Below are 57671 nucleotides of genomic sequence, written 5' to 3'. Positions count from 1 at the left end.
CCACGCTGCTCGGCATGCTCAACGGGCTCGTCCCGCACTTCACCGGAGGTGTGCTCCGCGGTGACGTGCGGATCGCCGGTGAGTCCATCGTGGGTCGCCCGCCGCGCGAGCTCGCGCACCTCGTCGGCTACGTCGGACAGGACCCCGCGGCCGGCTTCGTGACGCACACGGTCGAGGAGGAGCTCGCCTACGGCATGGAGCAGCTCGGTCTCCCGCCGAGCACGATGCGCCGCCGCGTGGAGGAGACCCTCGACCTGCTCGGGATGGCGGACCTGCGCGAACGAGCGCTGCGCACGCTCTCGGGCGGTCAGCAGCAGCGGGTCGCGATCGGCTCTGTCCTCACGATGCACCCGCGAGTCCTGGTGCTGGACGAGCCCACCTCGGCTCTCGATCCCACCGCCGCCGAGGACGTCCTGGCCACGATCGCCCGGCTCGTCGACGACCTCGCGCTCACCGTCGTGCTGGCCGAGCATCGCATGGAGCGCGTTATCCCCTTCGCCGATCAGCTCGTGATCGTCGAGGACGGCACGGTGCGCAGCGGACCGCCCGCGGACCTGCTCGCGGACTCTCCCGTCGCCCCGCCGCTCATCGAACTCGGCCGCCTCGCGGGATGGGACCCGTTGCCGCTTTCGGTGCGTGAAGCGCGTCGGCACGTGCGTACCGAACCGTTCGTGCTCACCGCGCCGCCGCGACGGGCCGAGCCGGCCGGAGCGTCGCTGCTCGAGGCTGAGGGCATCACCGTCGCCTACGGAGCGACCCGGGCCGTGGACGACGTCGATATCGCGCTGCGAGCCGGGGAGGTCCTCGTCGTCATGGGCCGCAACGGATCGGGCAAGTCCTCGCTGTTGTGGGCGATCCAGGGCACCGGCTCGCGCCGCTCCGGCCGCGTGCGCGTCGGAGTCGACGGCGTGGATCCCGCCGAGGTCACGGCGGACGAGGCGCGGATGCTCGTCGGCCTCGTGCCGCAGACGGCGGCCGACCTGCTGTACCTCGAGACCGTGACCGACGAATGCGCTGCCGCGGACGCGCAGGCTGGCGCGCCTACCGGGACCTGCCGCGAGCTGCTCAACCGGCTCGCTCCCGGCATCGACAGCACTCACCACCCGCGCGATCTGTCCGAGGGACAACGCCTCGCGCTCGTACTCGCGATCGTGCTGACCGCACGGCCTCGCGTCATCGCACTCGATGAGCCCACTCGCGGCCTCGACTACCGCGCCAAGGCCGAACTCGCCGACGTGCTGCGCGGTCTCGCCGAGGACGGGCACGGCATCATCCTGTCGACGCACGATGTGGAGTTCGCGGCGACGGTGGCGGACACCGTCGCCGTCATGGCCGACGGTGAGGTGGTGTCGCGCGGTCCCGTCGAGCGGGTGCTGGCCGAGTCCCCGGCCTTCGCGCCGCAGGTGTCCAAGGTCCTCGGGCCGCAGTGGCTCACGGTGGGACAGGTGGAGAGGACGCTGCTGTGAGCGTGCCCGCCGCCGTTCCCGTCACGCGCCGCTCGGCACTCGTGCTGACGCTGGCCTCGGTCGCGGGACTCATGATGTTCCTCTGGCCGCTGCTCGTGCAGCCCGGCTCCGACGGTCAACGCGTCGATCAGCCGTTCATCCTCATGGTGCTCCTGCCGGTCGTCGCCCTGGTCGTCCTGGCCGAGCTCTCCGAGGGCGGCATGGACTCCAAGGCGCTCGCGATCCTCGGGGTGCTGACCGCGATCAACGCCGCCCTGCGCGGACTCGGCGCCGGGACCGCCGGCATCGAGCTGGTCTTCTTCCTGCTGATCCTCGCCGGCCGGGTCTTCGGGCCGGGCTTCGGCTACGTGCTCGGGTGCACGACGATGTTCGCGTCCGCCCTGCTCACTTCCGGAGTGGGGCCGTGGCTGCCGTTCCAGATGCTCTGCTCGGCGTGGATCGGGATGGGGGCCGGGCTGCTACCGCGGCGGGCCAGCGGTCGCGCCGAGATCGCGATGCTCGCGGTCTACGGCGTCTTCTGCGCGTATCTGTTCGGCATGCTGATGAACCTGTCCTCGTGGCCGTTCCTCATCGGCGTCGACAGCGGAACGCTGTCGTTCGTGCCGGGGGACCCGGTCCTGGAGAACCTGCAACGGTTCCTCGTGTACACCCTGCTGACGTCGACGGCCGGCTGGGACACTGGTCGAGCCATCACGAACACCCTGCTCATCGTCATCCTCGGGCCCGCCATCCTCACCACCTTGCGCCGCGCGGCGCGACGGGCCCGTTATCTCCCGCCGGCCGAGCCGGCGCCCGAAAGGAGACCTCACTCGTGAATCGTCTGCTCGCCGCCCTGGCCCTCGTGCTGTCCGGCCTCGTCGTCACGGCTCAGCCGGCGGCTGCGCACGGCCAGTGCGAAGGACCCTCGGACATCCCGATCCTCGTCGAGTACGGCTCGCTCGCCGGCGCACCCACCACGGTCTGCGCCCAGGGCGCCGCCGGCATGCGCGCGCTCGACGCCCTGTCGATGGCGGGCATCGAGATCGAGGGGACCGCCGAGTACGGCGACAGCGTCGTCTGCCGCGTCAACGGCCTCCCCGACGAGGAGGCGGAGCCGTGCACCGGCATGCCCGCCGCCGACGCCTACTGGGCCTTCTACATGGCCACCGACGGCGCGCCCTGGCAGTACGCCCAGTCCGGCGTGTCCGAGCAGGTGCTCGAGGAGGGCGACTTCGTCGCGTTGAGCTTCCAGGAGGGCGGCGAGAGCCTGCCCACCGTGGCCGCCGACGCGCAGCTGCGCGCCGACGCCCACGCGCCGGCCTCCGACGCCAACGCGGCCGACGATCCGGAGGCTCACGAGACGGCGGACGAGGCGGATGACGGCGGAGCCGACCTCGGCCTCGTCATCGGCATCATCGTCCTGCTCGCCGTCATCGGAGCAGCGGCCGTCATCCTCGCCCGCCGCCGACCGTCCGCCTGAGCCGACGGGACTTCACCACTCGCCTCAGGAGTCAGGGTCATTGCAGCGATAGCGCAGGTAGAGCCACGACACCACGAGCAGATTGAGCGCGAGCAGCACGACGATCCCTATGAAGAATCCGGTCGTGGTGGTGAGACGGACATGGACGGGCCATCTCGCGTGGATCGGTCAGAACGCCGCCGACGAGGTCGCGCCGGGAACCCCGACCGGAGACAGACGGGCGACACCCCTGGGCGCCTTGCCTGATTCCAGGGACGACAAATGCGCCGACAACGGCTCGATCGGCTGGCCGGGCACCCACGTGGTGTGGCATGCCATCTCGACGAACTGGTAGGGCGGACTCTGCGCGTCGCATCGCCAGCTCGTCGATGCCAGCGTTGTGAAAACGGTGAGCTGATCCATCCGAAACGACACCGCCAGAGTCACGGGTTCCAGGTGTCCGGTGTACGTCCCTGTGGGGCTGAGCGTCAATCTCCATTCGCTGGAGCCCGGAGCCGACGAGCGCAGGGTTGCGGACTCGAAGGCGAGCGTTCTGATCACACCGGGCCGCGGTTCAGGCTCGTTCCCACCTCCGGGGGCGGGCGCCGTGGGACGGGGCTGGGGGCTCTGGGCGGATGCGCGGCCTGCGGGAGCAGCGCGCTCGACGGGGGGCTGTGCAGTGCGGACCGGGCGCGAGGCGAGCTCAGGGGCGGTTGCGTCGGGTTCGCTCCGCGGGGATGCAGCTGCGAGATCGTCTCCCGTCAGTTCCGGCCACGACGGTTCACTGCCCCTCGGCGGAGCCTCGTCGAGGCCTTCTGCCCCAGGAGGTGCCGCATCGGCTTCGATCGGCACCGTGGGTGCCAGCGCAGTGACGGCCGCAACGACGATGACTGCGATGACCGCGCCCACGCCGATCATGAGATGGGAGCGTTTCGTCAGCACTCGCTTAGCTCTGGGGGCGCGTCGCGGGGTGCGCCCGGGCGCACCGCCGACAGCGTCCGCGGCGACCAAGCCCTTCGGCCACAACTCCGGTCGCAAGACAGTGAAGCCGGTCACCGCGAGCGGCCAGAACCAGATGCCGAGCCGGGTGTTCACCTCGACAAGTGACCCGTGCTCGAGGAGACACGCATTGCACGAGTCGAGATGGCGGCGCACCCTGTCCTGCGCCGCGTCGCTCAGACCGCCTCGGACGAATGAGCTGAGTCGTTCGCGCGTCCACCGGCATGTGCGTGTCGCGGCGGCCGTCAGGTGGCGGTCGAGATAGCTGCGGCGCAAGCCCTCGCGCGCCCGGTAGGCGAGGGCCGAGACGCGTGGCGCCGGCATCCCGAGCCGGAGCGCGACCTCAGCGGGTTTTCGTCCCTCGACCTCCAAGTACCAGAGCACCTCGCGCCAGCGCTCTGGCAGTGCGGAGAGCGCTTGCCCGGCCCGTTCCAGGTCGATCGGATCGAGCAGTTCCACCTCGGTCGCATCGTCGAGTAGCCAGGGCCGGTCGGAGACGGGTAGTTCGCGTCTTCGCGCGCGCGATTGATCGACGTGCAGATGCCGCACGGTGGTGGCGAGGTAACCGGCCACGTTATCGAGCGGGCCCCTGCCTGCACGTATCGTGTCGAAGACCCGGGAGAACGCCTCGGCCACGAGATCGTCCCCGCGATCGGGATCGAGAGCGTAGGCGAGGCGCCGCATCGATGGGCCATGCCGGCGGTAGAGGGCTTCCATGGCGCCCGCGTCCCCGGCGCGCAGGGCTTCCACCAGGTCGCGGTCCTCGACGAGGCCGTCGCGGAGGCCCCAGGGTTCGGTCATGTCCGATCTCCAGGTAGGAAAGAAGGTGCGCACGCCGACGGTGGACGCTTTCCCGTGGCGCCGTACCACGGTAGCTCTGGGCGGACCGCCATGAGTATAACTTATATCACGTCGGAGTCTGCGTGAGATTGTTTCGGTCCCGCCGTCTCATCTGTGACCGCCCGTTCGGGCGGCGCCTGGCGGGGGGAGGCCGAGCGATGACGAAGGCGATGCATGCGATACGAGACCGAAGGTCCCCTCGTGCTGGTGATCGACGAACCGGAGCGGCTCACCGCGGAGGCCTGGAGGGTGTTGCGCGGGGCAGGAGCCCGAAGGTTGGGCGCGCTTGACGGGGATCGCGATGACGCGGTCGCGCTCGAACGCCTGCGTGCCGCTGCGCGGTCCGCGGATCCGGAGCGGGCGGAACAGGTTCTTCGAGATGTCGGGCTCCCGCTTGCACTCGATCATCCGGAAGTCCTCGCCCGATGGGTCGCTGCGCCTCCCGTCGAGATCGGCAGCTTCCCGGCCCTGCGATGGACGCTCGTCGCCCTCGCGGTGCAGCAGCGCACGCACCCGGTGGCCCCTGATCTTCTCCGTGCGCCGTGGAACGACCGGGACCACCGGCGCACGGTCGTGGACCGAGCGCTCGCACGAGGCCTGCGATGCGCCGTAGAGCGGCGTCTCGCCCGCCCCGGCGGTGTCATGACAGCAGTGTCCCTCGACAGCATGCTTCACGATCTCGGACGCGGCGACCGGGAGGCGCTGTCTGCCTGGCTCCCAGCCCTTCATGCCGAGTGCGGCATGGCGCTGTTGCACGACGGTCGGGTGTTCCACGCTCGCACGGTCTTCGAACGAGGCCTCGAGACGGCGAACGGGGGTTGGTGGCAGGCTGCGCTCGGAGCCGCGGCGGCCCTCACGGAGCTCGTGCTCGGCAACGTTCATGCCGCCACGCGTCGTCGACGCGCCTGCTCCACGATGGCCCGCCGCGCTCCATGGTCGGATCTCCTCGCCGCTGTCGACGCTCTGCTCGCCCTCGAACAGGGACGGATCGATGCCGCTCAGCGTGCGATTGCCGAGGCCGAGGCGTCCGGAGACCATCGCGACATCGTCATGCTCGTCCGCGCGATCGTCATGCTCACGTCCGGCCGGTTCCGCGACGCCGCCAACCTGCTCACGGCCTGTCAACGCGCGCGCCCACTCTCGAGAGCGCTGACCGACGTGGTCGAGGGCATGATGCTGATCATCGGGCCACCGTCGAAGGCCATGACGACGGAGGGCTCACGACTTCCCGCGGTCCTGGCGTCGGCGCACGCGGGCGTCGCATCGGGCGACATCGACCGCATGCGTGAACTGATCGCTCGCATCAGCCAGGCCGGCATCGGGGCGACGCCGCGGTTGCGGCTGCACGCCGCCGTTGTGGAGTTCGCGCTGGTCCGCCGGCTCGGCTCGAGATCGTCACTACGTCTCGTGGCCGAGCGGATGGTGGAGAAGATGGAAGCCGACGGCGTCACCTGGCCCTTGCGGCTCCTTTCTCCTGCCGACGCCGCAGTGTTCGCTGAACTGACCGGTCAGCAGACGCCAGAGCCGTTACTCGGCGGTGACATCCAGGTCGAACGACTGACCGAACGTGAGCGGATCGTGCTCAGCGAACTGGTGCGGGGAGGCACGGAGAACGACATCGCTGCGCGCCTGCAACTGTCGGTCAATACGATCAAGACGCAACGACGTTCGCTGTACCGCAAGCTGGGCGTGAACCGCCGCGATGAGGCGATCGCCCGGGGACTCGCGATGGGAATCCTGGCCCGCGACGGTCACCGTAGGCGCCTCGCCTGACGAGCACGGTGACCGTCCCCGGTGATGACCCGTGGCGGACTCGTTCCCTTGGGGAAGATCCGCGCGATGAACAGCGCCGACAGGGCTACCCCCACCGCAGCGTAGGCGAGAAATGAGCCGCCGGTCGTGGTGAGTGCCGCTCCCGCGACGGCCGGCGCCCGGCGATCATCAGCAGCGAGACGGCGTTGTCGAGTGACACGAGTCCGACCCGGGGATGCACGACGATCGTCACCAGCGGCGAGAGGGTCATGACGAGCGCGAGCCGGATCGCTTTGCTGTCCGATGACGCGTCGGCGATCTGCGCGGGAATCAGTGCGCCTGGCACCGCCGCGTACACGAGGTTGAGTACGAGGCTCGCGAGAAGGAGGGACCAGGGGAAGCGAGGGGGGTGAAAATGAGGGTGAAATCCCAGCATTCGGGGCAGCGGCCGCGGTGTGAGGATGAATGATGAACTATGGCATGCAGCCCTGCTGTGTCCTGCCGCGGTTTGCCGCGGTACTCCCCACCGCCCGTGCAAGGAGAGCAGCACCGTGACGTCCACTTCTCGGTCCAGGCCGAATCATGCCTCTCGCAGGCGCCACCTCCGCTGGCCCCGCCGCGCCATCGCCCTCATGTTGGCGATGCTGGTCGCGGTCATGGGCAGCATCACCGCCGCCGGCGCGGTCCAGTCGACGACGCCCCCGGCTCCGAATCCGAGTCTTCCTGAACGCTGTGAGCCGGATCTGAAGCTCGCGATCAGTCTCGACCTGTCGAACTCGGTGACTGACGGTCAGCTTGCAGAGATGAAGTCCAACATCGCGGAGTTCGCGGCCGGGCTGACCGGATATCCGGTTCAGATCGCCATCCACACGTTCGCCTCGAACGCCCCCGCGACGGGTTCGCCGGCTAACGCGCCCCTTCCTTTGACCTCGGTCATGACGCCCCAGGGCTCCCAGACCATCGCGGACAAGGTGAACGGCATTCAGCGGCCCAACTCGCAGCGAGGCGGCACGAACTGGGATCGCGCGTTCGCGGCGATCGCATCGGCTCCCGAGCAGTACGACGCCTTGCTTTTCGTGACGGACGGCAACCCGACGCAGTACGGATCGCCGGCCCAAGGTCCCGGCGGTTCCACGGATGTGCCGTCGATCACTCGCGCGGTGGAAAGCGCCAACGCGGTCAAGGCCCAGGGCACACGCATCATCGGTGTCGGCGCGACTGACAATCTGTCGGGCGGTGCGCTGGACCAGTTCCGCGAGCATATCGCTCAGGTCTCGGGCACGGTTGAGAACAGCGATTACTTCGCTACGGGCTTCAGCGATCTGCGGGACACCTTGACCCAGATCATCAACGACACCTGCGCCACCATCGAGCTGGTGAAGGACGGCGTGCTGGCCGACGGGGCAGTGGGTCTTCCCGGCGACATCGTCGAGTATGACTTCACGATCACCAACACCGGCTCGATCACCCTGACCGACGTGACCTTGAACGACCCGAAGCCAGGTCTGTCGGGCATCACGTTCGGTGCATGGCCGGGCGAGGCCGGGGTGCTGGAGCCGGGTGAGTCGGTCACGGCGACGGCGACCTACGAGCTCACAGCCGAGGACATCGCCGCCGGCACCGTCACGAACACCGCGACAGTCACAGGTCAGCCGCCGGCTGGTTCTCCTGTCAGCGACGAGGATCCCGCCGAGGTCACGCTGCCGGAGCTGGCGCCGTCGATCCAGGTCGAGAAGTCCGGTGCCCTCGCCGAGGGTGCGCAGGGTGTCGCGGGCGACACGGTGGAGTATCGGTTCACGGTGACGAACACCGGGAATGTGACGCTCACCGACGTGACGTTGGACGATCCGCTGCCGGGTCTGTCCGAGATCGTGTTCGGTGACTGGCCGGGTGAGGCCGGTGTGCTGGCTCCGGGCGAGAGCGTCGCGGCGACCGCGACGTACGAGCTGACGCAGGCCGATGTGAACACAGGTGGCGTCGACAACACGGTGACCGCTGTCGGCACGCCGCCGTTCGGTGATCCGGTTTCCGACACGGATGACGCTCAGGTTCCGGTTGCGCCGGATGCAGCGATCGACGTGGTGAAGTCCGGTGGGCTTGCCGAGGGTGCGCAGGGTGTCGCGGGCGACACGGTGGAGTACGAGTTCGCGGTGACGAACACGGGCAACGTGACGCTTACGGGCGTGACGCTGGATGACCCGCTGCCGGGTCTGTCCGAGATCGTGTTCGGTGATTGGCCGGGTGAGGCCGGGGTGCTGGCTCCGGGTGAGTCGGTCACGGCGACCGCCACGTACGAGTTGACGCAGGCCGATGTGAACGCCGGCCAGGTCGAGAACACGGCCACCGCCACGGGCACGCCCCCGACGGGTGACCCGGTGACCGACACCGACGAGGAGATTGTCGAGGTGCCGCAGCAGCCGCTCATCGACCTCGTGAAGAACGGGGCCCTCGCAGCCGGTTCGCCGGGCGTTGCCGGCGACACGGTGGAGTACCAGTTCACCATCAGCAACCTGGGTAACGTGACGTTGACCGACGTGGCGCTGAGCGATGAACTCGAGGGGCTCTCGGACATCGTGTTCGGTGACTGGCCGGGTGAGGCTGGGGTGCTGGCTCCGGGCGAGTCGGTCACGGCGACCGCCACGTACGAGTTGACGCAGGCCGACGTGGATGCCGGGCAGGTCGAGAACACGGCCACCGCCACGGGCACGCCCCCGACGGGTGACCCGGTGACCGACACCGCCGAGGAAATCGTCGAGGTGCCGCAGGCGCCCGCGCTTGATGTCGTGAAGTCCGGTGCGCTCGCTGACGGCGCGGAGGGTCGCGCCGGTGATACCGTGGAGTACGAGTTCACGGTGACGAACACGGGCAACGTGACGCTCACCGACGTGACGTTGGACGATCCGCTGCCAGGTCTGTCGGACATCGTGTTCGGTGATTGGCCGGGTGAGGCTGGGGTGCTGGCTCCGGGCGAGTCGGTCACGGCGACCGCCACGTACGAGTTGACGCAGGCCGATGTGAACGCCGGCCAGGTCGAGAACACGGTGACCGCGACGGGCACGCCGCCGAGCGGCGATCCAGTGGAGAACACCGACAAGGAGATCGTCACGATCACCCCCGATGCATCGATCAATGTGGTGAAGTCCGGTGGGCTTGCCGAGGGTGCGCAGGGACGTGCGGGCGACACGGTGGAGTACGAGTTCATGGTGACGAACACCGGGAACGTGACGCTTACGGGCGTGACGTTGGACGATCCGCTGCCGGGTCTGTCCGAGATCGTGTTCGGTGACTGGCCGGGTGAGGCCGGGGTGCTGGAGCCGGGTGAGTCGGTCACGGCAACCGCCACGTACGAGCTGACGCAGGCCGATGTGAACGCCGGCCAGGTCGAGAACACGGTGACCGCGACGGGCACGCCGCCGAGCGGCGATCCGGTGGAGAACACCGACAATCACGTCGTCGATGTGCCGCAGGCGTCGGCCATCGACCTGGTGAAGTCCGGTGCGCTCGCCGAGGGCGCGCAGGGTGTTGCGGGCGACACCGTGGAGTACGGGTTCACGATCACCAACACTGGGAACGTGACGTTGACCGAGGTGGCGCTCAGCGATGAGCTGGAGGGCCTGTCGGACATCGTGTTCGGTGATTGGCCGGGTGAGGCCGGGATGCTGCAGCCGGGTGAGTCGGTCACGGCGACCGCCACGTACACGCTGACGCAGGCCGACGTGAACGCCGGTGGCGTCGACAACGTGGCGACCGCCACAGGCACGCCGCCGAGCGGCGATCCGGTCACTGACACCGACGACGCTCAGGTTCCGGTGGCACAGTCCCCCGCGATCGACGTCGAGAAGACCGGCGCCCTGCGTGAAGGTTCTGAGGGTGTCGCGGGTGACACCGTGGAGTACGAGTTCACGGTGACGAACACGGGCAACGTGACATTGGCTGACGTGACGCTGGATGACCCGCTGGAGGGTCTGTCTGAGATCGTGTTCGGCGACTGGCCGGGTGAGGCAGGCACGCTGCAGCCGGGTGAGTCGGTGACGGCGACCGCCACGTACGAGCTGACGCAGGCCGATCTCGACACCGGTGAGGTGGAGAACACGGTCACCGCGACTGGCACGCCGCCGTCCGGCGACCCGGTGGACAACACCGACGAGCACATCGTCGACCTTCCTGAGTTGCCGCTCATCGAGGTGGTGAAGTCCGGTGCGCTCGCCGAGGGTTCGGAGGGTCGCGCTGGTGACACGGTGGAGTACGAGTTCACGGTCACGAACATCGGTAACGTGACGTTGACCGATGTGGCACTGAGCGATGAGCTCGACGGCCTGTCCGACATCGTCTTCGGCACGTGGCCGGATGAGGCGGGGACGCTGTTGCCCGGCGAGTCCGTGACCGCGACGGCGACGTATGAGCTGAAGCAGTCCGACGTCGATGCCGGTGGTGTCGATAACACGGCTTCGGTCGTGGGTACGCCGCCGTCCGGTGATCCGGTCGAGGACGACGACACCGAGCGTGTGGATGTGCCGTCGAATCCGGGCATCGATCTGGTGAAGTCCGGCGGTCTCGCCGATGGGGCGCAGGTTGTCCCCGGTGACACGGTGGAGTACGAGTTCACCGCGACGAACACCGGCAATGTGACGTTGACGGGTGTGTCGATCACCGATCCGATGGAGGGGCTGTCCGAGCTCGTCTACACGTGGCCGGGTGAGGTTGGTGTGCTGGCTCCGGGTGAGTCGGTGACGGCGACGGCCGAGTACACGTTGACGGCGGCGGACATCGACCGCGGTGATGTGGTCAACAACGCCACGGTCGTGGGCACGCCTCCTGGTGGTCAGCCTCCGGTGGAGAACGAGGACGATCATGAGTTGCCGCTGCCGCAGCTCGCGTCGATCGATCTGGTGAAGTCCGGTGCGCTTGCCGAGGGTGCGGAGGGTCGCGCTGGTGACACCGTGGAGTACGAGTTCACGATCACCAACACGGGCAATGTGACGCTCACCGACGTGGCGCTCAGCGATGAGCTGGCGGGTCTGTCGGACATCGTGTTCGGTCCTTGGCCGACTGCTGAGGGTGTGCTGGGTTACGGCGAGTCGGTGACGGCGACGGCGACCTACACGCTGACGCAGGCTGATGTCGATGCTGGCTCGGTCGACAACGTCGCTACCGCGTCGGGTCAGCCGCCGGCGGGTGAGCGGGTCGACGACATCGACGAGGTCTCGGTTCCGATCGAGGCGGGTCCGAGCATCGCTCTGGTCAAGACCGCGACGCTGAATGCGGGTGCTGCGTCGAAGGCTGGTGACACCGTCACTTACACCTTCGAGGCGACCAACACCGGCAACGTGACGCTGCGCGACGTGTCGATCGCCGACGAGCTCGAGGGTCTGTCCGACCTCGAGTACGTCTGGCCCGGCGACGAGAGCGTCCTCGCCCCCGGCGAGAGCGTCACGGCGACCGCCACCTACACGCTGACCCAGGCCGACATCGACCGCGGCGAAGTCGTCAACCATGCCCTGGCAACCGGGACCCCGCCGACCGGCGATCCGGTCGACGGTCCGGACGAGGAGCGCACCCCGCTCCCCGCGCTGCCGGGACTGAAGCTGACGAAGACCGGCACGGTTGACGGCGACCAGATCCGGTACACGTTCGAGGTCGAGAACACCGGAACGGTGACCCTCACTGACGTGCAAGTGCGCGACGGGCTCGAGGGCCTGTCGAAGATCACCTACCGCGACTGGCCGGGCGAGGCCGGTGTCCTGGCTCCGGGTGAGAAGGTCACGGCGACCGCGACCTACACGCCGACCGAGGCCGACCGTGAGCGTGGCTACGTCGACAATCACGCGACGGCTACCGGAACGCCGCCCGGCGGCGATCCGATCGGCACCGACGACTCGGTGCGGGTGCTCGTCGCGGAGCTGCCCGATGCCGGTGCGCCGGACTCAGCGCTGTGGCTGGTGCTCGCCGGACTGATCGCACTGCTCGGTGGCGGTGCGCTCATGACGCAGCGAGTGCGCCGCTGAGAGGCCCCCACGGCGCGGGATAGCCCCCGAGGCGACCCGCGCCGTGGGCCCCCGGGCAAGGGGCTCGTTCCATCGGGAAGTGGTGGAACGGGCCCTTTGTCATGCGTCGGTGAGGAATGCGGGAGGCTGGCCGCCGGTTGTGGTAGACATGACCCCTGCCTTGTTCGAACCGCTGACGGTGCGCGGTGTCACCGCCCGCAACCGGATCTGGCTCGCCCCCATGTGCCAGTACTCGTGCTTCGCCCGTGACGGTGTTCCCACCGACTGGCACCTGGTCCACCTGGGTTCTCACGCGATCGGCGGCTTCGGCCTGCTCATCACCGAGGCCACGGCCGTGGTTCCCGAGGGACGCATCAGCCCCGAGGACACGGGGCTGTGGAACGAGACCCAGCGCGACGCCTGGCGCAGGATCGTCGACTTTGTCCACGATCAGGGCGCACCCATCGGAGTGCAGATCGCCCACGCGGGCCGCAAGGCGTCGACGTACGCCCCGTTCAGCGAAGCGGGAGAGGGGTCGGTCCCGGCGAGCGAGGGCGGATGGCAGACCGTCGCCCCGTCACCGATCGCCTTTCCCGGATACGACGAGCCGCGTGAGCTGACGACACAGGAGGTCGCGGCGCTTCCCCAGGCGTTCGCCGACGCCGCGCGCCGCGCCGACGAGGCGGGCTTCGACCTCATCGAGATCCACGCCGCCCACGGCTACCTGCTGCACCAGTTCCTGTCCCCGCTGTCGAACCAGCGCACGGACGAGTACGGCGGCGACTTCGACGGCCGCACGCGGCTCGTCCGTGAGGTGGTGGACGCCGTCCGCGCGGTCTGGCCCGAGGACAAGCCGCTCGGCATCCGGTTCTCCGGCACCGACTGGCTCGAGGGCGGGTGGACGATCGAGGAGACCACCAAGCTCACCGCTGAACTCAAGGACCACGGGGTCGACGTCGTCGACGTGTCGTCGGGGGCGATCCTGCCGGCGGACATCCCGGTCGGGCCCGGGTACCAGGTGCCGCTGGCCCGCGAGGTCCGGTCCGGCTCGGACATGGTGACCGGCGCGGTCGGCCTCATCACCGACCCGGAGCAGGCCGAGCGGATCGTCGCCGACGGCGACGCGGACCTCGTGCTGCTCGCCCGTGCCGCCCTGCGCGAGCCGGGCTGGCCCCTGCGCGCCGCCCACGAGCTCGGTATCGACCGCACCGCCGCGCCCTACGCACCCCAATACGAACGAGGCGCCTGGCGCTGAGTCGTAGGTGGTCGAGTAGCCGCGAGGGAGCGAGGCCTGTCGACGTAACCGTGGTCTCGATACGTCGGTCGCTGAGCGACCTCCTACTCGACCACCTATGCCCGGGCGGGGAGTCAGGCGAGGATGTAGGTGGTCGAGTAGCGGCGAGGGACGAGCCGCGTGTCGAGGCCTGTCGACGTGACGTGGTCTCGATACGGGCTCCGCAGAGCTCCGCCCTACTCGACCACCTACGGGCGCTGTAGGTGATGGATCAGCGGGCGAGGTCGCCTTGGTCGGAGCCGAGGGTGACCTGGACCTGCTCCTGGCGGCCGTCGCGCAGGATCGTCAGCGTGACCTCGTCACCGGGCTGGTAGCCGCGGATCGTGGCGATCAGCGCCTGGTTGCTGGCAACCGGGTGATCGTCCACGCTCGTCACGATGTCGCCCTCGCGCAGACCCGCATCGTCGCCGGGGCCGCCGGGCTCGACATCCGCGACCCGTGCGCCGATACCGGTGATCTGGTCGTCGCTCGTCGCGTTCTGCACCGTGATGCCGATCCGCGCGTGCTCGACCGTCTTGCCGTCGAGGATCTGCGCGGCGACGTTGCGGGCGAGGTCGCTCGGGATGGCGAAGCCGAGTCCGATCGAGCCGCCCTCGATGCCCGAGGACCGGATGGCCGAGTTGATGCCGATGACGCGTCCCTCGAGGTCCACGAGCGGTCCGCCGGAGTTGCCGGGGTTGATGGCGGCGTCGGTCTGGATCGCGGGGAACGTGGTGACCGTGTCGGAGTCGCTGGTCTGGCTTCCCGGCGAGACCGGCCGGTTGAGCGCGGAGATGATGCCCTGCGTGACCGTGGATTCCAGCCCGAACGGGGAGCCGATGGCGACGACTTCCTGGCCCACGCGCACCTCGCTGGAGCGGCCGAAGTCAGCCGGAGTGAGATTGGAGACGCCCTCGGCCTGGATGACCGCGATGTCGGTCGCGGGGTCACGGCCGATGATGGTGGCCTCGGCGTTGGTGCCGTCGTTGAACGAGACGGTGAGGGTGCCGCCGTCGGCCGCCGCCTCGACCACGTGATTGTTCGTGAGGATCTGTCCGTCCTCGCTGATGATGACGCCGGTGCCGGAGCCACCTTCGCCGCTGCCGGCGAAGTTGATCTGGACGACGGACGGCATCATCTTCTGGGCCACCTGCTCGACGGTGCCGGCCGGCAGATCCGAGGACGCGGGATCGTCGAGCGACGTGCCCGTGTTGGTCGTGCGCGGCGAGAGACCTGATCCGTTCGAGAACTCGTCGTACAGTGCTGCGCCGCCGACGCCGGCCGCACCAGCCAGCAGGACGATCCCGACGACCGCGGCCACGAGCCGTCCGCGACGGGGCGGCCGAGTCGAGCCGCCGCTCTGAGGCGTCGCACCGGCTCCAGGCGGCGTCGCTCCCGGCCCAGCGGGCGGGGCGCCGAGGACCGTCGTGTGCTCGCTGTCCGAGACGAACGGGCCGCCCTGCGGTGTGTGCGCTTCCCGAGCCGCATCGGGCCCTGGCGGCGGAACGCCGGGTCCGCTGGCTGGGCCGCCGGGCGCCTGTGCGAAGCGGGTGGTGTCTTCGTCGCGACGGTTGGGGTCGAGCGGGTCGCCGTGGGGCTCGGCCGGCGGGGTGGGCTGATGGGGGTGCGGGCTCGCCGGGCCGCCAGGCTCACCGGCATTCTCGCCCCCGCTCGACGCCGGGGCGGCCGGCGAGGCGGGGTCCTGGGGCCCACGCGGGCCCGCGGGCGGAACGTAGGGACGGTCCGCGTAGGGATCCTGAGAATCGGTCATGGTGCTACATTCTCCCCCGTTGCTGAGACGGTCATGAAAGCCCGGTGTGAGGCAGCGAAAAGGTCTGCTCCACTCTGTCAGCCTTCCGAAGCCGGCGCGAGCGGGAGCCGCAGCGTGAATGTCGTGCCACGACCCACCGTCGATTCCACCTCCACCGATCCGCCGTGCCGGTCCGCGGCACGTTGCACGATCGACAAGCCGAGTCCCGAGCCCGGGAGCGACCGCGCGGCCGTCGATCGATAGAACCGCTGGAACACGTGCGGGAGGTCTTCCTCGGCGATGCCGGGCCCCTCGTCGCTGATGGTCAGCACACCCGCGTCGAGGCGCACGGTCACCGTGCCTCCGGGCGGGCTCCACTTGGCCGCGTTGTCGAGCAGGTTGGTGACGGCGCGCTCGAGGGACTGACTCTCGCCCACCACGCGACTGTCGTCGAGCTCGACGTCGAAGCTCAGCTCCGGCGCGCGCAGACGCACCCGCGCGACCGATTGGTTGACGACCTCCGCGAGGTCGAGCGGCTCGGGGTCGCGGTGCAGCGGCTCGTCGCGAGCGAGCTCGACGAGGTCCCCGATGAGCGTCGTGAGTTCGTCGAGTTGTGCGCGGACGTCGTCCATGAGCTCGCGCTGGGAGTCGGCGCTGAGCTTGCGGTCCGGGTCGCCGGTCGCCTGCCGCAGCAGTTCGATGTTGGTGCGCAGGCTGGTCAGCGGGGTCCGCAGCTCGTGGCCGGCGTCCGCGATGAGTTGACGCTCGCGCGACTGCGATGCGTCGAGCGCTTGAAGCATGGCGTTGAACGACCGCGTGAGCCGGGCGAGCTCGTCGTCGCGCGTGCCCCACACCTCGATCGGCCCCAGGTCGCCGGTCGAGGCGATGCGCTCGGTCGCCGCGGTGAGCCGCCGGACCGGCCGCAAGCCGTTGCTCGCGACGGCCCAGCCGGCGGCGCCGGCGAGCGCGATACCCGCGAAACACGCGAGGACCAGGACGACGGCGAGCCGGTCGAGGGCTTGCTGGGTGGACTCCATCGACTGGGCGAGCACGAAGGCGCGGCCTGGCCCGGCCTGGACCGCCACGACGCGGTAGCGCTCGCCAGCCAGCTCGACCGTGCGCGCCGACTGCTGCTCCTGGCCGAGGGCGACGCCGAGCTCGTCGATGCCGTAGGGGATGCCGTCGTTGCCTTGCTGGAAGAACCCGCCGCCGCTGCGGACGAACACGGTGCGGATGCCCATGAGGTCCAGCAGTTGCTGGGTCCCCGGGTCCGAGAGTGCTGACGCGCTCAGACCGGCCGCGACGGCGTCGTTGGCCCGGTTCACGAGCGCCTCGTCGACCGAGTCGATGAACTCCGAGCGCACCGTCACGTACAGCAACGTGCTGAGGCTCGTGAGGACGAGGGCCACGGACACGGTGGTGAGGATCGCGACGCGGCCGGCCAGCGAGAGACGCGAGGTGATCGGGCTGAGCGCGTCGTGGAGCCAGTCGAGCAGGCGATCGGCGGCGTCGCGGGCCATGCTCACGGCGGCGTCTCCCGCAGCACGTAGCCGACGCCGCGCACCGTGTGCAGCAGACGCGGCTCACCCTCCGCCTCGAGCTTGCGCCGGACGTACCCGACGTAGACCTCGAGGGAATTGGCGGTGGTGGGGAAGTCGAAGCCCCACACCTCTTCCAGGATGAAGGAACGCTCCAGCACGCGCTTGGGCCGGCGCATGAACAGTTCGAGCAGGGCGAACTCGGTGCGGGTCAGCGAGATCGGCCGGTCCCCGCGACGCACTTCGCGGGTGGCCGGGTCGAGGGAGAGGTCGGCGAACTCGAGGGCGGGCTCGGGATCGTCGTCGTCGACGCTGCTGGTCCGGGTCGCGCGGCGGAGCAGGGCGCGGAGCCGCGCGAGCAGCTCCTCGAGCGCGAAGGGTTTGGTCAGGTAGTCGTCGGCTCCCGCGTCGAGGCCGTCGACGCGGTCGGTCACGGCGTCGCGGGCGGTGAGCACCAGAATCGCGACGTCGTTGCCCGCCGAGCGCAGGGCGCGGGTCGCCTCCAGGCCGTCGAGGCGGGGCATCATCACGTCCATGACGATCGCGTCGGGCTGGACCTGGGGGACGCGGGCGAGGGCCTCGGCGCCGTCGGAGGCGAGTTCGACCTCGTAACCGTTGAACTCCAGCGAGCGCCGCAGCGACTCGCGCACGGCACGGTCGTCGTCGACCACCAGGATGCGCATGTGCTTAGTGTGCCGCGTACCCCTGAGAAGCCCCTGAGCACACGCCGCCGGGCGCGCTGAGTCAGCCGCGGCCGTCGAGGAGGCTCTGCGCGGAGGCCGCGGCCCGGGCTCCGTACCCGCCGCCGAAGAGCACGGCATGGACGAGCAATGGATGCAGCTGGTGCAAAGCCACCCGTTCGCGCCAGCCCTCCGCGAGGGGCCAGGCCTCGTCATACGCGTCGAGGATGCGCTGCAGATGCGGGGCGCCGAAGAGCGCGAGCATCGCGAGGTCGGTCTCTCGATGTCCGCCGTGCGCGGCCGGGTCGATGACCCAGACCCGGCCCTCGGCTCCCCAGAGGACGTTGCCCGACCACAGGTCGCCGTGGAGCCGCGCGGGCGGTTCGGCCGGCCCCGAGTAGGTGTGGATGCGACGCATGAGGCGCTCGATCGTGGCGGCCTCGTCGGACGTCAGCGCCCCGCGGTCGAGAGCGGCCCGCACGTACGGCATGACCCGCCGGGAGGCGTAGAACTCCTCCCACGTCGGCAGCGGGCGGTTGGGCAGCGGCGCGAGACCGATGTAGCCGTCGCGGTCGGCGCCGAAGTGCGGAGCGCCGGCGCGGTGGGTGACGGCCAGCTCACGGCCGAACTGCTCGGCGAGCTCGGGGGTGGGCTTGCCCGGCTCGACCCAGGCGAGGACGAGGCACTCGTCATCGACGCCGAGCACCTCCGGCACCGGGACGCCGCCGGCCTCGCCGAGCCAGCGCAGCCCTTCGGCCTCGCGGCGGAACATGCCGGCCGGAGCCTGCGGACGCGTCTTGATGACGGCGTTGCGGCCGTCGGTCAGCCGGAGGCGCGTGGCGGTGCAGATGTCACCGCCGGCGACCGGGGTGGTGGACACGACGGGAGTTCCCACGAGAGCCTCCGCACGCGCCGCCGTCCCTGCCATCCGAGCCATGGTCACGACGTTACCCGAGGGCCGATCAGCCTCGTTCGGAAGTCGAGAGCAGCTCGGGGAGCTGCTCGACGATCGCGTCGGTGGACCGTTCGATCATCGCCATGACCTCACGGAACCCCTCATCGCCGCCGAACCACGGGTCGGGTACCTCGAGGTCGTCCTCGGAGGCCTCGGGATCGAAGCTGCGGAACATCCGCAGCCGCTCGGTGTCCCCGACGGTGGGGGCGAGCGCGGCCATGTCGGTGTAGTTGCTGTGGTCCATCGCCAGCAGCAGATCGTTCTCGGCGTACCAGTCGGTCGTGAACGTGCGGGCGACATGCCGCGAGGCGTCGTACCCCGCGTCGCTCAAGACCGCTGCCGCGCGCGGGTCCATCGGGTCGCCCGTGTGCCACCCGCCGGTGCCCGCCGACACCACCTCGACCTGGTCGTCGAGGCCGGCGTCGGCGATCTTCTTCTCCAGCACGACGTGCGCCATGGGGGAACGGCAGATGTTGCCCAGGCACACGACGGCGATGCGATACCGGTCGTGGCTCACGGATCAGTCTCCGATGATGGCGCGGACGACGGTCTGGGCGAGGGAGATGACGATCGAACCCAGCACGGCCCACCAGAAGCCGTCGACGAAGAAGGCGAGACCGAACTGCTCGGAGATGACCTCGGTGAGCAGCAGGAGGAGCGCATTGATGACCACCAGCAGCAGTCCGAGCGTCAGGATGATGAACGGCAGCGACAGGAGCTTGACGACCGGGCCGACGATCGAGGTGATGATCGTGAAGACCAGGCCGACGAGCACCACGGTCAGCACGCGGTTGAGCGTCGACTCGTTCGGGTCGCTGATGTTCATGTGATCGCCCAGGATCAGCGCGGCGAAGGCCAGCGCGACACTGCTCGCGAACCACGTGGAGAGGAAGCGTTCCATGCTGTCATTGTCGCAGGTCGACGATGGCCGTGCCTGCTGATCAGGGCGCGGTGGGCACGTTCTCGGCCGGTACGAGGCGTGCGCTCTGCGCGACGACGACCCCGGTCAGCACCACCGCGACGCCGATCGCCTGAGCGGTCGAGAGCACCTCGGCGAACCACAACCACCCGACGACGAGCGCGACGACCGGCTCCAGCATCGCGACAACCGACGCGCGGGTGCTCGGGATGAACTGCATCGCCAGCAGGAACAGGAAGAACGGCGCGACAGTGCCGAGCAGCACGATGTAGGCCATCGGCAGCCAGCCGGGAACCGTCACGTCATCGAGTCGGCCCAACAGCGTGGTGTCCTGCCCGAGCACGTCGAATGCGGTCCAGAACGGCTCGTAGAGGTTGATCACCACGGCGGCGATGCCGAACGACCACACGACGACCTGCAAGGGGCTCGAGGTGGCGTCCTTGTGCGTCGTGAGTGCCTCGCCGAGCAGGAAATAGCTGGCGAGGCAGGCCGCGGAGAGCAGGCCGACGAGGACGCCGATTCCGTCGAGCGTGAGGCCGCGCCACACCTGCCCGACGAGGGCGAGGCCCAGCAGCGAGACGAGGATGGCCGGGTAGAGCCGCGGGTGCACCGGCTCGCGGCGGACGACCCGCACCCACAGCACGACGATCGCGGGGGCGAGGTACTCCAGCAGCAGCGCGACGCCGAGGGGCAGCCGGTTGACGGTGATGTTGTAGGTCGCCTGAGCTCCCAAAACTCCCGCGATCCCGAGCGCGGCGACGAGGGCCAGCGCCCGCCCGCGCGGCGCGCGGAAGGCGGAGCGGTCCATGAGGGCCGCCAGCAGCCAGAACGTGAGCGCTGCGCCGGTCAGCCGGAACGCGGTGTAACTGTCGATGTCGAGACCTGCTTGCACGGGGACGCGCGACACCCCGGCGTTGACGCCGAAGATCACCGCGGCGGTCACTACCAGGGCGTATCCGATCACCGGCCGACTCACCGGCCCATCGTCCCAGACGCCGGAGCTAGGGTGACGCCATGGCTCTCCCGCGTCCCCGATCGGTGTTCCAGCGCATCCCCGCGTATCGCGCCGGCAAACCGGCGCACAGCGACGCGTACAAGCTGTCGAGCAACGAGAACCCGTTCCCCCCGCTGCCGTCGGTGCTGGAGCGGGCTTCGGACGAACTCGCCCGCATGAACCGGTACCCGGACGCCGGGATGACGGCGCTCTACCGTTCCCTCAGCGAGCGGTTGGACGTCGATGAGGATCAGCTCGCGGGCGGGACGGGCTCGGTCGGCGTGCTGTTCACACTGCTGGCGGCGTTCTGCGAGGCCGGCGATGAGGTCGTCTATCCGTGGCGCAGCTTCGAGGCGTACCCGATCGCGGTGGACCTCGCCGGGGCGACGGGAGTCCCGGTGCCGTTGCGCGACGACGCGACACACGACCTCGATGCGATGGCCGATGCCATCACGGAGGCGACACGCGTCGTGCTCGTGTGCACGCCCAACAACCCGACGGGCCCGGTCGTCACCCGCGACGAGTTGGCCGCCTTCCTCACCCGGGTGCCCTCGGACGTGCTCGTGGTGGTCGACGAGGCGTATGTCGAGTTCGTCCGCCGGCCCGACGCGGCCCGCGGACTCGACGTTCTCCCGGGCCGGAACAACGTCGTCGTGCTGCGCACGTTCTCGAAGGCCTATGGTCTCGCGGGTCTGCGGATCGGCTACCTCGTCGGACCGCCGGCGATCGCCACCGTCGTGCGGACGGCGACGCCGCCGTTCGCGGTCACCGACATCGCGATCGCTGCGGCGGTCGCCTCGCTGAACGCCGTCGACGAACTCGAGCAACGCGTGGAGGCCGTCGTGTCCGAGCGCGAGTCGATGGTGGACGCGTTGCGCTCCGGCGGATGGGACGTCCCCGACACGCAGACCAACTTCGTGTGGCTGCCGCTCGGGAGTGACGCCCTCGACTTCGCCGCGCAGTGTGCGCCGGTCTCGGTGCGGGCGTTCGACGGCGACGGCGTGCGCGTCACGGTCGGCGAGCCGGCGATCAACGCCGAGTTCCTCGACGCCGCCGCGCGCTGGCGCGCCGCACGCTGAGGGTGGCCCCTGGCGGGCCCGACCGTTACGCTGGTCTCACGATGTGAGCACCGTCACATCGTGGCGCTCGGCTCCGCCACCCCTGGAGCTGCGTCCCGTTGCACCGACCGCGGTCATCCCGCGCGACGGCGATTGGAGGATCGGCATGACCCTACCCATGACCCCGCAACCCGGCGCTCTCGCCGGCGAGCACGAGCTCGTCCAGCTGCTGAGCCCGGACGGCACCCGGCGGCACGACCCCCGGTTCCCCGACGACGACGTCGAGCGCGAGCAGGTCGAAGGGTGGTACCGCGACCTGGTCCTCACCCGTCGCATCGACACCGAAGCCTTCGCCTTGCAGCGTCACGGCGAACTCGGCCTCTGGCCTCCGGCGCTCGGTCAGGAGGCCGCGCAAGTCGGTTCCGGCCGTGCCCTCCGTCCCCAGGACTTCGCCTTCCCCACCTACCGCGACCACGGCGTCGCGTACTGCCGGGGCGTGGACCCGACGCAACTGCTCGGGCTCTTCCGCGGCACCGAGCTCGGCAGCTGGGATCCGCAGGAGCACCGCTACGGTCTGCCGCAGATCATCATCGGCGCCCAGACGCTCCACGCCACCGGTTACGCCATGGGCCTGCTGCTCGACGGCGCCGTCGGCCACGGCGATCCCGAGCGCGATGCGGCCACGATCGCGTACCTCGGTGACGGCGCCACCAGCCAGGGGGACGTCGCCGAGTCCTTCGTCTGGGCGGCCTCGTATCAGGCGCCCGTCGTGTTCTTCTGCCAGAACAACCAGTACGCGATCTCGGTCCCGTTGGAACGTCAGACCCGAGTTCCGATCGCCCAGCGAGCAGCGGGCTTCGGGTTCGAGGGCATCCGCGTCGACGGCAACGACGTCCTCGCGTGCCACGCCGTCACCCGTGCCGCGCTGCAGAAGGCACGCGACGGTGGCGGACCCACGCTCATCGAGGCCGTGACCTACCGGATGGGCGCACACACGACCTCCGACGACCCGACGCGGTACCGCACCGCCGACGAGACCGAGCAGTGGAAGGCCAAGGACCCCATCGCCCGCGTCCGCGCCTACCTCGAGGCGGAGGGCGCGACGCCGGACTTCTTCGCCTCGGTCGAGGCCGAGGCCGACCAGCTCGGCGCCCGGTTGCGCGAGGCCTGCGCCCAGCTGCCCGAACCCGACCTCGCCGACCTCTTCTCCTCCGTGCACACCGATCTCCCACCGGAGCTGGCCGCCCAGCGTGACGACGCCGTCGCCTGGCAGGCCCTGGACGAAAGGGGCGCGGCATGACGACGCAGACGATGAGCCTCGGCGGAGCCATCAACGCCGGCCTGCGGGCGGCGATGGAGCGCGACGATCGCGTGGTCCTCATGGGCGAGGACATCGGTCGCCTCGGCGGCGTGTTCCGGGTGACCGACGCGCTGCAGAAGGACTTCGGTGAGAACCGGGTCATGGACACGCCGCTCGGCGAGTCCGGCATCGTCGGTACCGCCGTCGGTCTGGTGACCCGCGGCTACCGGCCCGTCGTGGAGATCCAGTTCGACGGATTCGTCTACCCGGCGTACGACCAGCTCGTGAGCCAGGTCGCCAAGCTGCACTTCCGCAGCGCCGGCCGCATCCGGGTGCCGCTCGTGGTCCGCATCCCGTTCGGCGGCGGCATCGGCGCGGTCGAGCATCACTCCGAGAGCCCCGAGGCGCAGTTCGTCATGACGGCCGGCCTCAAGGTCGTCTCGTGCGCGACCCCGCACGACGCCTACTGGATGATCCAGGAGGCGATCGAGTCCGACGACCCGGTCATCTTCATGGAACCCAAGCGCCGGTACTGGGAGAAGGGTGAGGTCGACACGAGCGACCCCGGCGTCGACCTGTGGTCCTCCGTGGTCCGTCGTCGCGGCAGCGACGCCACGCTCATCGCCTACGGGCCGATGGTCCGGACCTGCCTCGACGCGGCGACCACCGCGGCCGACGAGGGCATCGAGCTGGAGGTCATCGATCTGCGCTCGTTGTCGCCGCTGGACCTCGGCCCGGTGTTCGAGTCGGTGCGGCGCACCGGCCGGGCGGTCGTCGTCCACGAGGCCCAGCGCACGCTCGGCCTCGGTGCGGAACTCAGCGCCCGCATCAGCGAGGAGTGCTTCTACTCCCTGGAGGCGCCGGTCCAGCGCGTCACGGGCTACGACATGCCCTACCCGCCGAGCCGCGTCGAGAACGAGTTCCTCCCGAGCGTCGATCGCATCCTCGACGCCGTCGACACCGCGAAGGAGTTCTGATGCCCGAATTCGCGCTGCCGGACGTCGGAGAAGGGCTGACCGAGGCCGAGATCGTCACCTGGCGCGTCGCCGAGGGCGACGAGGTGCAGGTCAACGACGTGCTGGTGGACATCGAGACCGCCAAGTCGGTCGTGGAGCTGCCCAGCCCGTTCGCGGGACGTGTCGGAGCCATCATGGCTGCGGAGGGTGACACGGTCGCGGTCGGCACCCCGATCCTGCGGGTGGACCCAGCCGAGCCGGAAGGTGCACCCACGAACGGAGTGCTCGTCGGGTACGGCCCGCGCGACGAGGCGGTCGGTGGCGGCCGGCGTCGACGCCGCGGTGCGCATGCGGCGAGCTCGTCGGCCACCGAGGTGCCCGCGGCTCCCGTCAGCGTCGCGGCCCTGGCCAAGCCGCCGGTCCGCAAGTTCGCCAAGGACCACGGAATCGATCTGCGCGAGGTCACGCCCTCCGACCCGGCCGGCATCATCAGCCGCGCCGACGTGGAGGCCCACCTCGCCTCGCGCCGTACCGACGCTGAGCCCGCGCCGTCAGAACCCGTGGCGCAGGCCCCGACGAGCGCGGCGGGGCGCCGGGTGCCGATCGCCGGGGTGCGGAAGCGCACGGCGGAGGCCATGGTGCAGTCGGCCTTCACGGCGCCGCACGTCACCGAGTGGGTCACCGTCGACGTCAGCGCGACGATGCACCTCGTCGAGCGGCTGCGCGGCGACCGCGAGTTCTCCGACGTCAAGGTCACGCCGACGCTCATCGTGGCCAAGGCGGTGTGCCTCGCACTGCGGCGCACGCCGGATCTGCACGCGCGATGGGACGAGGACGCTCAGGAGATCGTCTTCCCGGAGCACGTGGGCCTCGGCATCGCGACAGCTACCGAGCGCGGGCTGCTGGTGCCGGTCGTCCCGGACGCGGACACCATGACCCTGGCCGAACTCGGGCGCGCGATCGGGGAGCTGGTCGCCACCGGGCGTGAGGGCACGCTCCAGCCCGCGCAGATGGCCGGCGGCACGTTCACGATCACCAACGTCGGGGTGTTCGGCGTGGACGCCGGGACGCCGATCCTCAATCCCGGACAGTCGGGCATCCTCGCCGTCGGCGCGATCAACCGCCGCCCGTGGGTGGACGAGGCGACCGACGAGATCGTGCCGCGCTGGGTCACCACGCTCGCGTGCAGCTTCGATCACCGGGTCGTCGACGGTGAGCAGGGGTCGCGGTTCCTCGCGGACGTGGCTGCGCTGCTCTCGGACCCGGTGCGCGCGCTGACGTTCTGAGCGGACACGACGAGGGCGGGACGACCGTGGTCGTCCCGCCCTCGCGGTGAAGAAGACGTGCGCCTGTTCGCTCAGGCGGGGAGGCGCACCATCATGACGTTGACGAGGCCGTTCTCGGCCAGCACGCCGACCTCGCGGAACCCGCGGCCGGTGTGGAAGGCCAGCGACCCGTCGTTGTGGTCGTAGACCTCCAGGCCGATCGGCTTGTCGCGCTCGATCGCCTCGTAGAGCCGCGAGGCGACCCCCTTGCGCCGATGATCGGCGGACACGACGATCCGGTCGAGGTAGACGTAGTCGTCGGTGTCGAAGTACCCGTCGAACCAGTGGTAGCGGCTGGAGTCGTAGTCCACGCCGGGCGGCAGGGTGATGACGAAACCGGCGATGTCGCCGTCGTCCTCCATCACGAGTGCCTGGTCGGCCATCGCCACGAGTTCCGCGGCTTTCGCGCGGTCGAGGGGGCCGACGCCCTCGAGGGCGTCCTGGTTGAGGTCGACGATGGTGTCGAGATCGTTGTCGGTGATCGGTCGGATGGTCGTTGTCTGCGTCAGAACTGGGCTCATCACCGCCCACGTTATGTCAGTCTGTGCGGACTGGCTACCGCTCGAGCAGAAGCGTGGGCCATGTCACAGGGCCTCGGCCGGACGTCGGCGCGTCCTCCCGAACTCCTAGAATGTCGAGGTGAACCAGGCGCCTCCCGACCGACACTCCCCGGGAGCATTCCTCGTCTGGGGCGTCGCCGTCGCGGCGTATCTCCTCGCGGTGTTCCACCGGTCCTCGCTCGCCGTGGCCGGGCTGGCCGCCTCCGAGCGCTTCGACATCTCCGCCTCGCAGCTCGCGACCTTCACGATGCTCCAGCTGCTGGTGTACGCGGGGATGCAGGTGCCGGTCGGGCTGCTGGTGGACCGCTTCGGTCCGCGTGCCGTGATGTTGGCCGGCAGCACCGTGCTGGTGCTCGCGCAGACCGGGTTCGGTTTCGCGAACTCCTACGAACTCGCCGTGCTCGCCCGGATCTTCGTGGGTATCGGCGACGCGCTGACCTTCGTGTGCGTCCTGCGACTCATCAACGCGTGGTTCGCTCCGCGGCAGATTCCGCTGATCACGCAGATCACCGGTCCGATCGGGCAGATCGGTGCGATCGTCGCCGCCGCCCCGATGACGTACGCCCTCGGCACCCTCGGGTGGACGCGGTCGTACGTCCTGGCCGCTGCGCTGAGTCTCGTCGCGGCGATCGCGGTCCTGATCGCCGTGCGCGACGAGCCGAGCCGGCGCACCGTGCGTGGCCCAGCGCTCTCGTGGTCCAACATCAAGTCCAGCCTCGGGGCCTCGTGGTCGCATCCGGGGACGCGGCTCGGCTTCTGGATCCACTTCACGACTCAGTTCAGCTCCAACGGCCTCGGGCTGCTCTGGGGATTCCCCTTCTTCGTCCGCGGCGAGAACACCAGCGAGGGGTTCGCGAACCTCCTGCTCACCGTCATGGTGCTCGCTGTCATCGCCGCCGGCCCGTTACTCGGGTGGTTCGTCGGCACGTACCAGTGGCATCGGTCCACCCTCGTGCTGGTGCTCGTCTGGTCGATCATGCTCGCCTGGGCGGTCGTGCTGCTGTGGCCGGGGGACGCGCCGGGCTGGATGCTGGTGATCCTCGTCGTGGTCGCCGGCGTCGGCGGTCCGGCGTCGATGATCGGCTTCGACCTCGGCCGCACCTCCAATCCGGTCGAGCGGCTCGGCAGCGCGACCGGCCTGATCAACCAGGGCGGCTTCGTCGCGAGTCTCGTGCTGGTGGTGGCGATCGGCATCATCCTCGACGCGGCGACGCCGGGCTCGAGCGCGGCGTACACCCCGGAGGCGTTCAAGCTGGCGATGAGCTTCCAGTACGTCCTGTGGATCCTCGGGCTCGTGCAGATCTGGCGCTACCGCCGCAAGACGCGGGCGCGGCTGCTGCGCGACGATCCCGATTACTGGGGACAGATCTCCGGCCGCGGCCTCAGCTGACGTCGAACCGCACGCCGGCGGCCGCCTCGGACGCCTCCCACACGCTCGCGGCGAGGGCCTCGTCGCGAGCGAGTCGTGTCATGCCGACGTGCCGCGGATGCTTGCCGCGCAGCTGCTGGAACCCGTCGGGTCCGAGGTATTCGCCGCCGCGCAGGTCCGGGTCCGTCGCCGCACGCAGCAACGGGAGTGCCCCCAGTGAGGCGGACTGCCCGATGAACCCGGTGATCTGGTGGATCGCGATCGCCGGCAGGGACGAGCCGTGGAGCGTGAGGCCGGTCTTGGTGAGGTTGGTCGAGGCATAGCCGGGGTGCGCGGCGACGCTGGTCACCGGCAGGCTAGCGGTGGTCGCTCGGCGGTTCAGTTCGAGCGCGAACAGCAGGTTGGCGAGCTTGGACTCCCCGTATGCCTGCCAGCGTCGGTACCGGCGTGGGTAGTTCCCGGCCGTCAGCACCCGCAGGTCGAGCTGGCGTGCGGACGCGTGCGCCAACGACGACACGGTCACGATGCGGGCACCGTGGCGCAGCGCCGGCCAGAGCCCGGCGGTCCACGCGAAATGCCCGAGGTGGTTCGTCCCCATCTGCAGTTCGAAGCCGTCCTTGGTGCGCGAGAACGGCGGGATCATGATGCCGGCGTTGTTGATGAGGATGTCGATCCGTTGGACCGAGCCGGCGAGCTCGGCTGCCGCCTCTTTGGTCTGCTCCAAGTCGGCCAGATCGAGGCGGATCACGTCGATCTGCGCGTCGGGCGCCTCCTGGTGCAGTCGGGCGAGCGCCTCATCGGCCTTCGTGAGGTCGCGAGCGGTCACGATGAGGCGGGCGCCGCGCCGAGCAAGGCCGAGGGCGGTGGCGGCGCCGAGCCCGCCCGTCACTCCGGTGATCACGGCGGTGTGCTCGCGCAGGTCGCCGATGTCCTCAGTCGTCCAGTGCTCGCTCATCGCGGGTCCTACGGGGTGACCGCGAGGCCGGTGAGGATGCGGTGGGCGAGTTCGGAGTCGCCCTCGACGGTGACCGGCACCTGGCCGGGCTTGCGTCGGCCGCCGCCGAGGATGGCGAACGACTCGGTGTCCATCGTGAGCGTCGTCTTCGGATCGGCATCCGTGTCGCCCGCGCGGCCGTCGTCGCCGACGGCGACGGTGCGGCGGAAGGGGACCTGGCCGGTGACGATGACGGCGACCGGATGGCCGGCCGGGGCGCCGGCGCGCTTGCCGATGACGAACGGGAGGGCGGCGCGGAAGGTCTGGACGGTCACGTGGGCGCCGGGGGAGTCGAGATTGCCGCCGCGACCGATCGCCCGGCGCAGGTCCTGCTCGTGCATCCACGCGTCGACCACCCGGTTGCGGAGCAGGGTGTCCCAGGACCACGGTGTCCCCGACGGGGTACTGGGCGCCAGGGCGTTCGGGTCGTCCGGCAGCACCTCGAGCTGGGCGGAACGGCGATCGACCGCCGCGCGGAGGCGAGCCAGCAGATCGGGGAGCGGCACGTCGCGCAGGGCGTCGACGCCCGCCTGCGTGTACTCCGCTGACAACCCCTTCGGGCCGTCGGCGCGGGCCGTCTCCGAGCCGTCGGCCAGCACCTCCTCGAGGTGCACCAGATGGGCCACGACGTCGCGGACGGACCAGCCGGGCAGGTCCGTGATGCGATCGGCGTCCTCGGGACGCAGGTCGAGGTCGAGGACGGCGTTGACGGAGTGCCGCCAGGCGTCGACGTAGGTCTGCAGACTCATGGGGCCAACCTAGGGGGCCTCGTGCGATTCGTCACCCCGTCGGCTCACGACGAGCCACGGGACGTCCCAGCCGCTGAGGCGTAAGCGACGGTCGACGAACGCACTCCGGTCGCGGGCGACGATACGGCCGGAGGCCGGGTCGAGGATGCGGAGCGCGTCCTCGTTCACCTCGGCGATCAGGACGACGTGCCGCGGAAGTACGGCGCTGCCGACGTAGAGCAGAGCGGGCTGGGTGGACGCGGCGAGCTTCGCGAACTCCCGGTCGAGCCGCCGGTGACGGACGAGCCTCCAGGCGTACGTCTCGCCGCTGACCGCGCCCAGCTCGTGGGCGGCGGCCCATGGCGACGTTCCGAGGGCGCGGGGCCACGGTAGCCGCCAGCCGCCGTCGGATCGTCGCGCTGAGGCCAGCCGCCGGTGCAGCACGTGCACGGCCTGCGAGCGGCCGACGGAGGGTTCGCCGCGCAGGGCGATGGCGGCGGCGAGGATCGCGCTCGGGCCGCACGTGCGCGTATCGGGCTGGACGATCCGGGGGATCGGCGCGCCCGCCGGTGTCATGGCCGCGCCCGCCGCCACGCGGTCGCGGCGATGATCGCGGCGCCGGCGGCGAGCGATCCCCAGGCCAGCAGCGATCCGGCCCGGTCGCGCGCGTCGAGATCGTCCACGACGGCGTACCCGTAGATCGCGCTGTCGGAGCGTTCGTCGCTCGGCCGGCATTCGACGCTCATCTGCTCGCGCCCGTCCTCCATGAGCGCGATGAGGTGCCAGCGGGTGCCGTCCGAACTCACCGTCACGTCGACGACCGAGTCCGACGGGATGGGCGTGCGTTCCTCGCCGGGCCCGACGGCCTCGCAGGCGATCTCTCGCCCGGGTTGCGGCAGGTCGGTGAGGACGGCGACATCATGGCCGGACCCGTCGAACGGCTGGCCCACGGGGGTGACGGTGCTGCCGCGCAGTTGATCCCACGCCCCGGCGGTATAGGCCGTCGCGCCGACCCAGCCGACGGCGGCGATCACGGCGCCGATGACGTACCACGCGCGAGACCTCACCGCGCCACTGTGCCATACCGCCCGTGGATCAGAACGCCGACTCGTCCAGCTCCATGACCGACAGGTCGACGTTCTCGGCGATCTGACGCTCCGCCGAGAGCGTGGGGAGAACGCTCTTGGCGAAGAACGACGCCGCGGCGACCTTGCCCTCGTAGAAGGACTTGTCGGTACCGGTCGCGCCGGCATCGAGCTTGGCGAGCGCCACCTCGGCGCCGCGCAGCAGGAGCCACGAGACGACGAGATCGCCGAGCACGTACACGAGGCGGGTCGTGTTCAGGGCGACCTTGTAGACGTTGCGGGCGTCGCCGGTCTCCTCGGCCGGGTTGGCGGCCATGAGGTCGTTGAACATGGCGCCGACGATCGCCTGGGCATCGTCCAGGCCCTTGGCGAGCAGCTCGCGCTCCACCTTGAGGCGACCGTTGCCGGCCTCGCTCTTGATGAACGCCTCGATCTCGTTGTTGAGGAAGCCGAGTGCGGTGCCCTTGTCGCGGACGATCTTGCGGAAGAAGAGGTCCTGGCCCTGAATCGCCGTCGTGCCCTCGTAGAGGGTGTCGATCTTGGCGTCGCGGACGTACTGCTCGACGGGGTAGTCCTGGAGGAAGCCCGAGCCGCCGAAGGTCTGCAGCGACTCCGTGCCGAGCAGCACCCACGAACGCTCCGAGCCGTAGCCCTTGACGATCGGGAGCAGGAAGTCGTTGACCGACTCGGCCAGCGACGCGTCCTCGCCGGCGGCCTTCTTGATGGCGATCTCGTCCTGCCAGGTTCCCGCGTAGATCATCAGCGAACGCAGGCCCTCGGCGAACGCCTTCTGCGTGAGCAGCGAGCGGCGCACGTCCGGGTGGTGGGTGATGGTGACGCGGGGAGCGGTCTTGGCCGGGTTGGTGAGATCGGCGCCCTGCACGCGCTCCTTGGCGTACTCGAGGGCGTTGAGGTAGCCGGTCGACAGCGTGGCGATGGCCTTCGCGCCGACCATCATGCGGGCGTTCTCGATGACGCGGAACATCTGGTTGATGCCGTCGTGCACCTCGCCGAGCAGCCAGCCGGTGGCCGGCGCACCGTCGCCGAAGGTCACCTCGCACGTGGTCGAGACCTTGATGCCCATCTTCTTCTCGACGTTGGTGACGTAGGCGCCGTTGCGCTCGCCCGTCAGCTCGCCGGTCTCGAGATCGAAGTGGTACTTGGGGACGAGGAACAGGCTCAGGCCCTTGGTTCCGGGGCCGCCGACGCCCTCGATGCCGACCGGGCGGGCCAGCACGAGGTGCATGATGTTCTCGCTCATGTCGTGCTCGGCCGACGTGATGAAGCGCTTCACGCCCTCGATGCGCCAGGTGCCGTCCTCGTTCTGGAAGGCCTTGGTCCGGCCCGCGCCGACGTCGGAGCCGGCGTCGGGCTCGGTCAGCACCATCGTGGTGCCCCAGCGGCGCTCGATGATGTGCTCGGCGATCTTCTTGTCGCGGTCGGTCCCGTTCTCCCAGACGATGCGCGCGAAGGCCGGGCCGGCGCCGTACATCCACACCGGTGGGTTGGCGCCGAGGACGAACTCGCCGAGCGACCAGATGAGGGAGGAAGGGGCGGGCTGGCCGCCGAGCTCCTCGGGCAGCTGCAGGCGCCACCACTCCGAGTCCATCCAGGCCTGGTAGCTCTTGGCGAACTCGGGGTTCATGGCGACGGTCTTGGCGTCGGGGTCGTAGACCGGCGGGTGGCGATCCGCGTCAGTGAAGGACGCCGCGAGGTCCTCGCGGGCCAGGCGCTCGACCTCGACGAGGATGCTCCGCGCCGTTTCGCCGTCGACCTCGGCGAAGGGCCCGGAGCCCATGACCGAGTCGCGGTCGAACAGCTCGAAGAGGTTGAACTCGACGTCACGCAGATTGCTCTTGTAATGGCTCATGCCAGCGTCCTTCAGGGGTACGTTCGGATCGATCGGCTGACCGGAGGTTTACTGCCGGGTAACTTAAGTATCTCGCGAGTAACTTAGGAGTTCAACCCCGGGGTGGCGCAACGAGAAAGCCCGCTTGCTCCAGAGCAAGCGGGCTTCGCGGCGGTCGGTGTGCGGTCAGCGCCAGCGGGTCGGCACCTGGCGGTAGCCGTCCGTACGCACGAGGTGTGCGGTGCGGGTGATCCCGACAGCGAGCGTGATCGCGGCCAGCGTGGCGACGATGATCATGCGGGCTCCCTTCGTGGTGGTTCCCCTCCATTCTCGGCGGCTCGATTGCGAAGGACAAGCTAAGAGAACTTCACTGAACGTGTAGTCTGGCTACATGGACGTGAAGCGCCTTGCGATTCTGCGGGAACTGGCCGAGCGGGGCTCGGTGGCTGCCGTTGCCGAGGAGATGCACGTCACTCCCTCGGCGGTATCGCAACAGCTGAAACTGCTGGAGCGCGAGGCCGGATTTCAGTTGACCGAGCCCCGTGGGCGGGGCATCGCGCTGACCGCCGCCGGTCGGGCGCTGGCGCGGACGGCCACGGAGATCGCGGTGGCGATCGAGCAGGCCGAGGCGAAGTGGCGCGACTACATGACGCGACCGGCCGGCGATGTCAGCCTCACGACGTTCCCGACCGGTGGCGAGATGCTGCTCCCGGGGCTTCTGCGGCGGATGGAGGAGGAGCCGAGCGTGCGGTTGGTGTGCCACGACGTCGATCCCACGCATCTTGAGGACATGGCCGACCTCGTTCCCGATTACGACGTCGTCGTGGCTGACACGCCGAGCGCGCGCGAGACGTGGCACGACCGTGATCTTCAGGTCGTCCCGCTCATGAGCGAGCCGCTCGATGTCGCGCTGCCCGAGGACCACCGGCTGGCTCGGCACCAGACGCTGTCGCCCAAGGACGTCGCCGGCGAGACGTGGATCGGGGTGCCGAAGGGATATCCGTTCGACGACGTCCTCACGCGGATCGTGGCGGTGACCGGCGAGCCGGTGCGGATCGCGCAGCGCTTCAGTGACAACGGGATCGTCGAAGCAGTGGTCGCGGCGGGGCACGGCATCGCTATTCTGCCGCGCTTCACGACACGAGAGCACGGCAACGGTCTGGTGACGCGGCCGCTCGTCGGTATCCGTGCGAAGCGCGAGATCGCCGCGGTCCTGCGGCCGGACCGGTTCGAACGACCGTCGGTGCGGTTCGTCATCGAGGCGCTGCGGGCCGAGGCGCGCGCGGTGGCCGCCACCCACGGTGCCACCTGAGTTCTGAGGTTCAGGGGCGACGGACGATGAGGAGCGCGATGTCGTCCTCGACGAACTCGTCGCCGACGGCGTTCGCGACCAGGCGGCTGCATGCCGTCTCGGGGTCGTCCGCCGCGGAGAAGTGGGTGCGCACGATGTTCAGCTGGCGGTCCGTCGACCGGCTTCGCGGGTCGTGTGGGTCGAGAGGCCGCTCGACCAGCCCGTCGGTGTAGAAGCACAGCGAGGATCCCTCGGGGAACTCCACGACGGTCTCCTTCCGCTCGAAGTCGCCGATGCCGAGCATGGGGTCGTGCACGATCGGCACTTCCTGCGGAGACTCGCCTTGCGCGGCCATCAGCGGCGGCCAGTGTCCGGCCGAGCTGAACGTGACCTTCTCGAACGGGGGCTGCAGCACCGCATAGACGACCGTCGCGTACGCGCCGTCCTCGAAGTGCCGGATCTTGCGATCGAGCCGCTCGAGAACCTCAGCGGGGCGGGAGTAGTCGAGGGCGTAGGCGCGCAGCGCGCTGCGCAGGCGTCCCATGATGACCGCGGCGGGGAGGCCGTGGCCGATGACGTCGCCCATGACGAGGCCGACGGAGCCGTCGGGGAGGCTGAAGACGTCGTACCAGTCGCCACCGAGGTCGCCCTCGGCGGGAACGTAGCGGGCGGCCGTCTCGAGGCCGGCGATGTCGCGCGGGGTGGTGGGCAGGAGGCTGCGTTGCAGGACGAGGGCGGCGTCGTGGGCGCGGTGGACGCCGGTCGGCTCGGCGATCTCGGCGACCCGGCGGGCGAACTCGTACAGGGTCGCCACGTCGTCATCGGTGAACTCGTGACCCTCGAAGGTGCCGACGTGCATGACGCCGAGAAGGCGCGAGGGCGTCAGGACGGGGACGCCGAGCAGGGACTGGACGCCTGACGTGCGCAGCAGGGGGTTGATGACGTTCTCGCGCGTGACCTCGGACAGGGCGAGCGGCTGGCGGGACAGGGCGATCCGCCCGGCGAATCCCTGGCCCATCGGCACGCGCGAGGCGGCGCGGAGAGTGTGGCGGAGGCCGACCGAGGCGTACGGCTCGAGGATGGTGCCGTTCTCGCTCACGAAGAGGAGCGAGGCGGTTTGCGTTCTCAATCGGCGGCGAGCCTCGTGGAGGGTCGCCAGGATGTCGGGGTCGACGGGGTCGGCATGTGCGGATGCAGCGTGCGCGCCCGCCGTCCGGGTGCCCGCCACGGTTGGTTCCACCCACGCACTGTATCCCGCGACCCGCTGTTTCCCTAGGGGTCGTCTGGGCGTCAACGGCGGAAGCGGGCCGCGAAGGCGGCGAACTCCTCGCTGCTGAGGGACGCGGCCTGGGCCCAGGACTCGAAGTCGAGGGAGCCGGCGAGATCGGCGTCGGCTGCGATCTGCACCGAGCGTTTGATGTCGGCCATGAGCTGCGGATTGCGCGATGCGTAGGTGTCGGCGAGCTCCCGGGCCCGGGCGAGGGCGTCGTCCGCGATCTCCTGGGCGATGCCGAGCCGAAGGCCGGTCTGAGCGTCGATGATCTCGCCGGCGTAGAGCGCCGCGGCCGTGTTCGCCGAGCCGATGCGCTGGGTGAGCATCCAGGTGCAGCCGCCGCCGGGGTGCAGGCCGATCTTCGAGAAGGTCGGACCGAATCCCGCCTCGGGCCCGGCGACGATGACGTCGCAGGCGAGCGCGATGTTCAGGCCCGCCCCGACCGCCGCACCGTGGACCGCGGCGATCGTCGGAATCTGGAGGTCGCGGATGCCGAGGAAGGAGCTGTAGACGCGCATGAGGTGCTCGCGCAGTTCCTCGACGGGCCGACTCGTGTCGCCGAAGAGGCTGTCGACGTTCGCCCCTGAGCAGAACGCCTTGCCGGCACCGGTCACCACGAGGACCCGGGCCTCGTCATCGTCGGCGACGGTCGCGACCGCGGCTCGGAGCTCGTCCAGGAGTGGCATGTCCAGCGCGTTGAGGCGGTCCGGCGCGTTCAGTGTGATCGTCCGAACCGGACCGTCGGACTCCAGCAGCACGAGTGACATGGCGTCACCGTAGCGTGGCCGCTGCCTCCCTTGCGCCCTCCAGAGCCCCGAGGTCGCTATGATCGGGGTCGACGCCGGTGTAGCTCAATGGCAGAGCGCTTGCTTCCCAAGCAAGATACGCGGGTTCGATTCCCGTCACCGGCTCCACCACTCTTCCTGGACGCGGTTCAGACCGACGTTCGACTCCGCTGCAACAGGATCAACGCGAACACCGGGACGCCGACGAGAGCGGTGGCGACGCCGACCGGCAGTTCCTGCGGATCGAGCACCGTGCGGGCGGCGGTGTCCACCCAGACGAGGAAGATCGCACCGGCGACGGCCGTGGCGGGGACGAGCCGCCGGTGTCCGACGCCGACGAGCACGCGGGCCAGGTGGGGCAGGACGAGCCCGACGAAGCCGATCGCTCCCGACGTGCTGACGATGGCGGCGGTCATCAGCGCGGTCATCAGCAACAGCCCGAGGCGCGATACGGCGACGTTGACGCCGAGCGCCGCGGCCGCATTCTCGCCGAAGGCGAACGCGTCGAGTGAGGAGGCCGCGATGAGGCACACGACGAGACCGACGAGCACCACGGCGCTGACGACAGCGACGTCTCGCCACGAGGCGCTGGCCAGCGAGCCGAGCAGCCAGAAGAGGACTCCGCGCGTCTGCTCCGCGTCGGCGGACGTGAACACGATGAACGACGTGAGAGCAGAGAACAGCTGAGTCGCCGCCACACCGGCGAGTACGACGCGATCCGTCGTCCCCCCGGCAGCCGCGGCCAGGGCGAGCACCAGCGCGAAGGCGGCCACAGCTCCGATGAAGGCGCCTCCCGCGAGTCCGATCGCACCCGTGCCGAGGCCGAGGACGACGACCGCGACCGCCCCCGTCGACGCGCCCGACGAGACGCCGAGAACGAACGGGTCGGCCAGGGGATTGCGCAACAGCGATTGAAGGATCACTCCGCAGACTGCGAGGCCGGCTCCGCAAGCGGCGGCCAGCAGGATCCGCGGGAGGCGCAAGTCCCAGATGATGCCCTCCTGAAGGCGGCTGAGCCCTGACTCTGGTCCGCCTGTCTTCGCGATGATTACGGACAGCGCGTCGCGCGCAGCGAGGTCCGAGGGGCCGATGGTGACCGCCATCGCGATGGACGCGGCGAGCACGCCGAGGGCGGTGAGGCCCAGAAGCCACGAGCGGGTGGTGAGCGTCATTCGCTGAGCCCGAGCTCGCGCAGGCCCTCCGCCACCTGCTCGACGCCGTCCACGGTGCGGATCGACGGATTCATCGCGGCGCCGGTCAGCGTGATGTACCGGCGCTCCTCGACGGCGGTCATCTCCCGCGTCACGGGATGGGACTCCAGGTAGGCGATCTTCGCCGCGGCGGTCTCGGCCGTCTGGCTCTTGCGGGTCAGGTCGCCGATCACGAGGACATCCGGATCGCGTTGCGCCACGGTCTCCCAGTTCGCTTGCGGCCACTCCGCCTGTGTGTCGTCGAAGACGTTCTTCAGACCGAGCGTGCGACTGATGATGCCCGGGGCGCCGCAACAGCCCGCCAGGTAGGGCGACTCGGAGTTCGCGAACCAGAACAGGACGCTGACCTCATCCTCGGGTGCCTGGGCGGCGGCCGCTTCCATGCGAGCGGTCAGATCATCGACGAGTGCCTGCCCTTCAGCTTCTGCGCCGAAGATCTCGGCAAGTTCCTGGACCTCCTGATAGATCGTCTCGATGCCGAGCGGCGCGTCCCGCGAGCCGTCGTCGTCGCCTTCGTTGTCCTTCGCGCATTCGGCCGGAGAGAGATACGAAGGCACACCGAGACGTTCGAGCGCGTCCGGCGTCGTCACCCCGCCTTCACCCAGCGTGGAGGCGAACGACGCGGTCACCAGGTCCGGTTCTGCCTCGAGGACCCGCTCGTAGGACGGAGCGTTGTCGGCGAGGCGCTCGACCTTGGCGTTGTCGACCTTGAGGTTCTCACGGACCGGATCGGTCCACGTCGCGGTGCCGACCATCCGGTCCGCGAGACCGAGCGACAACAGGATCTCGGTCGACCCCTGGTTGAGCGAGACAGCCCTCCGCGGGGGAGCCTCGATGGTCACCTGGCGACCGCAGTTGTCGATCGTGCGCGGGTAACCGGCTTCGCTCGTCGGTTGAAGTCGTTCGGACGAGCTGCTCGCGCAGGCAGAGAGGGCGAGCACGAGACTCGCGGCACTGATCGATGCGAGAGAACGGGATGCGGGCATGGAGCCGCCACCTTTCGAGGTCGGGGCTCGTGCGCGGAGCCCGGCGTGACCTCCCGGCGATTGCCGCGAGGGCCAGCAGGTCTTCGGACTCGGGGTCATCCGGACCGAGCGCCTTCCCAGAATCTCGTCCAGTGGCGTTGTGCTCGGCCCGTCGCCCTTACCGCTGCGCGTCAGTTCCGGATTCGCACCGGATTCCCTGACCCCCATCGGGGTACGACTGGCGATCCGCAGGCTACCACTGGTCTCGTCCGCTGAGGCGAAAGGTCGAATCGCATCCGACTCGACGACGACTTGGGGTCGAAGTAAGCCCTCGCGGTTTCGGGTGAGCTCGCGGTGGAGACGCGGGCTTGGAAGGCGTGCGACCAACTGAGACCGCCTCCCGGCAGGTGCCGCTCGGAGCCGCGCCACGCTATGCGCACCATGCGTACCAATTCGCGTACCAATTTGGCTCTTTTGAGGATGCGAGCCGTAGTCAGGCGCAGCACTCCTCCGATAGACCTTGCCTGGTTCTCGTTCCACGCGGTGGATCGGGACGCGCATACACCAGCGTGAAACGCCGCCAGCTCGGCATAGGGGAAGAGGAGAAGTGGCTTGAAACACTCATCGCGACGGCGGGGAGCCGTCCCACCATCAGGCGTCGGGGACGGCTACGAGACTCTTGCTGAGGTTGCCGATGCGCAGACGGTTTCCCTCAACACGGTGAAGAAGCAGGCATCCTCCGTGTACGCCAAGCTCGGCGTTCGCGACCGTAAATCGGCGCTTCTCAAAGCGCGACGGCTCGGGCTGATCAGCTCGAGTGACTCGTAGGAGTCCTCGCCGCGGACCGACAAAGTAGCGGGCTCAGGCGAGGTCAATCCCAGGGTCCGCCCACGTTCGCGGCATCGATTTTTCAGATTCAGTAGCCAGTTTACTCGCGCTTTACATATCCGTGTGGGCCGCATCACGATGGGCGATACGCCGCCGGGATTGGCCAGCGGTGGGAACGACGCCGACGAGCGAGGGGACATATGACCACCGAGGGGACAGCCAGCGATCCGACCATGCAGAAAGGCCTGCGGCGGAGCCTGGTCGCAGGATCGGTCGGTGTTTTCGTGCACTGGTTCGATTGGGCTCTTTACGCGTATCTGGCGACGACGATCGCCAAGATCTTCTTCCCGGAGCAGGACGGCAACGCCGCGCTCTTGGCGGTCTTCGCAGTTTTCGCGGTCGCCTTCTTCGTCCGTCCGCTCGGCTCGGTCCTGTTCGGGTACATCGGGGACAAGTACGGCCGCAAGATCACATTGTCGATCGTCATCATCTCGATGGCCGTCGGCACTCTCTTGATGGGTGTCCTTCCTTCCTACGACACGATCGGCATCCTTGCGCCGGTGCTCCTCGTGGTGGCACGCATCATCCAAGGGCTCGCGGCAGGAGGTGAGTTCGGTTCCGCGGCGGCTTTTTTGGCCGAGTACTCGCCACCCAAGCGTCGAGGTTTCGGTTGCTCATGGATCGAGTTCGGTTCGGTGCTCGGGTTCCTCGCAGCGTCGTTCGTCGTGTGGCTCCTCCACGTTGCACTGACCGATCAGCAGGTCCTCGACTGGGGATGGCGTATCCCCTTCTTGATCACCGTCCCCCTCGCGTTCGTGGGGCTGTACATCCGCATGCGCATTGAGGACACGCCTGAGTTCCGCATGATCTCGGAGCTGGAGACGGTTTCCTCGCAGCCAGTGCGAGAGGTATTTCGCCGCAACGGCCGGCAGTTCGCCCAGACGGTGGGCATCGAGACGTTCATGAACTCGACCTTCTACGTGGTCCTCGTGTACCTGATCACGTACCAGGAGGAGATCGTCGGGCTTTCGGGCTCTCAAGCTGCGCTTTTGTCATCCGTCGCTTCGCTTACCGCAATCGGGATCATTCCCCTGTCCGGGATCCTCTCGGATCGCGTGGGTCGAAAGCCTGTGCTGCTCGGGGCGGGAGTGCTGCTGGCTCTCGCAGCCGTTCCGCTCTTCCTGTTGATGCAGCAGGGCACCTTGTCGACGGGATTCGCCGCAACGTTCGGTCTCGCTGCCATCTTGGCTCTCATTCTGGGTACCCACGCTTCGACGGTTGCTGAGCTGTTTCCCACTCGCACCCGTCAGAGCGGGCTCTCGATGGGATACAGCGTCGCCGGCGCGTTCTTCGCCGGAACGATTCCCTACCTCAACACGTGGTTGATCGGGCTGACCGGAAGCGATCTCGTTCCCGCATTCGTCTTGGTGGTCATCGCCGGCATCGGGCTGGTGACGGTATCGACGATCCCCGAAACCCGAGGCCGAGAACTCCTTCATGAGAGCGACAAGCGCGCAACCGCCTGACCGTTCCTCATCCGAGGCCGTGTGCCCTCGCTAAGCCTGGTCATCGAGAACCGCGACGCCTCATCCCTCTGCTGGGGATGAGGCGTCGTGCGTTGTACGCGGAAGCCAGCGCCGTGGCCGCCTCGGCCTCACGATCCAAGGCGCCGACATACAGCTCGACGCCGCTCCCCGCGTGGCGGCGAACGGCGTCGAGTCGGTCCGCTACTTGCTGGCTCCGCTTCGATAGCTGAGGTACGTCCGTTGCGTGGCGATGTGGTCAGCCACGTACTTTGCGTCATGCCACACGCCCCAGATGAAGCTTGAACCGCGCCGGGACAGCCAGGGAAGCCCAAGGAAATAGATGCCCGGCTCGCTGGAGACGCCGCGGCGGTGCCGCGGCCGGCCTTTCTCGTCGAACGCGTCCGCGTGCAACCAGCTGTAGTCGGCCGTGAACCCGGTTGCCCAGACGATCGAGTTCACCCCGGCGTCCTGAAGGTCGAGCTCACGATGCGGCTGTGAGGCGCAATCGGGAAGTGCGCCGAGCTCACGGGCTCGTGGTTCCTCCGGGAATGCGAGGCCGTTGCGCGCAATGTAGTCGTCAGCGGCATCGAGAAGTGCGAGATAGTTCGCGTCACCTCGTTGGATGTTCGCTGCAAGGTCGCCGGCAAATCGGAGCACTCCGTCCTCGAAGGCCGTGGTCATGCCGACAAGTTCGATACCGGCCGCGGCAAGTTCGCGGAAGTCGACAGTGTGACCTCCGCGCGCTCCGCTGACGGCGATGGTGACGTGCTCCGCGCCAGCGGGCGGTGCGTCTGCGTCCCACATGCCGAGCACGCCCAACCACCACACGAAGTCCCGTCCCCGATAGCTTCGCGGCGGTCGATCGTGGGGTCCTACCGACAGATACACATCGCGGCCAGATCGGCGAAGTTCGTCGGCGATCTGGACCCCGGATGAGCCGGCCCCGACCACGAGCACGCCTCCGCTGGGCAGTTGCGCCGGGTTGCGATAACTGCTCGAGTGAATCTGCTGAACGCCTGCGGACTCTGGGACGATCGCGGGGATCGACGGGCGTTGGAAAGGCCCGGTAGCGACCACGACAAACCGAGCATCGTACTCACCCGCGGAGGTCGTCACTCGAAAACCCGGTCGGCCTTCGTTCGGCCGGACCGACGTGACCTCGACGCCGCAACGTACCGGCGCACCGATTTTTCTGGCGTACGCCTCGAAGTAGTCCGCGACCTGTTCCTTCGTTGCGAAGGAATCCGGGGCGACTTCATCGAACTCCAGATTGGGGAAGCGATCGTGCCACGCGGGGCCGTTCGCGACGAGTGAATCCCACCGCTGCGAGCGCCATCGTTCGGCGATGCGGTCCCGCTCGAGAACAACATGCGAAACGCCGCAGTTGCTCAAGTGCTCACTCATCGCTATCCCCGCCTGCCCGGCCCCGATAACAACTGCCTCGATGTGCTCTTTCGACACTTCAACCTCCGATGAACCAGCGCAACTGCTGCTGCGTCTCACGCGATCCTCGCCGGAGGTCGAGCATGTGTCCAACAGATCTTGTCGGCCTTCGAGTTCTATTGTGCCGAACAAAGCGATCGGGTGGGACGCGCACTTTCGGGGGCGCATCGGCAGCTCGCAACCTCGTACACTGTGGGGCGCCGGTTGCCCACTGCGAGAGCCTGAGCGCATGCGCCGGCCGGTCCGATGGCGACGAGGAGGAGCGGGATGGCTCAGTACACGCTGCGGCAGTTGGAGTACTTCGTCGCCGTCGCTGAAGCGGGAAGCGTCACCGCGGCGGCGCAGGAGATTCACTTGTCCCAGTCTGCTTTGTCGACCGCCCTCGTGGAGCTGGAGCGGACGCTGGGAGTGCAACTCCTGCTGCGTCATCACGCACGGGGTGTCACCTTGTCCGCGGCCGGGGAAGAACTGCTCGCAGCTGCCCGGAACCTGCTACGGCAGGCGGACGAGTTGGCTGACCAAGCGCGCGGATTGGGCCATGACCTGACGGGCACTCTCCACCTAGCCTGTTTCGGCGTGCTTGCACCCTACGTCCTCCCTGAGATCCTTGCGGAAGCAGCGGCGCATTTTCCTGGGCTCGAGATCAACACGAGTGAGGTCGACCTTGCCGAGTTGACTGAGGGAGTGGCCCGTGGTCGCTTCGAGTTGGCCATCGGTTACGACCTGGCGCCCGACGCGCGCTTGAGCATGACCCCACTTCGTCGGCTTGCTCCCTACATCCTGTTGCCACACAACCACCGGTTGGCAAAACGAAGGAGAGTCAAACTTCACGAGTTGTCCCACGAGCCCTTGGCGCTACTGGATCTGCCCCACAGTCGCGAGTACTTCGCGGGCATCTTCGAATCTGCGGGGGTCAATCCACTGGTGCGCTACCGGTCGACAAGTGCGGCGACGTGCAGGGCAATTGTCGCTCGGGGGCTTGCGTACACCCTGCTGAATGTTCGCCCCCGGCACGATTCCGAGGGCAACGACCAGGCGGTGGTGGCAGTGGACATCGCCGATCAGGCGCCGTCGCTCGGCGTCGTGGTCATGAAGGCGGAGGGGGCCCGTGCAACGCGCAGGATGGCCGCCGTCCAGGGGCTGATCGAGGACGTCGTACAGCGCGGTGGGATCGGGGCAGGCCAATAAGGGTGGGTGGCGGCCGTTCCGAGCGCGCCTTGTGTGCATCGACTGGGCCGAACTTGCGGCCCGATTAGATCGTCTCGACAGACCCTGCGGGCGTGCCTACCCTCAGGAGGAAGGTCCCATCGGCCGATCCCACTGGAGAGATTGACTTGAGCAAATCGATCACTGCGGGCGGACACACGCGCATCCGCCCCTTCAATACGCGTGACACCTACCCGGAGCAACATCTCGATAACGACCTTTGTCAAGCGGTCGTCGCCGGCAACACGGTGTATGTCCGAGGGCAGATCGGCCAGGACCTCGACACGAGTGAATCGGTCGGTGTCGGTGACGTGGAAGCGCAAACCGAACGGGCGATGGCGAACATCGACATGCTGCTGCGGGAGGCTGGGGCGTCGATGGAGCATCTGGTGAAGCTGACGATTTACATCGTCGATCCCCGCTATCGCGAGACGGTGTACCGCACCATCGGTCGCTGGACCCGTGGCGTCCACCCGATCTCGACCGGGATTGTCGTGTCAGCACTTGCTCGACCCGAGTGGTTGGTAGAGGTGGATGCGATCGCAGTGATTCCGGAGGGCTACCGGTGACCTTCTCTGTGCTCGCCACCGATGACTCGGGCGCCGTCGGTATGGCGGTGACGTCGTCGAGTCCGGCCGTCGCAGCGCGCTGCATCCATCTGCGATCAGGCGTCGGTGGTGCCGCTTCGCAGAATGTCACCGACCCTCGACTTGGAAACCAGCTGCTTGATGCGCTGGATCGGGGCCACGGCGCAGGGGACGCACTCAATAGTGTCGTCGAGAAGTGCGAGTTCATCGACTACCGGCAACTGACGGTGCTTGAGGCCGGCGGTGAGGGCGCTGCGTATTCGGGAAAGCACGCGCTCGGGGTCAATGCTGACCGTGTGGGCGCCCACGTCGTGGCGGCCGGCAACATGCTGGCAGGACCTCAGGTGGTCGACGCGCTGGTGGAGAGCTTTGAGTCCGCGACGGGAGCGCTCGAAGAGCGCCTGCTCACCGCATTAGAAGCGGGGCTTGCAGCCGGCGGCGAGGCAGGACCTGTCCATTCGGCGGGTCTAGCCGTGGTTCGGACGGTGCCGTGGCGCGAGACCGATTTACGGGTTGACTGGAGCGACCATCCCATCTCGGATCTGCGGCGGTTGCTGGACCTCTGGCTGCCGCAGCGCGACGACTACGTCACTCGCGGATTGGATCCCACTGCAGCGCCTTCCTACGGCGTTCCAGGAGACGAGTGATGGGGGACCATCGCCGGGGCGAACTCTCGGCCGCCAAAAACCGTGCAGCGGAGATCGTGCGAAGCGATGCACCACGACTGATCGCCCTCTCCGAGGTGCTGCACGCGAATCCGGAGGTCGCGTGGGAGGAGTATCGATCTGCCCGTTGGGTGGCAGACGCACTAGGCGAAGCGCAGTTCGACGTCACGATGGGGTACCTCGGCCTGGATACTGCCTTTCTCGCGACCTACGGCACCGGACCGTTCCGGCTCGGTCTGTGCGCGGAGTACGACGCGCTCCCGGGCCTCGGACACGCCTGCGGGCACAACCTCATCTCGGCCATAACCGTGGGCGCGGCTCGTGCTCTCGCCCCGTTGGCCGACGAGTTCGGGTTGAGGATCGAGGTCTACGGAACGCCCGCCGAGGAAGGCGGCGGCGGGAAGATCGACCTCATCGAACGAGGAGCGTTCGTGAACCTGGATCTCGCGATGATGGCTCACCCGGCGCCTGTCGATGTCGCCGAAGCCCAACCGTTCGCGGTGTCGCACTCGCACGTGTCCTATGCGGGGAAGGCTGCGCACGCGGCGGCCTACCCTGAGCAGGGGGTCAACGCCGCGGACGCCTTCACGATTGCGCAAGTCGCGCTCGGTCTCCTCCGCCAGCAGCTTCCCGAATCGGTGCGCGTCCACGGGGTGATGACCAACGGCGGCGAGGCTCCCAACGCCATTCCGGCGCGCACGGAGGGCCGCTGGTACGTGCGTGCTGAGTCACTTCAGCAGCTCGCGGCGGTCGAAGAGAAAGTGTGGCGGTGTTTCGAAGCGGGGGCTCTCGCGACGGGTTGCGACCTCACCATTGTTCCCGAGAGCAAGCCTTACGCTGAGTTCCGCACTGACCAGGCGGCGTTGCAGGCCTATATCGGTAACGCGAAGCGGTTGGGGCGCGTCTTCGACGAGGGAACTCCGGCGCGACGCATGAACCGGGCCTCTACTGACATGGGCAATCTCTCACAGATTGTGCCCGCCATTCACCCCTATGTAGGTGTCGGTTCTTGGCCTGTTCTGAACCACCAGCGGGAGTTTGCGGAGCATTGCGTCGGACCGAAAGCGGAGAAGGCGCTACTTGACGCTGCGACTGCGCTCGCCTGGACCGCGCTCGACGTGGTGTCGGCCCGGACGGATCGCTAGCGAGACAACCTTTGCAGGATTCCGGGATCAACCCGGCCGTGCAGCCGCCGGGGCCAGCGGCCAGGATGAGCAGGTGCGGACATTCGGTGTGGAAGAGGAACTGCTCCTGATCGATGCGACCACCCTGGACCCGCTTCCCGCCGGGGACTGGGCGGCGTCGTTGCAGATGGCAGCCACGGACACGGGCCACGAGGTCACGGCCGAGCTGCAACAGGAGCAGATCGAGGTGGCCGCCCCACCCCAGACCACGATGACCGGGCAACTCGAGGCGATCCTCACCGGCCGTGCCCTCGCCGAGCAGGCCGCCGCGAAGGTGGGTGGCCGGGTGGCGGCTCTGCCCACGTCCCCCGGCTTCGTGGAGCCGCACCTCGGGCCGGACTCTCGTTACCGACGCATCGACTCGCGCGACGAGGGCGTCGCGGTGCTCGACCGTATCCGCGTGTGGCTGCCGACATTGCTCGCCTTGAGTGCGAACTCGCCGTTCTGGCACGGCACGGACACCGGTTACGCCTCGTACCGCTACCAGGCGTGGTCGCGCTGGCCTACTGCCGGTCCGGTCGACCTGTACGGGTCCGCTGAGGCGTACGAACGACACCAGGCGGCGATGCTGGCGACGGGAGTGCCGTTGGACGCCGCGATGCTCTACTACGACGCTCGCCTCTCGGAGCACCAGCCGACGCTCGAGGTGAGGATCGCGGACGTGTGCCTCAACCCGGCCGATGCGGCCGTGATCGCCACGCTCACGCGCGCCCTGGTGGAGATGGCGGTCCGGGAGTCGCACCAGCCGGCGCCGGAGGTCCCGGCGTCGCTGCTGCGGCTGTGGTCGTGGCAGGCGAGCCACAGCGGGGTGCACGACCGCCTGATCGACCCGGCCACCGGCACCCCTGTGCCCGCCCGCGACGTGATCGCCCGGCTGCTCGACGTGGTCCGGCCCGCATTGGTCGACTACGGCGACGAGGAGCACGTGGAGGTGGCGATCGCCCGCATCCTCGAGCAGGGGACCGGCGCGCGGATCCAACGGCAGGCGTACGCGGTGCAGCAGGAGGTCCGCGACGTCGTCACGGCGGCACTCGAGATCACGCACGCCTCCCCTGCCGGCGGTGATCGTGTCCGGTGACTTCGACCTGACGACGGAGGAGTTGCGCGTGGTGACGCGTTTCGTCGCTGACACCGCAGAGGAGATCCTGCCCCTCTTCGAGGCTGTCCATCCCGACGACGGCCGACCGCGGGCCGCGCTGGAGGCGGCCTGGGAGTTCGCCGACGGCGCCAAGCGCACGAAGCTGCAGCGGGTCACCTCGCTCGACGCCCACCGCGCTGCGGCCGAGGCGAGCACAGAGGTCGCCCGCTTGGCCGCGCGATCGGCCGGCGACGCGGCAGCGGCGCCCTATTTGCACCCGATCGCCAAGGCGCATCAGGTGGGCCACATACTCAGAGCCGCGGCGAACGCTGCCCGGGTCGCCGAGCTTCAGTCGCCCGACGACGACACGGCGGCGGAACGCGCGCTCGACTCAGCGCGTCAGCGTGCGACACCGGCGGTCGTCGACGTCCTGCGGCGCTATCCGCTCGCCCCGGAAGGGCGAAGCCGCGTCGCGCAGCTGATGAGCGAGCTGGACCGCTCCCTGCGCGACTGACGACCTACGCGAGATCGTCCGCGACCTCGCGCAGCGTGCTCAGCATCGCGGCTTCGGTCGGCGCGGCGATCGCGTGCCGCCGCGTCACTACCAAGATCCGCCGGGCCGGGACGCCACCCGCGAGCGAGAGCACGCGCACACCCGGGACCCGATTGACGACCGCCAGCCGCGGTGCGAGCGCCACTCCGAGTCCGACCCCCACCATCGACTGCGCCTCCTGGTAATCGTTGGCGCGGAAGGAGATCCGCGGCGAGAACCCGGCGGCACGGGCGCTCCGGTCGAGGACTTCGGTGACCGGGTGGTCGGCCTCCCTGACCACCCACTCCTCCTCGCTGAGCTCGGCGAGCCGCACGCGACGTCGACGCGCGAGCCTGTGGTCGGCGGACACGACGAGCATCGTCGCGTCGTCGAGCAGATGCACGACGTCCAGTTCGTCGTCGCGGAAACGGTTCCACTCGTAGTCCCACAGCAACGTCACGTCGTCCGATCCGGCATGAAGGCGCTGCACCAAGTCGTCGAAACGCGCGCTGTGCACGGTGAGCCGGACGTCGGGGTGCTTCTCCTTGAACGCGCGGACGGCCAACGGCAGCAGAGAACTGCCCACGGTCGGGAACGTGCCGATGCGCAGGTGGCCCTGTCGGAGCCCGGCGACGGCGTCGACGTCGGCTTGAGCCGCCTGCAGCTGGTCGCGGATGCGGCACGCATGGCGGTAGAGCACGAGGCCCGCGTCCGTTGCCCGCACACCGCGGGGAAAGCGGGACAGGAGGGGCTGTCCTACCTCGTATTCCAGTCGTTTCACCTGTTGTGAGACCGCAGACGGGGTGTATTGCAAAGCCTCAGCGGCCGCGGAGATGGAGCCCCGGTCGAGGACCTCCACGAGCAGCATCAGGCGCCGGACATCCATCTCCCCTCCTTCCTCGAGCTTTAAGTAAAGGTACAGGCTCCTTCATTAATCATCGCTAGTGCTTCACTGTTGTGATGCGCATCATCTTTCGGGTAGTCACTCGAGAGGAACGCGACGATGCACGGACGAGAGATCAAGGCGACCTGGATGCGGGGAGGAACGAGCAAGTGTTGGGTCTTCGACCGGGAGGAGCTGGAGCTTCCCGACTACACGGTCGACGAGGTGCTGCTGCGACTGTTCGGCAGCCCCGACCCGCGTCAGGTCGACGGCGTCGGCGGGGGCACGTCCACCACGAGCAAAGCGGTGATCGTCTCGCCGTCGAGCGATGAGGGTGTGGACGTGGATTACACCTTCGCGCAGGTGGGCATCGAGGAGCCGGTGGTCGACTGGGGCAGCAACTGCGGTAACTGCTCGTCGGTCGTCGGGCATTACGCGCTGCGCCGCGGCTGGGTCACCCCGACGACACCGACGACGTCCGTGCGCGTGCGGAACACCAATACCGGCCAGCTCATCGTGCTCGAGCTGGACACCTCCGGAGACGACACCGTCTTGAGTGAGATCCCCGGGGTGCCGTTCCCGGGAGAAGCAGTCCGGATGTGGTTCGTAGAGCCCGCCGGCCGAACGACCGGCGAGCTGCTGCCGACCGGGCGGACTCGCGACGAGCTCACGACCCCGCACGGCACCGCCGAGGCCACCCTGCTCGATGCGGGCGCCCCGGTCGTCGTGATCGACGCGCGGTCGGTCGGGTTGACCGGCGACGAGGTGCCGGCGGTCCTCGACGCGGACCCTGAGACGTTGTTGCGCCTCGACGAGATCCGCCGCGCCGGGGCGGTGGCGATGGGCATGGCGGCCACGCCGGCAGGCGCGGAGCGAGCAGTACCGAAGCTCGTGGTCGTGTCGCCGGCGCCCGAGGGCAGCGACCTGCGGGTGCGGATGCTCTCCATGGGAAAGGTGCACCCGGCTCTCGCCATCACCGGCAGCGTCGCGGTCACGATGGCGGTGGCTACACCCGGAACCATCGCGGCCGACCTCGCCGCTCCTCACGGCGACCGGCTGCGGATCTCCACTCCGGCCGGGATCGTCGAGACGGTTCTGGGCGAGCACGCCGGTCGTCCGGCGGTCGCGGTCACCCGGACGATGCGTGAACTCGCCGACACGCGTCTGGTCATCGGACCGGCCGCTCTCCCTGCGCGCCCGGCGGAGGCGGTGGCCTCATGAGCATCACGTTCGCGCGATCGCGACAGTCCACCACGGTGATGTGCGTCTTCACGGCCCTCGCGGTCGCCGCAGCCTTCCTCGGTGGGTCGCCGTTCAGTTCCGCGGCGGACACCGCCGACGGAGACTTCTCCAAGGAGACCCTGGAGGTCATGATCCCGCTCGCCGAAGGCGGTGGGACCGACACCTGGGCTCGGTTCGTCGGGCAGGAGCTGGCTCCCCGCGTCACCGGCGGGCCCGGGTTCTCGCCCGTGAACGAACCCGGCGGTGAAGGCATCACCGGGTCGAACCAGTTCGCGCGGCGCGCGCCGGCGGACGGGACGCACCTTCTCGTCTCGACCGCGACGAGCGTCGTGCCCTGGGTGCTGGGCCGTAGCGAGGTCAACTACGACTTCGCACAGATGACACCCGTCGTCGTGAACGGGACGGGCGGTGCGATCTACGCGCGCAAGGCCGCCGGCGTCGAAGGGCTACGGGACCTCGTGGATCGCGAGGCACCGTTGACCTTCGGCGGCATCAGCGCCACCGGACTCGACCTGACGACTCTCGTCGCGTTCGACGTGCTCGGAGTCGAGCAACGGTCGATCTTCGGCTTCGAGGGTCGCGGGCCGGTGAACCTCGCCGTCCAACGCGGTGAGGTCGACCTCGATTACCAGACCACGTCCGCCTGGGAGCCGTCCGTCGGACCGCTGCTGCAGAACGGCAGCGTCGTTCCATTGGTCTCGTTCGGGCAGCTCGACGAGGACGGCGACGTCGTCCGCGACGCGAACTTCCCGGATCTGCCGACGGTCGCCGAGGCGTACGAAGAGTTGTACGGCGAGGCCCCGAGCGGCCCGGCCTGGGAGGCGTACACCGCACTGCTGGGCGTGACGTACACGTATCAGAAGGGGTTGTGGGTTCCGGGCGAGACGACGGAGGGCGCGAGCGAATCTCTGCGTCAAGCGGCCGATGACCTCTCCCGCGACAAGGCCTTCAACGACAAGGCGGCTGAGGTGCTGGGCGGCTATCCGCTCGTCGCCGACGACGGCGTCAAGGAGCGTGTGGCGGAGGCCTACGCCGTCGACGACTCCGTGCGCGACTACATCCTGTCCCTCCTGCGGGACACCTACGACATCCATTTGGGCTGAAGGACGATCCCATGACTGAAGCTGCACTCTCAGCACTCGGGTCACTCGCTGACCCGTCGATGCTGCTCATGCTGATGGCCGGCGTGCTGGCCGGGCTGATCATCGGGCTCATCCCCGGCCTCGGTGGAACCGCCGCGATGGCGATCCTCCTCCCGTTGACGTTCGGCATGGAGCCGGCCGCCGCGCTCGCGATGCTCATCGGTGCCCTGGCCGTGGTCCACACGTCCGACACCGTCGCGACCGTGCTGCTGGGCGCCCCGGGATCGGCGTCCGCGAGCGTGACGTTGCTGGACGGCTACCCGATGGCGAGGGCCGGACAGGCCAAACGCGCCTTGGGCCTCGCCTTCCTATCGTCGATGGTCGGCGGTGTCATCGGTGCGATCGGTCTGACGATCGCCATTCCGCTGGTGCGGCCGCTCGTGCTCTCCTTCGGAAGCCCCGAACTGTTCATGCTCACGGTGCTCGGGATCTCGATGGCTGCGGTGTTGTCGCGCGGCAACGCGGTCAAGGGGCTTGTCGCGGCGGCTCTCGGTCTGCTGCTCGGCATGGTCGGCACGGCGCCCACGACGGCGGAGTACCGCTTCACCTTCGGGTCGATGCTGCTCGCCGACGGGCTGTCGCTCGTGGCGGTCGCGCTTGGTGCGTTCGGGCTCGCCGAGATCGCCTCGCGAGCCGGACAGAAGAAGTCGAACGAGGCACCCGTGTCGCTCAGCGGCGGATGGATGGCCGGCATCCGCGAGTGGTTGTCGCATTGGACCCAGGTCATCCGCGGTTCCCTGGTCGGCATCTGGGCCGGCATCCTGCCGGGCATCGGAGCAACGGCGGGAACGTGGCTGGCGTACGGCCAGGCCGTTGCGACCGCCAAGGACAAGTCGAAGTTCGGCAAGGGCGACCCGCGCGGCGTCGTGGGACCGGAGAGTGCCAACAGCTCGATCGCGGCAGGCGACCTCATCCCTACCCTCATGTTCGGCATTCCCGGCAGCGTCCCGGCCGCCATGCTCCTCGGCATGCTGCTGACGAACGGAATTCAGGCGGGACCGTCGATCGTCACCGATCACCTCGACCTGATGTACCTCATCATCTGGTCGTTCGCGATCGCGAGTGTCGTGGGTGCGCTTCTGTGCTTCGTCAGTTCGAAGGGACTCGCCCGGATCACGACCGTCTCGTTCTCCGTGCTCGGACCCGGCCTGCTGGCGATCATGATGCTCGGCGCCTACCAGGGCTCGCTGCAGGTCGGTGACCTGTGGATCATGCTCGTACTCGGAGCGCTGGGGTGGTTGCTCAAGAGCACCGGTTTCCCGCGGGCACCGTTCCTCATCGGCTTCGTGCTCGCCGTCCCGCTCGAGCGCTACTACTTCCTCACCGATCGCGTCTACGCGCCGTCGGACTGGCTGACCCGCCCGTACGTTCTCGTGTTCATCGCGATTCTCGCGGTGCCGGCGCTGCTGGCGCTGCGGCGGCGGTTCCGCAAGGACGTCCCGGCCGAGCAGGACGCACCGCCGGCCGCCAGCGCCGAGGCCGACGGTCCGCTCGCCGACTCGGTGTGGTCGCTGACGACCTCGGTCGGGCTGCTCGCGGTGTTCGTCGTGGCGTTCTTCCTGGCCGGCTCGTTCTCGGACGAGGGGCGGCTCGTCCCGCAACTCGTCGCCGGTGTGGGCATCGCGCTCGCCGCCTTGCTGGTGGCGCGCGAGTGGAAGGGCGGCTCGTTCGCGCCGCCGCGACCCGAGCGCGATCCTGAGTTCCACGCCGACGAGGCGATCGTGCCGACGTCCGGCACGACCCTCGTCCAGACGCCGAGCACCGTCACGCGCTGGCCGGTGGTGACGCCGATGGTGCGCAACTCGGCGCGCACCTTCGCGTGGATGACGGTGTTCGTCGTCCTGGCGACGTTGTTCGGTTACGTGCCGGCGCTGCTGTTCTTCCTGCCGGCGTTCCTGCTGTACGTCGCCGGAACACGGCCGCGCACCGCGACGATCTACACGGCGGTGATGGTCAGCATCATCGCGGTGGTCCCGGTGTTCCTGCCGATCCATCTGCCGGGAGGGATCTTCGTGGGCTGACCACCCCGAGAAAGCGAACAGCCGCCCGCCCCGTGAGGGGCGAGCGGCTGTTGGCGTTAAGCGATGCTCGAAATCAGAGCGGGCGGATGTTGGCCGCCTGGAGGCCCTTCTGGCCCTGCTCGACGTCGAACTCGACCTTCTGGTTCTCCTCGAGCGAGCGGTAGCCCGACGCGTTGATGGAGCTGTAGTGGGCGAAAACGTCCTCGCTGCCATCGTCAGGCGCGATGAAGCCGAAGCCCTTTTCCGAGTTGAACCACTTCACGGTTCCAGTAGCCATGTTGATCTCCTTACGGTAGTGCGCTCGCGCTTATCGCGGGCGACTCTGAGTCGCGACGCACATCAACCGGGGAGTTACTGAGGACCATCCTTGCGGAATGAAGTCCGGTGAATCACTGGCACAACAAACGTCTACAACGGGTTCCACACTAGCAGACCCCTCCCACACGCCCCCTCAGTGCGGGCCGCCCGGCGCGGCTAGGGTGCACGGGTGGCCCTCGAATCCGTCGTCCTCGTCATGGTCGCCGTGTTCGTGGGAGCCGTCGCTCAGCGCGTCGCCGGGCTCGGTTTCGCGCTGCTGGCCTCGCCCTTCCTGGTGCTGCTGCTCGGCGCGCATGAGGGCGTCATCGTCATCAACGCGTGCGGGCTCGTGTCGTCGGCGCTCGTCATGGCGCGGGTCTGGAGCGACGTGGACTGGCGGCTGTTCGCCGCCCTCGGGATCCCAGCGATGATCGCGACGGTCCCGGCCTCCTGGCTCGCTTTGGGACTTCCTCCGGCACCCGTCTCGGTGGTCGTGGGAATCGTGGTGCTCGTGGGTTTGAGCATCTCCTGGGCGCTCCAGCGGACACGGCTCGTGGTGCGTGGCGTCGGGGCAGGGGCCGTGGCAGGGGCCATCGGCGGGGCCTCGAACGCGATCGCCGGTGCCGCGGGGCCGGCCTTCACCGCCTACGCACTACTGGCGCGGGTCCCTCAGCCGCAATTCGTCGCCACCTTGCAGCCGTTGTTCATCGCCACGTCGGTCGTCACACTCACGACCAAGGCCGTCACCAGCCCCACATCGGCGCCCGACCTCGGCGTACTGCTGTGGCTGCTCGTCATCGCCCTCATCGTCGCTGGCGTGTTCGCCGGGGACTGGCTCCAGCGCTACATCCGCGACGACCAGGCACGGGCGTTCGTGATCGTGCTCGCCTTCCTCGGTGCCGTCGCCACCGTCGTCGACGGCCTCCGCGGTCTGTCGTAGCAGGCGCCGAGGGCCACCAGCGCCCAGCGCGATGCGTTAGGTTGTCCACGTGCTGCTCTCGGACCGCGACATCCTCGCCCAGATCGACGCCGGACGCGTGTCGCTCGATCCGCTCGAGCCGTCGATGATCCAGCCGTCGAGCATCGACGTGCGGCTCGACCGGCTGTTCCGGGTCTTCGACAACCACAAGTACCCGCACATCGACCCCGCGGCCGATCAGTCGGACCTCACCCGGCAGGTCGAGGTCGAGGGCGACGACGCCTTCGTGCTCCACCCGGGCGAGTTCGTCCTCGGCTCGACGTACGAGTACGTGACGCTCCCCGACGACATCGCCGCGCGCCTCGAAGGCAAGAGCTCGCTCGGGCGGCTCGGTCTGCTGACGCACAGCACGGCCGGCTTCATCGACCCGGGCTTCGGAGGCCACATCACGCTCGAGCTGGCCAACGTCGCGACGCTGCCGATCAAGCTCTATCCGGGCATGAAGATCGGTCAGCTGTGCTTCTTCCAGCTCTCCTCGCCGGCCGAGCATCCGTACGGTTCCGCGAAGTACGGCTCGCGCTACCAGGGCCAGCGTGGACCGACGCCCTCGCGCTCGCACGCGAACTTCTACCGCGCCGAGATCTCCTGACCTGAGGACCCCGATCCGGCCTCAGGGGCGGGTCGAGGGGTGTTTCGGGGTCGTTCCCCGATGTGGCGCACGGTGCAGCGCCGCGAGGCTGGACGCATGATCCAGGCACGCCACCTCACGAAGCGCTACGGCGCGACTACCGCGGTCGATGCGGTCGACTTCACCGTCGAGCCCGGCCGCGTGACGGGCTTCCTCGGCCCCAACGGCGCGGGCAAGTCCACCACGATGCGGATGATCCTCGGCCTCGACGCCCCCACCTCGGGGTCGGTCACCGTCAACGGCCACGCGTACGCCGACACCGGCGCGCCGTTGCGGGAGATCGGCGCCCTCCTCGATGCCGACGCCGTCCATCCCGGCCGTACCGCGCGGGACCACCTGCGCTGGCTCGCGGTCAGCAACCGCATCCCGCAGCGGCGAGTCGACGAGGTCATCGGCCTCGTCGGCCTCGAGAAAGTCGCCGGCCGGCGGGTCGGCGCGTACTCGCTCGGCATGGGGCAGCGGCTCGGCATCGCCGCGGCGCTGCTCGGCGACCCGGGGACGGTCGTGCTCGACGAACCGGTCAACGGGCTCGACCCCGAAGGCATCCGGTGGGTGCGTGAACTCGCGCGACAACTCGCGGCCGAAGGGCGGACCGTCTTCGTCTCGAGCCATCTGATGTCCGAGATGGCGCTCATGGCCGATCACCTCATCGTCATCGGCCGCGGCACGATCCTCGCCGACACCTCGATGACCGACTTCATGGCGCACCACGCCGCCAGCCACGTCCGGCTGCGCTCGCCGCAGTCCCGCGAGGTCGCGGCACTGCTCAGCGGCCGGGGCTTCGCCGTCACCGAGCTGGACGACGAGGTGCGCGTCATCGGAGCCGACGCCGCCGCGGTGGGAGAGCTGGTGTGCTCCCACGGCCTGCTTCTCCACGAACTGACCCTCGTGCGGTCGTCGCTCGAGGACGCCTTCATGACCTTGACGGCCGAGGCCGTCGAGTATCACTCCACGGAAGGAGTCGCGGCATGAGCACGCTCGCCCCGCCCCGCGGTCTGATCACTGCGCGACCCGGATTCGGATCGATCCTGCACGCCGAGTGGGTCAAGCTCCGCACCGTCCGCTCGACCTGGTGGACGCTGATGGCGCTCGTCGTCGTCGGCGCCGGCCTGACCACCCTCATCTGCGCGCTCAACGCCGAGTGGTTGGCGAGCCCGGAGGCCGACGAGTCTCCAGGGTCGTTCATCACGTTCGGCATGATGCTCGCGCCCGCTGCCGCGGTCGTGCTCGGTGTCCTCACCGTCACGGCGGAGTACGGATCGGGGATGATCCGCAGCTCGTTCGCGGCAGTGCCGTCGCGAGCCCGGGTCTTCACGGCGAAAGCGGTGCTACTCGCCGCCGTGCTCTTCGTGGTCGGGACCGCGACCGCGCTGCTCGGGTACGTCGGGGGCAATGCGTTCCTGGAGGCCGAGGGCATCGGTGTGGGCCTCGAGGGGGACGTCCTGCGCTCGATGTTCGGCAGCGGCCTGTACCTGGCCGGTCTCGGAGTGCTGGCCGTCGCGGTCGGGTTCCTCGTCCGCCACACCGCCGGTGCCGTGACCATCCTGCTCACCGCCTTGTTCGTCCTGCCGACCATGGTCATGCTCGTACCCGGTGAGACGGGTCAGTGGATCAACAAGCTCCTGCCCAGCAACACCGGTGGTTCGATCGCCGCACCGGTCATGTTCAACCCGAACCTGCTGGACCCGTGGGTCGGCTTCGCGGTCTTCCTCGCCGAGGTGGCCGTCGTGGTGGCGCTCGCCGGCGTGATGCTTCGACGCCGCGACGCCTGACTACCCCGATCGACCTTCACGCCTCGATAGCCTCGGGGCGTGAAGGTCGAGTGCTCTGCTGAAGTCGCCGGCGCCCTCGCTGAGGGCCGTCCGGTCGTTGCCCTGGAATCGACGATCATCTCGCACGGACTCCCGCGGCCGGACAATCTCGCCGCCGCCCAGGAGTTCGAGCAGATCCTCCGCGACGTGGGGGTGGTTCCGGCGACGGTCGCCGTGCTCGACGGCCGGCTGAAGGCCGGTCTCACGCCCGCCGAGCTCGAGCGCATCGCGACGGAGGACATCGTCAAGCTCAGCGTCCGGGACCTGCCGATCGTCACGGCGCGCGGCGTGAGCGGCGCGACGACGGTGGCGGCGACCTCGTTCATCGCCGACCGTGCCGGCATCCGCGTGTTCGCCACCGGCGGTCTCGGGGGCGTGCACCGTGGTGCTGCGGAGAGTTTCGACGAGTCGGCGGACCTGACGGTCCTCGCGCACGTACCGATCACCGTCGTGTCGGCCGGCGTGAAGTCCATCCTCGACATCCCCGCGACGCTAGAACGGCTCGAGACGTTGAGTGTGCCGGTCCTCGGCTACCGGACCGAGGAGTTCCCGAGCTTCTGGCTCTCCAGCTCCGGTCACGCGCTCGACTGGAACGTGCCCGATGCCGCCGCCGTCGCAGCGGTGATGGCCGCTCGTGACGCCCTGGAGCAGCGCAGCGGCATTCTCGTCGCCAACCCGCTCCCGGTCGACCAGCAACTCGATCCGCAGATTCATGACGACGCGCTCGCCGAGGCGCTCCGCCGGGCCGACGACGAGGGGTTGAGCGGCAAGGACGTCACGCCGTTCCTGCTGCAGACGATCGTGGACATCACCGGCGGTGAGAGCTTGCGCGTGAACCTCGACATCGCGCGCAACAACATCCGCGTGGCGGCCGAGATCGCGACGGCCTGGGCGGCGCGATGATCCTCGTCGTGGGAGACGTCGTCGACGACATCGGCGTGCGGCCACTCGAGCCGATCAACCCCCGCAGCGACACGCGTGCCGAGGTGCGCATGACGCCGGGCGGGTCGGCCGCGAACACGGCCGCGTGGCTCGGACACCTCGGGGCACCCACACGCTTCGTCGGGAAGGTGGGAGCCGACGGCGTGGGGCGCCACGGCGACGCGCTCGCCAATGTCGGCGTCGACGCCCAACTAGTCGCCGACCCGGTGCTCCCGACGGCGACCATCGTCCTGACCCTCGACGATGACGCGGACCGGACGATGTTCGTCGACCGCGCCGCGAACAGTGCGCTCACCATCGACGATCTCGACGAGAGCATCTGGGACGGCGTCGACTGGCTGCATCTCACCGGCTACACGTTCTTCGACCCCGACACTCTGCCGGTGGCTCAGCACCTCGTCCGGGCGGCGCGCGCACGGGGCGTCGGCATCAGCGTCGACCCGAGCTCGACGGGGTTTCTGCGTCAGTGCGGGGTGGAGGACTTCCTCGCGTGGACCGCAGGTGCCGATCTCGTCGTGCCGAACATGGAGGAGGCGCGCCTGCTCGCCGGCGCCACCGGCCCCTTCGTCGACTTCGACCGGCTGGCTGAGGCGTATCCGCACGTGGTCGTGACGCTCGGGGCGATGGGCGCGGCGTACGTCGGGGGAGACGTGCGAGCCCAGGTCACCGCTCCGCGCGTGGCGGTGCTCGACACGACGGGCGCCGGAGACGCCTTCACCGCGGGCTTCCTCAGCGAATGGCTCCGGACCCGCGACCCCAAGGCCGCGCTCGCCAGCGGTTCCGCGGCAGCGGAGCGCTGCATCACCATGCGCGGCGCACGGCCGTAACCCTCAGACGGTCTGAACGTGTAGACTAGAACATGAAGGTGGACCGTTTTCAGAATGCAGTCATGTGCAGTCCGCTTCGTACGAACACGACCCGCTGAGCGATCTGAACGAAACGCCGGGTCTGCCGATCCGAGCCGACCCACTTCTGGCGCCCGCGACGAGAACGTATCGCCGTGCGCGCGTCACGAGCCCCGATGCGCTCGGGCATGCTCGGATCGGCGCTTCCCCGGCGTACCGCTGACGCGTCATTCGGTCAGGATGGTGCCGCCGACGTCCCAGGCCCAGCCGTCCTCGTGCTCGATGGGGATGGCGTGGTCGAAGGTTTTGAGTTTGTGGTGGTGCCTGCAGAGTGCCCAGAGGTTGTCGGCGCAGGTGTGGCCGTTGGGCCAGGGTTCTCGGTGGTCGAGGTCGCAGTTGGTGGCCTTGGTGGCGCATCCGGGGTATCTGCAGGTGCCGTCTCTGTAGCGGATGGCGTTTTTCAGGTGGTCCGGTGGTGAGTATCCGCGGTAGCTG

Annotated in this window: 51 protein-coding genes, 1 tRNA gene and 1 riboswitch (1 of these 53 running past the window's edge); of the genes, 29 read left to right on the top strand and 23 right to left on the bottom strand. The window is 69.0% G+C overall.

The genetic code is table 11. From position 1 onward, the window contains the following. The 3 genes from EHW97_RS07530 to EHW97_RS07520 form a co-directional block, all read left to right on the top strand. Nucleotides 1-1466, top strand: partial view of an ABC transporter ATP-binding protein gene (locus EHW97_RS07530; protein ID WP_124236555.1) — the 3' portion only. The gene continues 127 nt to the left of window position 1, outside the view; 1466 of the gene's 1593 nt are visible here — the last part of the coding sequence; its start codon lies off the left edge, out of view; its stop codon occupies nt 1464-1466. A gap of 71 nt (nt 1467-1537) precedes the next feature. Continuing rightward, on the top strand, nt 1538-2281 hold the full coding sequence (locus EHW97_RS07525) for an ECF transporter S component (RefSeq protein WP_124236625.1): 744 nt from the start codon (nt 1538-1540) through the stop codon (nt 2279-2281). Further along, nucleotides 2278-2925 (top strand): hypothetical protein, encoded by a 648-nt coding sequence (locus EHW97_RS07520; protein WP_124236554.1) that lies wholly within the window; start codon nt 2278-2280, stop codon nt 2923-2925. The genes EHW97_RS07525 and EHW97_RS07520 overlap by 4 nt, the downstream gene beginning before the upstream one ends. Nucleotides 2926-3093: 168 nt before the next feature. On the opposite strand, the gene EHW97_RS07515 is transcribed toward EHW97_RS07520, so the two are convergent. Next, complete coding sequence (locus EHW97_RS07515; protein WP_124236553.1) at nt 3094-4704, bottom strand: sigma-70 family RNA polymerase sigma factor; 1611 nt, start codon at nt 4702-4704, stop codon at nt 3094-3096. A 213-nt stretch (nt 4705-4917) separates the two neighbouring features. Here EHW97_RS07515 and EHW97_RS07510 point away from each other — a divergent pair, with 213 nt between their 5' ends. Continuing rightward, a complete protein-coding gene (locus tag EHW97_RS07510; RefSeq protein ID WP_124236552.1) occupies nt 4918-6516 on the top strand; it encodes a helix-turn-helix transcriptional regulator in 1599 nt (532 codons plus the stop codon). An 85-nt stretch (nt 6517-6601) separates the two neighbouring features. Here EHW97_RS07510 and EHW97_RS07505 read toward each other — a convergent pair whose 3' ends face one another. Further along, nucleotides 6602-6841 carry a hypothetical protein gene (locus tag EHW97_RS07505; protein WP_124236551.1) on the bottom strand — a complete coding sequence of 80 codons (240 nt, stop codon included), beginning with the start codon at nt 6839-6841 and terminating at the stop codon, nt 6602-6604. A gap of 286 nt (nt 6842-7127) precedes the next feature. Between EHW97_RS07505 and EHW97_RS07500 the strand changes: the two genes are divergently transcribed. Further along, complete coding sequence (locus EHW97_RS07500; RefSeq protein ID WP_166367431.1) at nt 7128-12500, top strand: DUF7507 domain-containing protein; 5373 nt, start codon at nt 7128-7130, stop codon at nt 12498-12500. Between the two features lie 148 nt (nt 12501-12648). Further along, nucleotides 12649-13734: an NADH:flavin oxidoreductase/NADH oxidase gene (locus EHW97_RS07495; RefSeq protein ID WP_124236549.1), complete on the top strand. Its 1086-nt coding sequence runs from the start codon at nt 12649-12651 to the stop codon at nt 13732-13734. A 250-nt stretch (nt 13735-13984) separates the two neighbouring features. On the opposite strand, the gene EHW97_RS07490 is transcribed toward EHW97_RS07495, so the two are convergent. The 7 genes from EHW97_RS07490 to EHW97_RS07460 all read right to left on the bottom strand — a co-directional run bounded on the left by EHW97_RS07490 (nt 13985) and on the right by EHW97_RS07460 (nt 20570). Next, nucleotides 13985-15523 carry a S1C family serine protease gene (locus EHW97_RS07490; RefSeq protein ID WP_124236548.1) on the bottom strand — a complete coding sequence of 513 codons (1539 nt, stop codon included), beginning with the start codon at nt 15521-15523 and terminating at the stop codon, nt 13985-13987. Between the two features lie 77 nt (nt 15524-15600). Continuing rightward, nucleotides 15601-17022 (bottom strand): sensor histidine kinase, encoded by a 1422-nt coding sequence (locus EHW97_RS07485; RefSeq protein ID WP_243696349.1) that lies wholly within the window; start codon nt 17020-17022, stop codon nt 15601-15603. 2 nt (nt 17023-17024) lie between these two features. Then, complete coding sequence (locus EHW97_RS07480) at nt 17025-17723, bottom strand: response regulator transcription factor (protein WP_124236546.1); 699 nt, start codon at nt 17721-17723, stop codon at nt 17025-17027. A 61-nt stretch (nt 17724-17784) separates the two neighbouring features. Next, the gene (locus tag EHW97_RS07475) at nt 17785-18657 is read right to left on the bottom strand and encodes a fructosamine kinase family protein (protein ID WP_124236545.1); all 873 of its coding nucleotides are present in this window, start codon (nt 18655-18657) and stop codon (nt 17785-17787) included. 25 nt (nt 18658-18682) lie between these two features. Then, nucleotides 18683-19192, bottom strand: coding sequence for a low molecular weight protein-tyrosine-phosphatase (locus EHW97_RS07470; RefSeq protein WP_124236544.1), 510 nt, complete (start codon nt 19190-19192; stop codon nt 18683-18685). Nucleotides 19193-19195: 3 nt separating this feature from the next. Beyond that, entirely contained in the window at nt 19196-19576 is a 381-nt protein-coding gene (locus EHW97_RS07465) for a phage holin family protein (protein WP_124236543.1), read from the bottom strand. Nucleotides 19577-19616: 40 nt separating this feature from the next. Further along, nucleotides 19617-20570 (bottom strand): EamA family transporter, encoded by a 954-nt coding sequence (locus EHW97_RS07460; protein ID WP_166367430.1) that lies wholly within the window; start codon nt 20568-20570, stop codon nt 19617-19619. A gap of 38 nt (nt 20571-20608) precedes the next feature. On the opposite strand from EHW97_RS07460, the gene EHW97_RS07455 reads away from it, so the two are divergent. The 4 genes from EHW97_RS07455 (at nt 20609) to EHW97_RS07440 (ending at nt 25188) form a co-directional block, all read left to right on the top strand. Continuing rightward, nucleotides 20609-21667, top strand: coding sequence for a histidinol-phosphate transaminase (locus EHW97_RS07455; RefSeq protein ID WP_124236541.1), 1059 nt, complete (start codon nt 20609-20611; stop codon nt 21665-21667). A gap of 145 nt (nt 21668-21812) precedes the next feature. Continuing rightward, entirely contained in the window at nt 21813-22946 is a 1134-nt protein-coding gene (pdhA, locus tag EHW97_RS07450) for a pyruvate dehydrogenase (acetyl-transferring) E1 component subunit alpha (protein WP_124236540.1), read from the top strand. Further along, complete coding sequence (locus EHW97_RS07445) at nt 22943-23923, top strand: alpha-ketoacid dehydrogenase subunit beta (protein WP_124236539.1); 981 nt, start codon at nt 22943-22945, stop codon at nt 23921-23923. Before pdhA ends, EHW97_RS07445 begins: the two co-directional genes overlap by 4 nt. Further along, nucleotides 23923-25188: a dihydrolipoamide acetyltransferase family protein gene (locus EHW97_RS07440; protein WP_124236538.1), complete on the top strand. Its 1266-nt coding sequence runs from the start codon at nt 23923-23925 to the stop codon at nt 25186-25188. The genes EHW97_RS07445 and EHW97_RS07440 overlap by 1 nt, the downstream gene beginning before the upstream one ends. 71 nt (nt 25189-25259) lie before the next feature. On the opposite strand, the gene EHW97_RS07435 is transcribed toward EHW97_RS07440, so the two are convergent. Next, nucleotides 25260-25748 (bottom strand): GNAT family N-acetyltransferase, encoded by a 489-nt coding sequence (locus EHW97_RS07435; RefSeq protein ID WP_124236537.1) that lies wholly within the window; start codon nt 25746-25748, stop codon nt 25260-25262. A gap of 118 nt (nt 25749-25866) precedes the next feature. On the opposite strand from EHW97_RS07435, the gene EHW97_RS07430 reads away from it, so the two are divergent. Beyond that, on the top strand, nt 25867-27177 hold the full coding sequence (locus EHW97_RS07430) for an MFS transporter (RefSeq protein WP_124236536.1): 1311 nt from the start codon (nt 25867-25869) through the stop codon (nt 27175-27177). Here the strand turns inward: EHW97_RS07430 and EHW97_RS07425 are convergent. From EHW97_RS07425 to EHW97_RS07405, 5 genes are read right to left on the bottom strand one after another with little or no spacing between them, the layout of a single operon-like run. Next, nucleotides 27170-28111 carry an oxidoreductase gene (locus tag EHW97_RS07425; RefSeq protein ID WP_124236535.1) on the bottom strand — a complete coding sequence of 314 codons (942 nt, stop codon included), beginning with the start codon at nt 28109-28111 and terminating at the stop codon, nt 27170-27172. The two genes, EHW97_RS07430 and EHW97_RS07425, sit on opposite strands and share 8 nt — an antisense overlap. Before the next feature lie 8 nt (nt 28112-28119). Further along, entirely contained in the window at nt 28120-28899 is a 780-nt protein-coding gene (locus tag EHW97_RS07420; protein ID WP_124236534.1) for a maleylpyruvate isomerase family mycothiol-dependent enzyme, read from the bottom strand. Nucleotides 28900-28908: 9 nt separating this feature from the next. Beyond that, the gene (locus EHW97_RS07415; protein ID WP_124236533.1) at nt 28909-29454 is read right to left on the bottom strand and encodes a hypothetical protein; all 546 of its coding nucleotides are present in this window, start codon (nt 29452-29454) and stop codon (nt 28909-28911) included. Then, nucleotides 29451-29945: a hypothetical protein gene (locus EHW97_RS07410; RefSeq protein ID WP_124236532.1), complete on the bottom strand. Its 495-nt coding sequence runs from the start codon at nt 29943-29945 to the stop codon at nt 29451-29453. The genes EHW97_RS07415 and EHW97_RS07410 overlap by 4 nt, the downstream gene beginning before the upstream one ends. Before the next feature lie 28 nt (nt 29946-29973). Next, nucleotides 29974-31833, bottom strand: coding sequence for an acyl-CoA dehydrogenase (locus EHW97_RS07405; RefSeq protein WP_124236531.1), 1860 nt, complete (start codon nt 31831-31833; stop codon nt 29974-29976). A gap of 370 nt (nt 31834-32203) precedes the next feature. Between EHW97_RS07405 and EHW97_RS07400 the strand changes: the two genes are divergently transcribed. Beyond that, nucleotides 32204-33124 carry a LysR family transcriptional regulator gene (locus EHW97_RS07400; RefSeq protein WP_124236530.1) on the top strand — a complete coding sequence of 307 codons (921 nt, stop codon included), beginning with the start codon at nt 32204-32206 and terminating at the stop codon, nt 33122-33124. 10 nt (nt 33125-33134) lie between these two features. On the opposite strand, the gene EHW97_RS07395 is transcribed toward EHW97_RS07400, so the two are convergent. Both EHW97_RS07395 and EHW97_RS07390 read right to left on the bottom strand, forming a co-directional pair. Further along, complete coding sequence (locus EHW97_RS07395; protein WP_124236529.1) at nt 33135-34343, bottom strand: PP2C family protein-serine/threonine phosphatase; 1209 nt, start codon at nt 34341-34343, stop codon at nt 33135-33137. A gap of 50 nt (nt 34344-34393) precedes the next feature. Next, nucleotides 34394-35143 (bottom strand): enoyl-CoA hydratase, encoded by a 750-nt coding sequence (locus EHW97_RS07390; RefSeq protein ID WP_124236528.1) that lies wholly within the window; start codon nt 35141-35143, stop codon nt 34394-34396. A gap of 73 nt (nt 35144-35216) precedes the next feature. Here EHW97_RS07390 and EHW97_RS07385 point away from each other — a divergent pair. Beyond that, a tRNA-Gly gene (locus EHW97_RS07385) sits at nt 35217-35290 on the top strand. A 20-nt stretch (nt 35291-35310) separates the two neighbouring features. Here EHW97_RS07385 and EHW97_RS07380 read toward each other — a convergent pair. Continuing rightward, nucleotides 35311-36333 carry a FecCD family ABC transporter permease gene (locus EHW97_RS07380; protein ID WP_124236527.1) on the bottom strand — a complete coding sequence of 341 codons (1023 nt, stop codon included), beginning with the start codon at nt 36331-36333 and terminating at the stop codon, nt 35311-35313. Further along, nucleotides 36330-37358 carry an ABC transporter substrate-binding protein gene (locus EHW97_RS07375; protein WP_124236526.1) on the bottom strand — a complete coding sequence of 343 codons (1029 nt, stop codon included), beginning with the start codon at nt 37356-37358 and terminating at the stop codon, nt 36330-36332. The genes EHW97_RS07380 and EHW97_RS07375 overlap by 4 nt, the downstream gene beginning before the upstream one ends. Before the next feature lie 58 nt (nt 37359-37416). Beyond that, nucleotides 37417-37595, bottom strand: a riboswitch (cobalamin riboswitch). A gap of 770 nt (nt 37596-38365) precedes the next feature. On the opposite strand from EHW97_RS07375, the gene EHW97_RS07370 reads away from it, so the two are divergent. Then, the gene (locus EHW97_RS07370; protein WP_124236525.1) at nt 38366-39691 is read left to right on the top strand and encodes an MFS transporter; all 1326 of its coding nucleotides are present in this window, start codon (nt 38366-38368) and stop codon (nt 39689-39691) included. Between the two features lie 201 nt (nt 39692-39892). On the opposite strand, the gene EHW97_RS07365 is transcribed toward EHW97_RS07370, so the two are convergent. Beyond that, nucleotides 39893-41194 (bottom strand): flavin-containing monooxygenase, encoded by a 1302-nt coding sequence (locus EHW97_RS07365; protein WP_243696341.1) that lies wholly within the window; start codon nt 41192-41194, stop codon nt 39893-39895. Nucleotides 41195-41401: 207 nt separating this feature from the next. Between EHW97_RS07365 and EHW97_RS07360 the strand changes: the two genes are divergently transcribed. The 6 genes from EHW97_RS07360 (at nt 41402) to EHW97_RS07335 (ending at nt 46368) form a co-directional block, all read left to right on the top strand. Continuing rightward, a complete protein-coding gene (locus EHW97_RS07360) occupies nt 41402-42322 on the top strand; it encodes a LysR family transcriptional regulator (RefSeq protein WP_124236523.1) in 921 nt (306 codons plus the stop codon). A 146-nt stretch (nt 42323-42468) separates the two neighbouring features. Beyond that, nucleotides 42469-42909, top strand: coding sequence for a RidA family protein (locus EHW97_RS07355; protein ID WP_243696340.1), 441 nt, complete (start codon nt 42469-42471; stop codon nt 42907-42909). Continuing rightward, entirely contained in the window at nt 42906-43574 is a 669-nt protein-coding gene (locus EHW97_RS07350) for a DUF1028 domain-containing protein (RefSeq protein WP_124236522.1), read from the top strand. The genes EHW97_RS07355 and EHW97_RS07350 overlap by 4 nt, the downstream gene beginning before the upstream one ends. Continuing rightward, nucleotides 43574-44737, top strand: coding sequence for a M20 family metallopeptidase (locus EHW97_RS07345; RefSeq protein WP_124236521.1), 1164 nt, complete (start codon nt 43574-43576; stop codon nt 44735-44737). The genes EHW97_RS07350 and EHW97_RS07345 overlap by 1 nt, the downstream gene beginning before the upstream one ends. 73 nt (nt 44738-44810) lie before the next feature. Next, nucleotides 44811-45854: a carboxylate-amine ligase gene (locus tag EHW97_RS07340; RefSeq protein ID WP_124236520.1), complete on the top strand. Its 1044-nt coding sequence runs from the start codon at nt 44811-44813 to the stop codon at nt 45852-45854. After that, on the top strand, nt 45838-46368 hold the full coding sequence (locus EHW97_RS07335) for a putative immunity protein (RefSeq protein ID WP_243696339.1): 531 nt from the start codon (nt 45838-45840) through the stop codon (nt 46366-46368). The genes EHW97_RS07340 and EHW97_RS07335 overlap by 17 nt, the downstream gene beginning before the upstream one ends. A gap of 4 nt (nt 46369-46372) precedes the next feature. Here EHW97_RS07335 and EHW97_RS07330 read toward each other — a convergent pair whose 3' ends face one another. Further along, nucleotides 46373-47272 (bottom strand): LysR family transcriptional regulator, encoded by a 900-nt coding sequence (locus EHW97_RS07330; RefSeq protein WP_124236519.1) that lies wholly within the window; start codon nt 47270-47272, stop codon nt 46373-46375. 117 nt (nt 47273-47389) lie between these two features. On the opposite strand from EHW97_RS07330, the gene EHW97_RS07325 reads away from it, so the two are divergent. The 3 genes from EHW97_RS07325 to EHW97_RS07315 are packed head-to-tail and all read left to right on the top strand — an operon-like array spanning nt 47390 to nt 51674. Next, nucleotides 47390-48490, top strand: coding sequence for a PrpF domain-containing protein (locus EHW97_RS07325; RefSeq protein ID WP_124236518.1), 1101 nt, complete (start codon nt 47390-47392; stop codon nt 48488-48490). Beyond that, nucleotides 48487-49614: a Bug family tripartite tricarboxylate transporter substrate binding protein gene (locus tag EHW97_RS07320; protein ID WP_124236517.1), complete on the top strand. Its 1128-nt coding sequence runs from the start codon at nt 48487-48489 to the stop codon at nt 49612-49614. The genes EHW97_RS07325 and EHW97_RS07320 overlap by 4 nt, the downstream gene beginning before the upstream one ends. Nucleotides 49615-49625: 11 nt before the next feature. Beyond that, on the top strand, nt 49626-51674 hold the full coding sequence (locus tag EHW97_RS07315; protein WP_124236516.1) for a tripartite tricarboxylate transporter permease: 2049 nt from the start codon (nt 49626-49628) through the stop codon (nt 51672-51674). Between the two features lie 73 nt (nt 51675-51747). Here the strand turns inward: EHW97_RS07315 and EHW97_RS07310 are convergent, their stop codons facing one another. After that, nucleotides 51748-51951, bottom strand: a complete 204-nt coding sequence (locus tag EHW97_RS07310) for a cold-shock protein (protein ID WP_124236515.1) — start codon at nt 51949-51951, stop codon at nt 51748-51750. Nucleotides 51952-52161: 210 nt separating this feature from the next. Between EHW97_RS07310 and EHW97_RS07305 the strand changes: the two genes are divergently transcribed. From EHW97_RS07305 to EHW97_RS07280, 6 genes are all read left to right on the top strand, one after another. Beyond that, nucleotides 52162-52911, top strand: a complete 750-nt coding sequence (locus tag EHW97_RS07305; RefSeq protein ID WP_208001940.1) for a sulfite exporter TauE/SafE family protein — start codon at nt 52162-52164, stop codon at nt 52909-52911. A 49-nt stretch (nt 52912-52960) separates the two neighbouring features. Next, on the top strand, nt 52961-53539 hold the full coding sequence (gene dcd / locus EHW97_RS07300; protein ID WP_124236514.1) for a dCTP deaminase: 579 nt from the start codon (nt 52961-52963) through the stop codon (nt 53537-53539). 96 nt (nt 53540-53635) lie between these two features. Continuing rightward, nucleotides 53636-54550 (top strand): ABC transporter ATP-binding protein, encoded by a 915-nt coding sequence (locus EHW97_RS07295; protein ID WP_124236513.1) that lies wholly within the window; start codon nt 53636-53638, stop codon nt 54548-54550. Continuing rightward, nucleotides 54547-55350, top strand: coding sequence for an ABC transporter permease (locus EHW97_RS07290; protein WP_124236512.1), 804 nt, complete (start codon nt 54547-54549; stop codon nt 55348-55350). The genes EHW97_RS07295 and EHW97_RS07290 overlap by 4 nt, the downstream gene beginning before the upstream one ends. Nucleotides 55351-55389: 39 nt before the next feature. After that, nucleotides 55390-56292, top strand: a complete 903-nt coding sequence (locus tag EHW97_RS07285; protein WP_124236511.1) for a pseudouridine-5'-phosphate glycosidase — start codon at nt 55390-55392, stop codon at nt 56290-56292. 8 nt (nt 56293-56300) lie between these two features. After that, on the top strand, nt 56301-57158 hold the full coding sequence (locus EHW97_RS07280; RefSeq protein ID WP_166367429.1) for a carbohydrate kinase family protein: 858 nt from the start codon (nt 56301-56303) through the stop codon (nt 57156-57158). Between the two features lie 245 nt (nt 57159-57403). On the opposite strand, the gene EHW97_RS15285 is transcribed toward EHW97_RS07280, so the two are convergent. After that, nucleotides 57404-57671 (bottom strand): HNH endonuclease signature motif containing protein (locus EHW97_RS15285; protein ID WP_166367428.1); only part of this gene is annotated, 268 nt, incomplete at its 5' end.

It is taken from the genome of Aeromicrobium camelliae (assembly GCF_003850045.1).
Classification (GTDB): domain Bacteria; phylum Actinomycetota; class Actinomycetes; order Propionibacteriales; family Nocardioidaceae; genus Aeromicrobium; species Aeromicrobium camelliae.
Note: the sequence above shows the minus strand (reverse complement) of the source record. Positions and strands in the feature narration are given on the sequence as shown.

Bases quoted from the DNA above. Each gene is read 5' to 3' on its own strand.
- EHW97_RS07510 (WP_124236552.1), top strand. From the start codon at position 4,918: ATGCGATACGAGACCGAAGGTCCCCTCGTGCTGGTGATCGACGAACCG.
- EHW97_RS07400 (WP_124236530.1), top strand. From the start codon at position 32,204: ATGGACGTGAAGCGCCTTGCGATTCTGCGGGAACTGGCCGAGCGGGGC.
- EHW97_RS07490 (WP_124236548.1), bottom strand. From the start codon at position 15,523: ATGACCGATTCTCAGGATCCCTACGCGGACCGTCCCTACGTTCCGCCC.
- EHW97_RS07455 (WP_124236541.1), top strand. From the start codon at position 20,609: ATGGCTCTCCCGCGTCCCCGATCGGTGTTCCAGCGCATCCCCGCGTAT.
- EHW97_RS07380 (WP_124236527.1), bottom strand. From the start codon at position 36,333: ATGACGCTCACCACCCGCTCGTGGCTTCTGGGCCTCACCGCCCTCGGC.
- EHW97_RS07435 (WP_124236537.1), bottom strand. From the start codon at position 25,748: ATGAGCCCAGTTCTGACGCAGACAACGACCATCCGACCGATCACCGAC.
- EHW97_RS07390 (WP_124236528.1), bottom strand. From the start codon at position 35,143: ATGTCACTCGTGCTGCTGGAGTCCGACGGTCCGGTTCGGACGATCACA.
- EHW97_RS07425 (WP_124236535.1), bottom strand. From the start codon at position 28,111: ATGAGCGAGCACTGGACGACTGAGGACATCGGCGACCTGCGCGAGCAC.
- pdhA (WP_124236540.1), top strand. From the start codon at position 21,813: ATGACCCTACCCATGACCCCGCAACCCGGCGCTCTCGCCGGCGAGCAC.
- EHW97_RS07295 (WP_124236513.1), top strand. From the start codon at position 53,636: ATGATCCAGGCACGCCACCTCACGAAGCGCTACGGCGCGACTACCGCG.
- EHW97_RS07405 (WP_124236531.1), bottom strand. From the start codon at position 31,833: ATGAGCCATTACAAGAGCAATCTGCGTGACGTCGAGTTCAACCTCTTC.
- EHW97_RS07315 (WP_124236516.1), top strand. From the start codon at position 49,626: ATGACTGAAGCTGCACTCTCAGCACTCGGGTCACTCGCTGACCCGTCG.
- EHW97_RS07515 (WP_124236553.1), bottom strand. From the start codon at position 4,704: ATGACCGAACCCTGGGGCCTCCGCGACGGCCTCGTCGAGGACCGCGAC.
- EHW97_RS07370 (WP_124236525.1), top strand. From the start codon at position 38,366: ATGACCACCGAGGGGACAGCCAGCGATCCGACCATGCAGAAAGGCCTG.
- EHW97_RS07375 (WP_124236526.1), bottom strand. From the start codon at position 37,358: ATGCCCGCATCCCGTTCTCTCGCATCGATCAGTGCCGCGAGTCTCGTG.
- EHW97_RS07445 (WP_124236539.1), top strand. From the start codon at position 22,943: ATGACGACGCAGACGATGAGCCTCGGCGGAGCCATCAACGCCGGCCTG.
- EHW97_RS07485 (WP_243696349.1), bottom strand. From the start codon at position 17,022: ATGGCCCGCGACGCCGCCGATCGCCTGCTCGACTGGCTCCACGACGCG.
- EHW97_RS07480 (WP_124236546.1), bottom strand. From the start codon at position 17,723: ATGCGCATCCTGGTGGTCGACGACGACCGTGCCGTGCGCGAGTCGCTG.
- EHW97_RS07330 (WP_124236519.1), bottom strand. From the start codon at position 47,272: ATGGATGTCCGGCGCCTGATGCTGCTCGTGGAGGTCCTCGACCGGGGC.
- EHW97_RS07420 (WP_124236534.1), bottom strand. From the start codon at position 28,899: ATGAGTCTGCAGACCTACGTCGACGCCTGGCGGCACTCCGTCAACGCC.
- EHW97_RS07440 (WP_124236538.1), top strand. From the start codon at position 23,923: ATGCCCGAATTCGCGCTGCCGGACGTCGGAGAAGGGCTGACCGAGGCC.
- EHW97_RS07525 (WP_124236625.1), top strand. From the start codon at position 1,538: ATGATGTTCCTCTGGCCGCTGCTCGTGCAGCCCGGCTCCGACGGTCAA.
- EHW97_RS07345 (WP_124236521.1), top strand. From the start codon at position 43,574: ATGGGGGACCATCGCCGGGGCGAACTCTCGGCCGCCAAAAACCGTGCA.
- EHW97_RS07500 (WP_166367431.1), top strand. From the start codon at position 7,128: ATGTTGGCGATGCTGGTCGCGGTCATGGGCAGCATCACCGCCGCCGGC.
- EHW97_RS07465 (WP_124236543.1), bottom strand. From the start codon at position 19,576: ATGGAACGCTTCCTCTCCACGTGGTTCGCGAGCAGTGTCGCGCTGGCC.
- EHW97_RS07495 (WP_124236549.1), top strand. From the start codon at position 12,649: ATGACCCCTGCCTTGTTCGAACCGCTGACGGTGCGCGGTGTCACCGCC.
- EHW97_RS07475 (WP_124236545.1), bottom strand. From the start codon at position 18,657: ATGGCTCGGATGGCAGGGACGGCGGCGCGTGCGGAGGCTCTCGTGGGA.
- EHW97_RS07320 (WP_124236517.1), top strand. From the start codon at position 48,487: ATGAGCATCACGTTCGCGCGATCGCGACAGTCCACCACGGTGATGTGC.
- EHW97_RS07290 (WP_124236512.1), top strand. From the start codon at position 54,547: ATGAGCACGCTCGCCCCGCCCCGCGGTCTGATCACTGCGCGACCCGGA.
- EHW97_RS07325 (WP_124236518.1), top strand. From the start codon at position 47,390: ATGCACGGACGAGAGATCAAGGCGACCTGGATGCGGGGAGGAACGAGC.
- EHW97_RS07310 (WP_124236515.1), bottom strand. From the start codon at position 51,951: ATGGCTACTGGAACCGTGAAGTGGTTCAACTCGGAAAAGGGCTTCGGC.
- EHW97_RS07415 (WP_124236533.1), bottom strand. From the start codon at position 29,454: ATGACACCGGCGGGCGCGCCGATCCCCCGGATCGTCCAGCCCGATACG.
- EHW97_RS07360 (WP_124236523.1), top strand. From the start codon at position 41,402: ATGGCTCAGTACACGCTGCGGCAGTTGGAGTACTTCGTCGCCGTCGCT.